Consider the following 57,671-nt stretch of genomic DNA (forward strand, 5'->3'; position numbering starts at 1 on the left):
AGAAGCGGTACTGGCTTTTCTTGAGAAGCAGGCCCAACAAGCCAGCCAGCAAAACAAGCTCACGGTCATGGTGCTGGACAATGCCAGCTTCCACAAAGCCAAGCTGATCCAGGCTCGGCTGGCAACCTGGCAAGCGCAAAACCTCTATCTACGCTTCTTGCCTCCCTACAGCCCTCAGCTCAACCTCATCGAGACCTTTTGGAGAAAGCTCAAAGCCTACCTTCTGCCCCGCCGCCATTACGCTAGCCTCTCCCACCTCAAGCAAGCCCTGTTGCAAGCCTTGGACCTACTGGGGGCTGTGGAGGTAAAAATCTAATGGGGAAATACTTAGCACACAGAAGAATGTCCAGTCAACTGCAACTGCGTAACTCCTATTTTGGTTTGAATGACTATCTTTTTGAATCCGGTATAAGTGACTGCCTCGGCCTTTCTCGCTGCGTCCAAATTGCGCAATAGGCTGGCAGGAACCTGGCAGCTTGTCGATAAAGCTAAAGCCGGCTTCAGGCTGGACAAATCGTCAAGGCTGCGTGTCCCACGCACCTCACCCGACTGGAGCGCAAGCACGCGGCGGGACCGCAGGTCGAGTGTAAGCAGGGCAGCTTTGCCCGCCAGCAAGTCGGTGAAGATGAAATCGTAGTTGTCCGGGCTGGGGTTGATGATCTGGATCAGACCGGCCATGACCAGCGGGTTCTGCTGTGTGGCCAGGCTGGCAATGCCAAGGGTATCGTCTCGAAATGCCAGGACGAAGAAACGGTAGGGGTCGTTGGTGAACACCCCGAGCGCAACCAGTTTGTCCAGGCCCCCGTACAGCTTGGAGCCCGCCGTCTGAGACCAGTCCACCAAGTACCCCTGCTGTGCCAGGACGTTTACAGCCCCCGCGACCTTTGGGTTGGCCTGGCGATCTGGGCCAGTCGCCGGGTATGGCTCTCGTTCAGCGGGATGGGCCTGGGCGGCTCGGGGGAGCTACATGACGATAGCAAGGACGAACCCGCGGCGAGCAATGCAAACCTTACAAATTCACGGCGCCTCATATGGTCAGGGTACCTCAACGCTGGAGGCGACAAAAACTTATGCAAATGCCGAGAGGATAACCGAACACCGCTAACACTTGCTTTACCGGCTTCTCACCCCAGCCCAATCCTGGCCCCTGTGCTTTGAGCAAAGGTTCACTCGAGGCCACCCTCTCACCGCTAGCGGCTAAGATAGGGGTATGAAACCATGGTTGAGCCTGGCCGTACTAGCCCTGGTTAGCTGTATTCCTGAGCCGAACCCGCAAGCCTACCAGGTCAGCGAGGTTCAGCTTCTGTTTGCTGAAAACACCGAGCGCTGGACCTACTTCTACGGCGAGCCTCAGGTGATCTGGCTGGGTGAGCGCCGCCTGGCCTTAAGCCAGGGTAAAAGCGAAAGCCCCCTAGCCCTCCCCGAGGCTTTGCTGGTCGAGGGGCAGGGCTTCTACCGTGAGATTGGCCCGGCTTTACCGCGGGTGGCCCAGACCACCCGCACCTTCCCTGGTTTTCAGTGGGTGGTTCGCAGCCAGCAGGCTATCCAAAAGGCCTGGGTCTTCGATGGGGGATGGGCTGACCTAGGCGGCCCCTTTGACCCCAACCGCACCCAGCAGACCACCCCACGCCCGGGAAGCCCCCGCCTGGCCGCTCTATCTGAGGCCGAAAACCGGGTGGTGTTGCAAGAAATCCTGAGCCGGCGAGCAGGCCGCCCAGTGGTAGTGTATGCGCTCGAGCCCCCCCTCCCCCCACAGCGCTTTGAACCAAGCCCCAGCCAGTACCGCTTGGCCGCGATAGCCGTGCAATATGGCCTCGAAACGGAGTTAGCCCTAATGCCCCCCAACCCCCAGCCCACCCCTCGCATCCTGGGCCAGGGCGCCCAGTCGGCCTACACTGCCCCCACCCCTGCGGCTTACCTAGCCCGCGACCCCAACCAGCTTCTGAGCCTGTGGCGTCTTGCCACTGGCTTGCAGCTGCCCCCACCCCCCACCCCCAGCGTTGACTTCAACCAGTCGCGGGTGGTGGCCTTCTTCTGGGGCCAAAAACCCACCGGTGGCTACGGCCTCCAACTGGTGAGCAGCCAGCTCGTAGGCGACACCCTGCGGGTCACACTGCGGCTGACCAGCCCCCCTGCTGGGGCTATCGTAACCCAGGCCCTGACCAGCCCTTTCCTACTCTTGGAGGTGCCGGGCCGCTTCAACCGGGTAGAGTTCACCGACACCAGCGGGCGGCTTCTGGCCAGCGCAGGCCCTTAACTAGGCGGTTCGTTCCCTGCGGCCCCGGAAGATCAGGCGAAAGGGCACCTCGAGCAGGTCTAGGTCCTGGCCGATGCGGTTGCGTAGGTAGTTCTCAAAGGCCCGGGTTATAAACTCGGGGTAGTTGCAGAAAATCACAAAGGTGGGCGGGGCCACCTCGGGCTGGGTCATAAAGAAAAGCTTGAGGGGCTTACCCTTGAAGTTGGGCAACTGGGTCTGGATGGTCCAGAGCGAAAGCCAGCGGTTGAGTTCGGCCGTCTCGAAGCGTATCCGGGCCTTCTGGTAAAGCCGTGCTGCCTCCGAGAGCAGCTTATGCAGGTTCTGCTTGGTCACCGAAGAAACATACACGATGGGCAGGTGCTGGATATGCGAGAGCTTGAGGGCCAGCTCGGCCCGCACCCGCTTGGCCTCTTCCTTGCTCTGGATCAGGTCCCACTTGGTGATGGTCACGATCACCGGCTTGCCCGCCTCCAGGGCCTCGTTGGCCAGCTTTAGCTCGTGGTCGCCCAGCTCGCGGGGGTCTACTACCAACAAGACCACATCGGCATCCAGAATGGCCTGATGGGCCCGTCCAATGGCCTGTTCTTCAACCCCGGTCTCGGGGCGTTTGCGGATGCCCGCCGTGTCGACCAGCAAGAACTTGCTCCCCCCGTAGTCGAACTCCACGTCGATGGTATCGCGGGTGGTGCCGGGAATTTCCGAGACGATGACCCGCTCCTCGCCCAGGATGGCATTCAGCAGGCTGGACTTGCCCGCGTTGGGCCGCCCCACAATGGCCAGACGGATGGGCACCACCTCGGGTTCGCTCTCGCCCTGGCGAATGGGTAGCATGGCCCAGATGCGCTCGAGCAGCTCGTCGAAGCCCCGCCCGTGGGCTGCACTGGTCGGGACGGGCTCGCCAAACCCCAGGGCGTAAAAATCGCCCAGATAGGCCTCGTGTTTGGGGTCGTCGATCTTGGTAGCTACCAGCAGCACCGGCTTGCCCTGCCGGCGTAAGAAATCGGCCACCTCGAGGTCGGCGGTGGCGATATCGCTACGGCCATCCACCGCAAACAGCACCAGGTCGGCATCCTGAATGGCCCGTTCCACTTTTTGTTTGATCTTCTTTTCCCACACATCACCCGACCACAGGCCGCCGGTATCCACCAGCTTGAAGCGGCCCTGCTCGCTTTCCACCATGCCCTCTTTGAGGTCGCGGGTGACCCCCGGCACATCGGCCACCACCGCGAACTGGCTCCCCACCCACCCCGCACTCTCGGGTGCCGCGCGCAGACCCAGCAGCCGGTTGAACAAGCTCGACTTGCCCACATTAGGGCGGCCCACTATCACCACTCGATACATGCCTTCCTCTCCAATACGCCTAGGAGTCCTCCAGGGTTGAACGCCAAAACAGCATCTTTGATGTTACCATGCGCTTTCATGAGGGTCTGCTTGTTGGTCGGTATGGGCCGCGGCCTTGGGCTGAGCCTGGCCCAACGCTTCGGTCGCGAGGGGTTCCGCTTGGCTTTGCTAGCCCGTAGCCAAGCGCAGCTACAAAACTACAGTGGGGCTCTGGAACTCGACGGGTACACCGCCCGGGCTTTCTGCGCTGATGCCGCCCATCCAACCCAGCTTATCTCGGCCATCCGGGAGGCCTTCCGCCAGCTTGGCCCCATCGAGGTGCTAATCTATAACGCCTATTCAGGCCAAGATGGCCCGGCCTCCACCCTGAGCCCGGAAGCCCTGGAAGCAACCCTTAGGGTCAACCTGTACGGCGCTTTGGTGGCAGCCCAGCAGGTGATTCCCAGCATGCGCGCCCGGCGGAAGGGAACCCTGCTCTTCACCGGGGACGGCCTAGCTCTAAACCCCCAACCCCACCAGGCGGCCCTCTCGATTGGCAAAGCCTCGCTGCGGGCCTTGGTAGGCTCGCTGAGCAAAGAGCTCTACCACGAGGACATCCATGTCGCTACCGTGACCATCGCAGGGCAGGTCAAACGCCATACCCCCTTCGACCCCGACCTGATCGCCGAAAAGTTCTGGGAGCTACACACTCAACCACCGGGCCACTGGAAGACCGAGGTGGTCTACCAAGGATAAAAGCCCTCCAGTCCCGATCCCCCTAAAAATAGGCGGCTAAACGCAGTCCATCTGACCGAACAACCTATACTTTTCGGTGTGAGTTCTGCGCCCAATGCCCTGACCCACCTGGTGGAATCGGCATCATTCAACCGCTTGGTGACAGGCGTAATCCTGTTCGCTGGGTTGCTGGTGGGCCTCGAGACCTACCCACCCCTGATGGAGCGCTACGGCCCCACCCTTCACCTTTTCAACAACCTCGTGCTGGCCATTTTTGCCCTCGAGGTGGTGCTGCGCATGGGGGCCCTCTGGCCCCGCCCACTGCACTATTTTCGTAGTGGCTGGAACGTTTTCGACTTTCTGATTGTGCTGGGCAGTCTGCTACCGGGGCTGGGGGCCTATGCTCCAGCCATGCGGCTGTTGCGCTTGCTTAGGGTGCTGCGCCTGATCCGCACCCTGCCCGACCTTCAGATTATTCTGGGTGCCCTGCTGCGCAGCATCCCCTCCATCGGCTACGTGCTGTTGCTTATGCTGTTGCTGCTGTATGTCTACGCGGTGGCCGGGGTGTTCTTGTTTGGCCCCAATGACCCCTTCCACTTCGGCAACCTGCACACCGCCCTGCTGACCCTGTTCAGCATCCTGACCCTGGAAGGCTGGGTGGATGTGCTGCGCATTCAGTATTTCGGCTGCGACCGCTTCGAACTGCCCGACCCCGCCCTGTGCAGCCAGCCCCAGGCCCAGCCCCTGCTGGCGGTGGGGTACATGGTCTCGTTTGTGCTGCTGGGCACGCTGGTTTTCCTGAATCTGCTGGTGGGCATTGTGGTGAACAGCATGGACGAGATGCGCAAAAGCCTGCAGGCTGCCCAAAACCCGCACGCTAGCGAGATGGAGCAGAAGCTGCAAGAGGCTCAGGCCAGGCTGAATGAGGCGCTGCGCTTGCTCCAATCGCTGGAACCTAAGCGCTAGGCACTTCCCATACCCACCTCGTCACCGCCTGGGGAGGGTGGTCCGGCTCCCTCGAGGCCCTCTCCCGACACACGCACGGCGAAACCCGACAGCCACAGGGCCTGCTGGAGCGCCGCCTGAGCCCCGGCTCCCCCCGCCAGCACCTGCTCGGCCAGGCTCCGCGGGTCGTCGGCAGGGGGCTTGTTGCCCGGCCCGCCGCACGAGCCCAGCAGAGCCCAAAGAACGGCCACGAACATCCACCGAGCGACTCCGTGAGGTTTGCCTCCCATACTCATTCCCCGCCTCGAGGCCACCCCACGTCCCGCTGCTACTCCCGGTAATAGACGTCGAGCGTTCCATCAGGAAGCAGCATCACCAGCCGAACGTCGCCCACGTAGGGATCCTTCTCGACCCTCCACGGGAACGACCTGGGGCGGCCAGCCTTGGGGGCGATCGTCAACCGGTTCGCCTCGGCAGTAAACATTCCTTCCTCACCTCACTAGGACGTTCTGCTGCAGGCTCCCCGTATTTCGCGACGTGAACACGAACTCGTACGAGCCATCTGGCTTGAAGTGATAGCGCTTCCTCGAGGTGAAGGCGGGCCCGGTATCGTCCTGAACCCACACGCCCAATAGAGCCGTAGCCATCACCGACCTCCCCGAGGGGCTCGTCACAGGTCTGGCGTCTTTCCTGGAGGCCGGAAACTCCAAACGGGCCCGGTGGTGCCCTTCGAGCCCTCCACCTGCGCTCGAGCGGGCGCAGGGTCGAGAAGCGCTCCGCCCACGATAGACAACCCGATAAGCAGGAACCGCCAGACGTGCCGGTGGTCAAGCATGAGGTAAGGGTACGAAAGGGTGGATGACCGGAGGATGACCCGTCAAGGCTGGGGGTACCAGGCTCAGAAGGGCCCCTCCTGAGGATTCCAGGCCAGACCGCCCTCGAACCCCCGGCCGTCGGCGCCTGTGATAGCTCCATGGAGTACAATAGCCCTATCGGCTTATGGACAAGGGCTCGAGTCCAGGCTCCTTGGTGCCCTCCAGGGTGAGCGAGCGCTTCAAGCCCATACTCGCCCGGTGGGCGGGGCTGGCTTTGGGCCTGTGGGGAGAGGCGGGCATCGGCAAGAGCTATACCGCGCGCGAGTTGCTGCAACAGACACCCTGCCGCAGCTTCAGCCTGCACGCTACTGTCTCGCTACCTGCCCTGGTGCAGCAGCTAGGGGAACCTCCCCACACCGCCCCGTTCCCGTTGTGGGCCCAGACGCTGCTGGAACGCCTTGGGTGCGGTGAGCCCTTGGGAAGCGAGAAGGCGGCCTCGGCCCTGAGCGCCCTGCTGGCGGCGCTGGCTCCGGTGATTTTGCACCTGGAGGACCTGCATGAGGCCCCCGCCGAGCGCCTCGAGCTTGTGCGGGAGCTGGCCCGCATGGTCTCGCGCACCAGGGGAACGGCCCTGCTGGTGACGAGCCGGGTCCTGCCACCCGAGCCCTTCCAGGCTTTGCGCATAGAACCCCTGTCCTTCGAGACTTCGAGAAGCCTGCTCGAGGCCGAACTGAGATCGGGCCTTCCCAAGGAAGCCGTCACGTGGATCTACGAGCAAGCCCAGGGAAATCCGCTATTCACCCTGGAGTACCTCCGCCATCTGGCCCGCCAGGGGTTTTTGTGGAATGACGGTAGCTGCTGGCACTGGCGCGCACCCCTCAAGGGCGAAACGCCGCTGACGGTGGAGGCCCTCATCGAACAGGCCTTGAAGGAGGCGGCCAGGGGCGGCCTCGAGGCCATCATTGCGGCCAAGGCCGTGCTGCCTTTGGGGGTTGAAGAGGCCTTCTGGGCCCAGGTCGCGGGGGTTTCGCCGGAGACCCTGGAGCGCGAGAAGGGCCGCCTCGAAGCAGCCGGCGTGCTGCGAAACGGGGAGTTTGTCCACCCGCTCTACCGCGAGGTCAGCCTGCACCTCCTGCCCCCGCCGCACCGCCAGGAGCTGGCCCGCAGGGCGCTCGAGGCCCTGCAACCCCACGACCCCGAGGGGGCGGCCGCGTACATCGAGGAGGCGGGGCTGGAAAGGGAGGAGGCGCTGGAGCTGCTGGGCCGGGCCGCCGAGCACGCGCGGCAGGCCGGGAATGAGGTCCAGGCGGCGCGCTGGGGGGCGCGGGCAGCGGGCTATGCGCGGGGCGAGGAGCAGGGGCGGATGGCCCTGGAAGCCGCCCAGGTGCTTCAGCACCACGACCTCCCCGAGGCCGCCCGCCTGGTCCGGCTGGCCCTGCCGACCCCGGCGGCCACGGCCGAGACGGTGCGCTTCTACGCCCACCTGCTGGCGCGGCAGGGGCACCCCCCCGACCTCGAGGCCCTGCTCGAGGGCCTCCCCCCCAAGCTGCGCGAGGCGGTAGATCTCCCCTCGTTGGCCGTCACCACCTACAACATCGCCGGAAACAACGCCAAGGCCCTCGAGGTCTGGCTGGCCCACCCGCGGCTGCACGCCGACCCCTCGCCCGATCTCCTGCGCGCGGCGGCGGCTTCGGCGTTGGCGACGGGCCAGATGGAGATGGCCGAGTCCCTGACGGCCCGGGGCATCGCCACCGCGGACCCGGCCCTGCGCTGCGAGTTCTTGTCCATCCAGGCCCTGACCCACTACCACCGGGGGGAGTATGCGGCGGCCGAGGCCACCCTGGCGCAGGCCCTGGAGATCCTCGGCACCCTCGACGCGCCGCGCCTGCGGGGCACCGTGCTGGTCAACCGGGCGGCTTTCCTGCGGATGCTGGGGCGTTACGACGAGATGGGCCGCTGCCTCGAGGAGGCCCTGCAGATCCGGCGCCAGGCCGGCGACGCCAAGGCCTACGCCTTCGCCCTGGCCGCCCTGGCCGAGCTTTTGGTCGAGCAGGGGCGCTACGGGGCGGCCGAGGAGGCCGTGCTCGAGGCCATCGCTACGCTCGAGCTCTACGGCCCCAGCCGCTTCCTGGCCAACGCGCACTCCATCGCGAGCCTGCTGTACCGTTCCCAGGACACCCCCATCGCCCGGCTCCTCGCCCTCAAGCACGCCGACCTCGCGCTGGGCTACGCCCGCCAGCTCGGCAGCCCCCGGGTGGTGCGGGAGCTGCTCTTCGACGCCTCGCTCGCCAGCACCGGCGCCGGCCAGCCCGAGCGGGGGCTGGCCCTGGCCGCCGAAGCCGAAGGGCTGGCCGGGGCGGCGGGGGACTCGCCCCACGACAACTTCCGCACCCGCTGGGCTAAGGGCCTGGCCCTGGAAGCCCTGGGCGAGCGCGGCGCGGCCGTACAGGCCCTGCGCGAGGCCCTCGAGGGGGCGGGCCAGCTCGACGTGGCGATCGACGAGCACAAGCTCGGCCTCGAGCTCGACCGGCTCACCGGCGACGTGGAGAGCGCCCGCCGGCGGCTGGGGTGGTTCGAGGGGCACGGCCTCACGAACGGGGCCAACCTGGCCCGCCGCTACTTCCCCCAGCTCGCCGAGGCCGCCCCCGAGACCCCGCCCGCCGCCCTGCGCCTGGAGTTGCTGGGATCGATGCAGTTCGCCGGAGCGCCCGTGCGCGGCCATAAGCGCCAGGAGCTGCTGGCGCTCTTGCTCGAGGCCCGCGTCGCCGGGCGGGGCGAGGTGGGCAGGCTCGAGCTCCTCGACGCGCTCTACCCCAGCGAGGATGAGGAGAGAGCCGCCTCTGCGCTCAAGGAGCTGATCCACAGCGTGCGCTCGCGCTGGGGGGCTTCGGTGGTCGTCACCACCCCTACCGGCTACGCCCTGGGGGCCACGGTCGGCTCCGACCTGGAGGAGTTCTTGCGCACCGGCGACACCCGGCTGTGGCGCGGGGCCTACCTCGAGGGCCTCGCCTCCTTCAACGAGACCGTGCGCGAGTCGGCCCACCTGGCCCTGCGCGCGCGGGCCGGGGCGCTGCTGGAGGCCGACCCCAAGGAAGCGGCCCGCCTGGGGCGCCTGCTGCTCGAGGCCGACCCCTACGACCTCGAGGCGCTGAGGCTCACGCTCGAGGCCCTGCGTCGCACGGGGAACCACCGGAGCCTGAACCGGCTGTACGAGGAAGCCAGGGCGAGGGTGCTCGAGGTCGGGGAGGCCTTGCCGGAGCGCTGGCCGGACTTCCTCACCCCGGCTTGAGCAGGTTCCGGCAAAACCTGCCCCATTTATGACCACGATCTGACCGGTCCGGTGACACCCTGGTGCAGAGGGGGTGGAGGAGCAGGGGTTTTTACCGCATTTGCCTGCGCTGCGGCGGTGGGGCGTGCCTGCCCCCCTGCCAACACGCCCGGCGGGGGCAGCGTCACGGAGGGAAACTCGCCACGCCCAGCTTCAAGGAGGCAATATGTCCAGGTTGTGGTTTCTAGTCCTTGGCTTCCTGTTAATCCTGGCCCTCACCGCTTGTCCTAGCGGGGGAGGTTCGACGCCTACTCTAAAGGTCACCCCGCCCTCGGCTACCGTCACCGCCGGGGGGGCGGCCATCCCCTTCTCCGCGACCCTGACGGGGGCCTCGGGGACCATCCATTGGAGCCTGAGCCCTGCCAGCGGGAGCGGAACCCTATCCGCCAGTAGCGGCCCCACCGTGCAATACACCCCGCCTGCCAGTGTGAGCGCTCAGACCAGCGTTACCCTGGCCGCCACCTCGGGTAGCCTTAGCGCCTCGGCAAGCATCACCATCAACCCCGCCCCCGGCCCGGCCTTTAGCGTGGTGGAGACCATCGCAGGCCAGACCGGGGTGCGTGGTGGTGCCGACGGCCCTGGCGCTTCGGCCACCTTCAACTACCCCTACGGGGTGGCGGTCACCAAGGCTGCCGGAGCCACCGGCAACGAGGTGATCGTGTACATCGCGGGCCTCAACGACAGCATCCGCTATGCCCAGGTGGGCTACGCAGGCAACCCGGTGGGCACGGCTATCGGAAAGGGTACGAGCGGTAGCGTAGACGGCGACGCCAACACCGCCCTGGTGCGAGCCCCAAAAGGCATTGCCATCGGCTACGATTCGCCCGCCTACGAAGCCTACGCCTACTGGACCGAAGACGACTCTTGTGTAGTGCGCAAGCTCACCGCCTACCCGCTTAACGGGAACCGCAAAGCCGTCACGGTGGCGGGCAAAGCCTATACCTGCGGAGCTGCCGATGGCACGGGGGCGGCAGCCCGGTTCAACCGACCTCGAGGTGTCGTGGTCAACACCCGCACCGGCGAGGTCTTCGTGGCGGACACCTCTAACTACACCATCCGGCGCATCTACGGCGACAGCGTGAGCACCATTGCGGGGCTGGCGGGTCAGCCCGGCAGCGCCGATGGCCCCGGTGCCACTGCACGGTTCTCCAACCCTACAGGGCTGGCCCTGAACCGCCAGGGAGACCTCTTGGTAGCCGACGGCTCCAGCGTGCGCAAGATCACCGCCGGGGTGGTGAGCACCCTTGCCGGAAAGCCGGGCGAGCCCGGCTACAAGGACGGCCCCGGCAGCGAGGCCCGCTTCAACGGGGCTTCGGGCATCGCCGTGGACGAGGTAGGCAACGTCTACGTCTCGGAGACCGGCAACCATACCATCCGCAAGATCACCCCGGAGGGCGTGGTGAGCACCGTGGCCGGGGTGGCGGGCGTGACCGGAGCCGACGACGGCAGCCTGAGCGTAGCAACCTTCAACACCCCCACCGGGCTGGCCTACTACAACAAACAGCTCTTCGTAGCCGACACCTACAACCAGACCATCCGCCGTATTCGCTAAAGCCCCCAGCGGCAAAAACCACCCCCCGGTCCGTACATCCAGCTCGCAGGAGGAACCATGCTTGGCTCAAAACTCCGCAGCCTCACAATCATCGCTGCCGCCGGTCTCGCACTGGCCGCAGGCACGACCTATAGCATCGTGGTCAACGGGCAAGTGGCCACCGATAAGGCCATCGTGGTGAACGGCAAGACCTATGTGCCGCTCTCGGTGCTCAAGGAGCTGGGGGTGGCCTACAGCCTCAAGGGCAACACCCTGACCCTCGGCAAGGCCGCCGCCAACCAGACCCCCGGCGGGGCCGAGCAGCGGGCAAGCCTCGAGGGCTGCCTGGGCGAGACCCTCTTCAACGGCGTCTGGCGCTTTAAGGTCACGAAGGTCGAGCCCATCGTGAAGGATGCCGGGACGCCCATCGAGACCCCCGGCTGGGGCGTGACGGTGGAGCTGCGCAGCGGGGCTAAGGCGAACGTCCAGCCGGTCTTCACCGGCGCCCGCGACCAGGGCATCCAGATCGCCTTCGCCGACGCACAGACCCTCACCGCCGACGCCCTGGACGTGCAGAAGCTCACCTACGCCAACCTCCCGCCGGGCGGGGTCGTCACCCACCAGCTCAAGTTCTGGTACGCCTACGACACCCCCAAAGAGCAGATCCGGCCACCCGCCAAGCTGCTGTTCGAGATCAACCCCAAAGGCTTCGAGAACAGCATCCGGGCCAGCGGGGCGGGCTACACCACCCCTACCCCCAGCTTCCGGGTGCGGCTCGACTGCCAGAAGTAGGACCGGCAAAACCCGCCCCATTTATGACCGTCATCTGACCAGCCTGGCGGCAATCTCGAGCAAAGGGGGGTAGACGTGTGGAAGACGATCCGGGGATTTTTTATCGCATCTGCCCACGCTGTGCCCGTGCGGTTGCGATGAGCTCGAGCGAGCGCTACTGCATCAACGACGGCGTGCGCATGCTCGAGGCCTGTCCCGGTTGCGGGGCCCGGATCACCTCGCCCTACGCCCGCTTTTGCGGAAGGTGCGGGCGGGAATTCCGCCTCGAAGCCCGGGCGTTTGAGGACAAGGCAAGGCAAGGAGGATTGGGATGAGGCATTGGTTCGTGAGCGTATTGGTGTTGGCGGGCCTGCTCGGGGCGTGCGGCCCCAGGGACTCGGGCGGCGGTAACTCGGTGGTGATCAAGGCCGCCGAGGGCGGGGTGGTCGAAGCGGGCGGGGCTAAGCTCACGATCCCGCCGGGGGTGCTGAGCCGGGACAGCCGGGTGAGCCTCGAGCTCAAGGCCAAGCCCAGCGAGCCCCAGGACAACCCCCTCAAGGCGGCCGGGCCGCAGGTGGGCCTCGACCTCGGCGGGGCCAGCCTCAACGCCCCGGCCACGCTCGAGCTGCCCACCGACCCCGGCAGCCCCGAGGGCAGCGTGGTGGTGCTGGAGACCGTCGCCGACCCCGAGCCGGACGGCCCCCGCCTGTGGGTGCACGCGGCCACGCCGGTAGGCGCCGGCGCGGCGGGGGTTTCGGGGCAGACGGTGCCCGCCAAGGTGGCCTACGCGGTGCGCCGGGTGGGGCTGTACACCGCCTACGTGGTGCCCAAGCCCAAGCCCCAGGAGGGGGGCGTGCGCTCGCTGCAGGTGCCCTTCTACTACCAGGCGGGCCTGCCGTGGTGCACCCCGACCTCGCTTTCGATGGTGATCAACTACCACCGGCCGCAGCCGGCCCTGGCCGCCAACCCCAAGTCCCCCGGGGGCTTCGCCAGCAACTACGGCCTGGCCAGCCTGATCAAGCAGTCGCCCAGCAGCGGCGCGGGCGCGGGGAGCATCCTCAAGGCCGCCGGGATCCCCGAGAGCGCTTACAGCTACCTGCGCTGGGACGCCGAGCTCATCCCCAGCGACAACACCTCCGGCGGCTCCAACGCCTTCACCGCCTACGTCGCCATCGCGACCACCGGCTTCTTCGGCCTCTTCCCGGCCAAGCCGGTGTGGACCGCCTCCGACCGCCTGTGGCACGCCTTCGTCCTCACCGGGGTGACCGCCGACGGCGTCTACATCGCCGACTCCAACGCCCGCCCCAACAGCGACTGGAATGGCACCCACCCCTCCATGACCTGGAAGGCCTTCCGCGAAGCCAACTGCACGCTCAAAGACCCGAGCGATCCCTCCAAGGGCTGTGCCGACTCGGGCGACGCGGCCCAGCCCGACCTCTACACCCTGATCTTCTACAGTGCCCCCAAGCCCGAGAGCGAGCGGCGCGGCTCCATCGAGCTCTCCCACGGTGACACCCTCTACTTCGGCGGCGTGGGCATCCCCTACCCGGCCTCACTCATCTTCCGCAACCCGAGCGGCCAGGAGATCTCGCGCTGGAAGTGGGACGGAACCTACCCCAACGGCTACTACTACAGCGACGAGGCCACCACCCTCCCCACCTTCCCCTACGGCCACAACCTGGTGCAAGACAACGAGTTCCGCTACCTCATCTACCGCTCCAGCCGCATGGCGGTGAGCTTCAACGTGGTCAACGTGACCAACGTGGCGCTGGGCTTCGAGATCGAGGCCAGGCTCTACGTGAGTGGGAGCCTGAAGGCCCAGAAGTTCGCCAACGTGAGCGTGGAGGCTTACAACCTCGAGCCCGTGAACCTCGACTTCGGCAACCTGGCGGGCGTGGTGGGGACAATAGGCGGGCCCACCCCGGCACGGCTGGAGCTCAAGCTGCGCCAGGGCGGCACCTTGCAGGACGTCAAACACATCGCCTTCAAGCTGGCCCCCGACCCCACTGACCTGCCCAAGGTGCGCATCCTGGTGCCCAGTGTCCCCACCACCTTGCTCAAGGGCGAGCCCTTCACCTTCCGGGGCGAGGGCTTCGACGCCCACACCCTGCCCGATGGTCGCGCCCGCCTGGCCTGGTTCGAGGGCGCTAGCCCCCTGGGCGACGGCGCCCAGTACACCCTCACCCCCACCGCCGCCGGCTCGCGCACCCTGACCCTGGTGGCCACCGGCGAGTACGGCCTGCAAGCCGCCACCTCGGCCACCGTCAACGTCATCGACCCTACCCGCACCCCTGGCGAGATCGTGATCGTGGAGCCGAAGAACGGCGCCGAGTACTGGAGCCCCGACACCAACCAGCCCATGGTCGACGTGCCGCTGGTGGGTTACGCCACCTACTCCAACGGCGCGGCGGTGCCCGGCGAGCGGCTGGTGTGGAGCGCCCAGGCCCAGGGCGGCACCGAGGTGGAGGTGGGGCGGGGCTCGAGCCTCAACGTGCGCCTGGTGGGCGGCCGCAACTACAAGCTGCCCTACACCATCCGCCTCACCGTGCTCAGCGACAGCGGGCAGCCCATCGGCAGCAAGACCGTGACCATCACCGCCGGCTACACCTACGTCGGCTAGGGAGGGAAGAGGCCATGACCCGCACCTGGATCGTTCTCCTGGGCCTGCTGCTGGCGGCCTGCAACACCAGCACCCCGGCCGGCCCGCCCAAGATCAACGGCTTCACCGCCACGCCCGCCAGCCTGCCCAGCGGCGGAGGAAGCGTGACGCTGGAGTGGGACGTCACCGGCGCGAGCAGCCTCGACATCAGCGGGGTGGGCAGCGTGACCCCCGCCGACAGGGGCAGCAAGACCGTCAACGTGACCGCCAGCCGGACCTTCACCCTCACCGCGACCAACAGTGCCGGGAGCGTGAGCAAGGACGCCTCGGTGACGGTGGCCCCCGCGCCTTCCATCAGCGTCACGCCCGCCTCGAGCGCCTTCGTGGCCGGCGACCCCGGCGGCAGCTTCGACGCGGTGGTGACGGGCTCGAGCGCCGCGGTGAAGTGGTCGCTGGAGGGCCCGGGGAGCCTGAGCTCGACCACCGGCCCCAGCGTGATCTACACACCTCCTGCCACCCTCAGCGTCCTGACCACCGCCACCCTCACCGCCGCGCTCGAGGGCACCGGCCTGAGCGCCAAGGCCACCATCAGCGTGGCCCCCGCTGTGCTCAGCAGAGGGGTGCTGTTCTACAAGGCCGATGGTTCGGGAGCACTGGGAACCCTGGATAGCGCCGGGGCCTACACCCCGGTCAGGAGCTACGCCGCCGGGGAGCTGCCCGCCGGGGTCAGCCACTTTGGCAAGCCTTACGAGCTGTACGAGCTGTTGTACAACTCCACCGACGGCTCAGGAGCGCTGGGTAGCTTCGACGGGACAGGCGTCTTCCGCAAGCTGCGCGCCTACGCCACCGGGGAACTGCCGGCCGCCCAGGATCAGATGGTGAGCCTGAACGACCGCCTGGTGTTCTACAAGGCTTCCACCGGAACCACCCTCTGCGGCAGCTACGGCCCCGACTACGGCTTCAGCAACCCCGTGACCCAGGCCGGCTACTCCAAGGACTGGAACCTCGTCGTGCGGGTCAACGACGCCAACGGGGTGTTCTTCTACAAGCAGCCCACCGGCACCGGGGGCTACGGGACCTACGACGCGGCCTGCAAGTGGTCGTACGTCTACTCCAATTACAGCCTCAGCACCAACTGGAGCCACATCCTGCGCACCCCGGGCGGGGTCTTGTTCTACCGCCAGAGCGACGGGATCGGCGCGCTGGTCACCTTCGCCGCCAACGGGGCGCCGACCCAGACCGGCACCTACGTCTCGGGGCAACTGGCCAAGGGCTGGGAGCAGGTGGTCAGCACCCCGGCCGGGGTGCTCTTCTACAAGGCCGACGGCTCGGGCGAGCTCGGCACCTTCAGCGGCAATACCTACACCAAGCTCAAGGCCTATGCCGCCGGGGAACTGCCTGCTGGGGCAGCGCTGGTGGTGCCGGTAGGAAAATAAACTTCCTGCGGAAGTCGCTGCCTCTGACCATACGCAAGCAAAGCTGTTTGCTGGCTTCAGCACGGACTTACGCTCGACACAGTGAAGAGCCGCGGCCCTTGGAAAGCCGGTACTCGGGGGCCTCAGGCAAAGGGCAACCAGGGGTTGGAGGTACTTAATCCACGATGCCCTGTTTTCGCGGCATTCTGTAGCCATGCGGTTGCTGCTGGTTTTGGGGATGGCGCTGGCCCAGGGGGCCCCTCGAGGCAGGTTCGTGGATGTGCCGCCGTGCCACTGGGCGGCGGAGGCGGTGCGGGTGCTGGCTGCCAGGGGGTTGTTTCAGGGGTATCCAGCCACCGCGCGCGAGCTGGCGGAAAACGCCCTGCGGCAGGTCTTCGAGGGGCTGAGGTGCGGCGAGACGAGCTGGAGCTTGGAGTTCCTCGAGGGCGCTCCTCCCAGCTTCGGAGCCGCGCCCAGGATTGACGGCTTCGAGCTGAGGGGCCTGCAAACGCGGCTCAGCGGCGACCGGGGCACGATCGCTTTCGAGGTAGTCGTTTCCCAAGAGGGCGTGGTCTACACCCGCCGGGGGACGGCCCGACTAGTCTTCGTCCAGCAGGGCTGGAAAGTGCTCTACGAGGCTGTCCACGGCTCCGGGTGGAACGCTCAGGGTGAGCACCCCATCCGCCGAAGCCAGGCTGCCCCCTTCGGGCCCGATGGTGGCCGTCACCGGATCGCCGGTGGGGGTGCCTTTGAGGGTGGGTTCCGGCGCCACCGGCCTCGAGCCCCCGCTACAGGCCCCTAAGAACCCCAGGAGAATCACCCCTGCCAGGTAGCCTAGCTTTCCCATGGCTCTAGCCTCCTTCTATCGCGCGAAGGGCGACCACTCCGGCTCCGAGCCCTTCGGGTCCACGACGAACGCCCGCGCCGAAGGGCCAATGGGGCCGCTCACCAGCAGGCCGCGCGCGTCGGCGAAGGCCATGGCCCGGCCGTCGGGCGAGATCGCGCCGCCCTTGGGTTCGCCCTGCAACGGGAAACCTGCCTCGGGGATCCAGCCCGGAACACACTTCCCGCCGCCGAAGCGCGCCGTGCTGTCGCCCCGACAGGCGCGCATCTCCTCGAGGCTGAACGCATAGACCCCCTGCTCCTCTGGCCGGGCCGGCCGGTAGGCGATGGCGTGCCAGCCGGTAATTTGCTGCTCGTAACCCACGACGCGATAGGTGGCCCCAATCACCACGAAGCGCGCACCGCTTTGGGCGACGTCGTAGACCTCGTCGCGAAGCCCCGGGATCCCGAACCGGTAGGGGCTGCTCTCGCCCTCCCAACCGCTCTTCGCCCCGCGTACCAGGTAGGGGTACGACCCGCCGCCCGAGAGGATCAGGCGTTCGCCGGTCATCCAGCGGGCGTGGTAGTAGCTCGAGCTGAACCGCCCCCAACTGCCCCCGGCCACCCCGGCGGCGGCCCAGCGGTCGGAGAAAGTCAGGCCCACACGGGCGGGGTTTGGGCCCAGGGGGGTTACGACCACGTAGGCGAAGGCGAAGAGGCCCCCGTCCGGCGACAGCTCGGCGTGCACCAGGTTGATGAGCTCCCCCGGCGGGAAGACCCGCTTGCGCCCGTCCGGGCGGATGGTCACGAAGTGCGAACGGCCCGCGATCACCTGGACCGCGCCAAGGGTGCCGTCGTCGGCCAGGGAGGGGCTGCGGTAGCCGCCGTCAGGGTCAGCGGGCGCCGCTGTGCGGTGGAGGGCGTGAACGCCCAGACGTTGCCCTCGCGGATGTAGACGATAGACCCCTGGAGCGAGGCCAAGGGGTTGTCCTGCGCCCAGACGAGCGGCAGGAGCAGGAGCCGCAGGGCAGCCCCAGCCGCGAACCGCTTCACTATTTGCCCCTTTCCAGCGCCGCCAGCCGGGCCTCGAGGGCCTGGAGCCGGGCCTTCAGCTCCCGGTTCTCCTGGTGCAGCGCCTGGATGGCGGCCAGGGCCACCCCGTCGGCGTCCACGGTGCTGATGTGGCGGTCGTCCTCACCCAGCCCGAAAGCCGCCCTGAAGTCCTGGGCAGTAGGCCCCAGGTGGCGCACGCCGGGCCCAAGCGCTCGCCGGGGCGCTCCTCCAGGAGTTCCAAAGCGGCCTGGGGCTCCTGGGCCTCCAGGTAGGCCCGAACCAGCACCAGGGCCAGGTACTCGCTCACGTCGAAAGGCCCTAGGGCCCGGGCGGCCTGGGCCAGCTCCCGGTGGGCCAGGGGCTCCCCCCGCTCCACGTCGGCCCCCACCAGGAAGGCCGTCGCCAGGACCTGCCAGTAAGGGTCCTGCCCTAGCGCCAGGCGGTGGGCCTCCTCGAGGAGGGGATAGGCCTCGGCGAAGCGGCCCCGGTGGGCGTGCAGGGCCCCCAGGTAGGCGAAGGCGCGGATGCGGTGGCGGGGGTCAGGGTGGTCGCGGGCGAGTTCGGGCTCTAAGAGGCGCGCCGCCTCGGCGGCCCGGCCCACCCCCCACAAAGCGGCGGCGTAGGCGGTGAGGGTCAGGTGGGTGAGCTCTTCGTCCCCCAGTTCCTGGGCCAGGAGGTAGGCCTCCTGGGCATACCGCACCGCCTTCGGGTGGTCGCCGATGGCCAGGTAGGTGCGGGTTCGCAGGGCCTCCACCCGGACCCTGAGGGGGGTGGGGCCCTCGAGCAGGGTCTCCAGCAGGGCCTCCGCCTCGCAGTAGCGCCGCTGCTCGCGGTAGATGTCGGCCATCAGGAGCCGGGCCTCGGCCCGCATGGCCTCTTCCTGGCCGTAAGCCAGGGCTTTTTCCAGCATGGCCAGGGCCTCGGCGTAAAGCGCGCGCGCCTGGTAGTCCCGGCCTGCGGCCAGCCAAGAGCGGGCCGCCGCTTCCTCCTGGCCGGCCAAAAGCCAGTGCTGGGCGATGCGGGCGGGGTGGGCCCCGGCCTCTTCGAGTGCGAGGGCTACCTGGTGGTGTAGGTGGGCCTGGATGGGGGCCGGGATGCCCTCCAGCACGGTCTCTCGGAGCAGGTCGTGGGCGAAGCGGCCCTCCCGCAGGATCTGGGCGGCCTCGAGCTCGGCCCAGGGCTCGGCCAGGTCCAGGGGGTTGCTCTGGAGAACGCCGGCGGCCAACCCCAGGGCCAGGTCTTCCCCGGCGATGGCCGCGGCCCGGACCAGGCGGGAAGCGGCCGGGGAGAGGGCTTGCAGGCGGCGGGCGATCAGCTCCTTGACCCGGCGGGGAGCCGGGAAGCGCTCGGGAGTCCCTTGCAGCCCACCCGACTCCCAGAGCGTGCGCAGGGTTTCCAGGACGAACAGGGGGTTGCCGCCGGTGTAGCGGCTGAGGAGCGGCGCCAGGCGGGCGGCGTCCAGGCCGGGCAGGTCCAGGGTTTGCAGGAGGTGGCCCACCGCCTGGGGGGTGAGGGGCTCGAGCCCGATCCGAACCGCCAGGCCGGCCTCCACCAGCCGCTGGACGGTAGCCAGGGCCTCTGAGGGCAGCTCACCGCCGCGAAAGCTGCCGATGAGGCGGGGAAAAGCCCCCGTGGGGCGCTGGATCAGGTGGATGGCCGCCTCGAGGCTGGCCGGGTCCATGTACTGCAGGTCGTCCAGGACCAGGGCCACCACCCCGGCTTCGCGGAGCAGGCGCACCACCTCCCCCAGGGCCTCGAGCAGGCGCAGTTTGTCCTCCGCCGCGCGCAAGGGCGGCGGGGGTTCCTCGGCCAAGGCGGGCAGCAGGCGGGAGAGCTCGCGCCGCACCCAGCCCTTCAGGGAGAGCGCCGGGTGCTCGCGCAGGGCCTGCTCCAGGCCGCGGGCATAGGTGGAAAAGGGCACCCCCGCGTCGCCGGGGCGGGCCTCGACGAGGAGCGAGCGCCCACGGGAGGCCGCGAAATCCAGCATCAGCCGGCTCTTGCCTACCCCCGGCTCGCCCGAGATGAAGATGGCCTTCCCACTCTCCCAGGCTTCCTCCAGCAGGGCCCACTCCCGCTCCCGGCCCGAAAGCACCGGCGGGCGCAGCAGCGAAAGCGGAATCTCCCGCCGCGCTGGCGGGCTTTGCGCAGGCAGGATAGCCCCGCGCTCGATCTCGCGGGCCAGGGCCTGGGTCTCGGGCAGGGGGTCTACCCCTAGCTCGCGCCGCAGCCACGCCTGGCCCTGATGGTAGGCCACCAGGGCCGCTCCCCGGTCGCCCAGCAGGTAGTACAGGCGCATCACCCGGCGGAGGTGCTCCTCGGAAAAGGGGTCGGCCTCCTGGAGGCGCAGGGCCAGGGCCAAAGCGCCCCGCAGCTCGCCCTCCTGCAAAAGCCGCTCGGCCTCGGCTTGCAAAGCCTCGCGCCGCAGCCCCGCCAGGTGCTCCCGCTCGGCCAGCAGCCAGTCGGCGAAGTCGGGGCAGTCGTCGTAGTCGTGGCCTGTGAGCAGCTCGCCCTCCAGCGCCAGCGCCTCGGCGTAGCGGCCCTGGAAGGCGAGCAGCACCAGCCGGGCGGCGTCGGCCTCGAGGCCCTCGGCGAGCTTAAGCACCTCGTCCCCGCCCGCTACCTCGTATCCCCCCGTGGCCTGGCGCAGCCGGCGCAGGGCCTGGACCAGGTTGTTGCGGGCGGCGCGCTCGGGCGTCTGGGGCCAGAGCAAGCCGGCCAGCCGCGAGCGGGGGGTGGGGCCCTCCAGGGCCAGATAGGCCAGCACCCCGGCGGCCCTGCGCTCCAGGCGCACGGGAGCTTTCCCCTCCACCTCCAGGGTGGCCTCTCCCAACAGCCGCAGGCAATGCCCGGCCAAGGCGCCCTCCTCGGTACCTCAGAGTGTAATACCGAACTCAATCAAGCTGCTACCTCTCCAGGGGTCAAGAATGGGGGGCCATTGTAGATTAGGCTGTGGAAGACCATTGACAAAGCGATGAACCGTGGGCAGTGAGGGGCGTAAGTGCAGCCCGGATCGCTGAATACTGGTATCGCCGGGCCGCTGAAGCGGCTTCACCGAGGCGTTGCGCGGAACACACGCCGCTTGAAGGCGGGGTCTTGGTGGCGAGAAGCACCAATCCTGGCTGATCCGACCACCGGGCGAAGGAAAGACAGCAGAACGAGATATGGCCACAGAGTCTGGGCAGACGAGCACCTGGACAGCCGACAAGAAGATCGGGAGTTGGGAGCCCAATGGCTGTACCGTGGCACCTCACCGAAGGGCAGGGCCTTCCCGTAGCGGTGGTGTACCCGGCCAGTACCCATGCACGCCGAGCCGCCCTGGTGGTATGGGAGACGGCGTCTCCCTCCACCTGGAGCATCTGGCGATAGATAAAGCCTTGGACACCATGCCCCTGGGTCACAGGCTCAGGACTTCGCTTCCCAAGCGCCCGCCTAGACAGCGTTGCCGGATCAAGGGCCTCTCCACCCGGATGGGCTACGACCGCACTCTGGTCGCCCGCTGCGAGGGTAAAGCCCGGAACGACAGACGAGGAGGAATGTCCATTGCCGCCTTTCTCGTTTGCATCCACTCTTGAAGGGGTTGATTTATAAAGGGTACCTTGGCCCGGTGTGGTATACCAGTAGTAATGGCACATCCTTATGCGATTAGGCCCCAGACACCCTGGCAGCGCTTCGGGATAGGGGCCTTACGCATGCTGGGCTGGACAGCTGTAATGGCCCCGCCCCCAGGGACAAAGTTCGTGCTGGTGGGCTACCCCCACACCTCCAACTGGGACTTTCTGTATGCCCTTTTGTGGGGTGTGGCCTCTGGAACGCGTTTTCGCTAGGTAGGCAAAAAAGAGCTGTTCCCTCCGGTGATCGGGGTGGTGATGAAGTGGCTGGGGGGTATCCCGGTAGACCGCTCCAGGGCGGGCGGCGATTTTGTGAGCCAGGTGGCCCGCATCTTCGACCAACACGACAACCTCTGGGTGGTGGTGGCCGCCGAGGGCACCCGCAGCCGCGCCCCCTACTGGAAAACCGGGTTTTATTACATGGCCCTGAAAGCCAGGGTGCCCATTGCCCTGGCCTACATTGACTACAGCAAAAAAGAGGTGGGCATTGGGGGCTACCTGACCCCCAGCGGCGACCTCGAGGCCGACTTCGAGCAGATCAAAGCCTACTATGCCGACAAAGTGGGCCGCAACCCCAGCAAACAAAGCCCTATCCAGCTCAAGCCCAAATAGAGCCCTGCCCACCCTCATCCGCAGGCCGCCATCCGCGTTATCCTGTTAGATAGTGACCGCTTATGCTGGAGAAGCTTGAATCGCTAGAAGCCGAGTACCAGACGCTCGAGCGGCAGCTGGCCGACCCGGCGGTACTCACCAATCCATCGGAATACCAGCGCGTGAGCAAGCGCTATGCCGAGATGGGCCACCTGATCGAGACCATCCGCCGGTACAAAGAGGCCCTAGCCCACCGGGAAGAAGCCCGGGAACTTTTGTCCGACCCCGAGTTGGGCGAGATGGCCCGGGCCGATATAGAGGTGTTGGAACCCCGCATTCGCGACCTCGAGGCCGAACTAGAACGACTGCTTTTGCCCAAAGACCCCCTGGACGAGAAGAACGCTATTGTGGAAATCCGCGCCGGCACCGGTGGAGAAGAGGCCGCCTTGTTCGCCGCCGAGCTGCGCGACATGCTGATCAAGTACGCCCAGACCCACGGCTACAGAACCAACCTGTTGGACACCGCCTATACCGATCTGGGTGGGGTCTCGAAGGTGGTCTTCGAAGTAACCGGGCCCGGAGCCTATGGTTTTTTGAAGTACGAGGCCGGGGTACACCGGGTACAACGGGTGCCCGCCACCGAGACCCAGGGCCGCATCCACACCTCCACCGCCACCATCGCGGTAATGCCTGAGGCCGAGGAAGTGGATGTGCAAATCGATCCTGCCGATCTGGAAATAACGGTCTCGAGGGCCTCGGGCCCCGGTGGGCAGGGGGTCAACACCACCGACTCGGCGGTACAGGTCTTGCACAAGCCCACCGGCCTGATCGTCTCCTGCATGGAGTCGCGCAGCCAGATCAAGAACAAGGAAAAGGCCCTTTCCATCCTGCGCACCCGCCTTTTGGAGATGAAGCGGGCGGAGGAGGCGGCCCGCCGCCGGGAAAACCGCCTGGCCCAGATCGGCGCAGGAGAGCGCTCAGAGAAAATCCGCACCTACAACTTTCCCCAGTCCCGCGTGACCGACCACCGCATCGGCTTCACCACCCACGACCTGGAAGGGGTGCTGGCTGGCGATTTATCCAAGCTGCACGAGGCTTTGCGCAAGGCTGACCAGGAACGCCAGCTCGAGGCCCTTTCCTCCCAGTCCGCTTAGGGAAGAAAGGCGGACTCGATGCACGGATTGCGACGTGAACTATTGGTGGCTGCAGCCATCCTGGTGGACAGACAAGGGCGGGTCTTGCTGGTGGCCAACGACTGGAGCCGGCGAGGCCGGGTACGCTACACCCTGCCTGGGGGTATGGTCGAGGCGGGTGAGACCGTTCCCGCGGCCATTTATCGGGAAGTGCGGGAAGAGACCGGGCTGCGCATCAAGGCCATCCAGCACTTGGCCTACGTGGTGCAGATCGAAGACCTGCGCAAAAGCGAGCGCACCCTGGCCTTGGCTTTCCGCGCCGACTACGAGGGGCTGCTCAACCCTAAAGACCCCGATGGGCACATCGTAGAGGCCCGCTTTTTCACCCTAGAGGAGGTGGCCGTTAAGCTGGACGAACACCGCCCTCTCCTGGAACCACTCATGGACTACCTGCGCGGTGAACGGGGCCGTTTTTACGCCTACTCGAGCTGGGGCAGTGAGGGAACCAGGGTTTGAGGCCAGATAACCACGCTCGAGTAGGGGTGCGTGCAGTATGCTTCAAGGCGGGTTTTGAATGGAACCCACCCATTGAGGTGAAGCATGGTTGCCGTCATCCTTTCGGGAGGGGCAGGTACCCGGCTGTGGCCGGTCTCGCGGGAGCAGTACCCTAAGCCTTTCATGAAACTACCCGACGGGCAAAGCCTGCTGCAGAAAACCTATCTGCGGGCAGTGGGGACAAAAGCCCGGCAGGTGCTCACCGTAACCGGCCAGGAATACTACTTCAGTACCGTCCACGAGTACCAAACCTTGGGCCTGCCTGAGGTGCCCACCGCCTTCATCTTGGAGCCAATGCGCCGCAACACCGCCCCGGCCATTGCCATGGCCGCCTTATGGGTCGCCGAGCAAGACCCCCTCGAGCCCATGCTGGTGCTCTCCGCAGATCACCTGATCCAGCACGAAGCAGCCTTCATCCAGGCCGTTGGCCAGGCTCTGCCCATCGCCCAGGAAGGTTACTTGGTCACCTTTGGTATACAACCCACCTACCCGGCCACCGGGTTTGGCTATATCGAGCAAGGCCCCCCCTTGCCCTGCGGGGGCTACCAGGTGGCCCGCTTCGTGGAAAAACCCGACCGATCTACCGCTGAAGGCTACCTACAAACTGGGCGCTATTACTGGAACGCCGGTATTTTCTGCTTCCAGGCTGGAGCCTATTTAGAGGCTCTGCAAACACTTCAACCCCAGATGTATCAAAACGCCCTGGCCTGCTGGCAAAACAGCGAGAAGGGTTCGGTGGTCTATTTGAATCCAACCCTGTTCAAGCAGGTGCCCGCCGAGTCGGTAGACTACGCAATTATGGAAAAAGCCCAGCGGGTAGCGGTGGTGCCGGCTGACCTAGGCTGGAGCGACCTAGGCTCCTGGGACGCCGCCGCCGAGCTGGTGCCCCCCGACGCCCAGGGCAACCGGGTGCTAGGGGAGGCGGTGCTGCTCGAGACCACCGATACCTTTGTGCAAAGCGAAGACCGATTGGTGGCGGTCATCGGCGTCAGCGACCTGGTAATCGTGGACACCCGGGATGCCCTCTTGGTGGCCCGGCGCGACAAGGTGCAGGAGGTAAGGAGGGTGGTAGAGCAACTCAGCCAGGCCAAGCACAACACCGTGCAGCGCCACCCCATCATCCAGCGGCCCTGGGGCAGCTACGTAACCCTGGAAGAGACCAGCGGGTTCAAAATCCGGCGGGTGGTGGTCCGACCCGGCCAGGCCCTTTCCAACCACCGACACCACCACCGCAGCGAACACTGGACCGTGCTGCGGGGCACCGCCCAGGTCTGGCTGGAGGGCCAAGCCCGGTTTCTCCGCCCCAACGAGTCGGCTAGCGCTCTGGCCGGGGTTGCCCATCAGATCGTCAACCCCGGCCTTCTGGAGCTGGTTTTGATCGAGGTGCAAACCGGGGAGTACCTAGGGGAAGAGGATGTAGAACGGCTGGATAGCCTGGTATAAAGCTTCCTGGTTTACAGGGCGTAACGCTATGGCGTAAAAAGTGCCTCTAGAAGCCTCGGGCCTCGAGGGGCCGTGACGTTTGTTAGCGGAAACCAGAACAATCGTTCGTAAACTAGGTAGCCAGATAGCATTTTGTAGGCATGAAGATGTAGCGAGGTGGGCATGAAAGCTATGAAGGTTGCGGTCATTGGTACAGGATATGTGGGCATTACCACCGGGGTCACCCTGGCCTATGTGGGCCACCAGGTCACTTGTGTAGACGTAGACCCGCAAAAGCTAGCCCTGCTGCGTGCAGGCAAGGCCCCCATCTACGAGCCAAACCTAGAGGAGTTGATGCACCTGGCGCGCGAACGCCTACGCTTTACCGACACTTACGCTGAGGCTGTTCCCGAAGCCAACGTGATCTACATTGCGGTGGGTACCCCACCCACCGCCGACGGTAGCCCTGACCTGCGTTACGTGCAGGCCGCGGCCGAAGGCATTGGACAACACCTGAGCGAAAAGTTTACCGTAATCGTCAACAAGTCGACCGTGCCCATCGGCTCAGGCAACTGGGTGGAGTCGCTGGTGCAGGCTGCCTACGAAGCCCGGCACGGCAAGCGGGCCAAGGGCACCTTCGCCGTGGCCTCCAATCCCGAGTTTTTGCGGGAAGGCTCTGCCATTTACGACTCGCTCTACCCGGATCGCATCGTGGTGGGGGCTGAGCGCACCGAGGCCCTCGAGGTGCTGTACAACCTCTACCGCCCTATCCTCGAGCAAAGCTTTATCGAGCCTGCCTTCCAGCCCCGCCCCAACACCATGAAGGCCGTACCATTGATCTCTGCCGACCTAGCCTCAGCCGAGCTGATAAAATACGCAGCCAACGCTTTTCTCTCGGTTAAAATCAGCTTCATCAACGAGATTGCCAACCTGGCCGAGCGGGTCGGAGCCGACATCACCCAGATTGCCCGTGGCATCGGCCTGGATAGCCGCATCGGCCCCCGCTTTCTCCAAGCGGGTATCGGCTGGGGAGGGAGCTGCTTTGGCAAGGACACCGCCGCGCTAATCGCCACTGCCAAGGAGTACGGCCTCTCCATGCCCATCGTAGAGGCGGCTCGCGAGGTCAACTACCGCCAACGAGAGCGCATCATCGAAAAGCTCCAGCGCGAGTTGAAGATCCTCAAGGGGCGCACCATCGGTCTTCTGGGCCTGACCTTCAAGCCCAACACCGACGACCTGCGCGACTCACCCGCCCTCGACCTAGCTGAGCGCCTGCTGCGGCATGGGGTGCGGGTAAGGGTGCACGACCCAGTAGCCCTGGAGAAAGCCAAACAGCAGAACCCCGACCTAGCAGTTGAATACTATCAAAGCGTGCTGGAGCTGGCCGAGGAAGCCGACGCGTTGGTGCTGGTCACCGACTGGGCCATCTACCGTGAGCTAGACTGGGAAAGCCTGGCCCAGCTCATGAAAAACCCCCTGGTGGTAGATGGGCGCAACTTCCTGGATAAAAAGCGCCTGATCAAAGCTGGTTTCCAGCATGTAGGGGTGGGTACCGGCAGCAATCCTCAGCTGGTCACAGCTGAAGGTTAAGGGGTCTTATGCGCATCCTCATCACCGGTGCGGCAGGTTTTTTGGGTAGTCACCTGGCTGAGCGGCTCCTCCTCGAGGGGCACGAGATCATCGGGGTAGACAACTTCAGCAGCGGCCAAAGGCGAAACATAGAGCTCTTATCCGAATGGCCTCGGTTTCACTTTCTTGAAGCCGATGCCTCTAGACCGCTGGATATTGCCGGGCCTCTTGACTGGGTAATGCACTTTGCCTCACCCGCCTCTCCCCCGCGTTACCTAAAACTGCCCTTAGAAACCCTCTTAGTCAACGCAGAGGGCACCCGCCATCTGTTGGACCTGGCTGTGGCTAAAGGAGCCCGTTTCTTCCTAGCCTCCACCTCGGAGGTCTACGGTGACCCACTGGTGCACCCCCAGCCTGAGGGCTACTGGGGTAACGTCAATCCAGTGGGGCCACGCGCTATCTACGACGAAGCCAAGCGTTACGCCGAAACCCTCACCACGGCCTACCAGCAGGCCCGAGGGGTCTCTACCCGGATCATTCGCATCTTCAACACCTATGGCCCCCGCATGGACCCTCAGGACGGGCGGGTGGTGACCAATTTCATTGTGCAGGCCCTGAAAGGCCAACCCCTCACCATCTTTGGCGATGGGTGCCAGACCCGTAGCTTTCAGTACGTCGACGACCTTATCGAGGGTATCCGCCGCTTGATGGAAGTGGAGTACCACCAACCCGTTAACCTAGGCAACCCCGAGGAGTACACCATGCTCGAGCTGGCCCAACTTGTGCAGGAGCTGGTGGGTTCCCGCCTGCCCTTTGTCCACCAACCCCTCCCCCAGGACGATCCCCGCCAGCGCCGTCCGGACATCACCCGGGCCAAAACCCTGCTGGGTTGGGAACCCCGTGTACCGGTACGCGAGGGGCTAGCCCGTACCATCGCCTACTTTAGGGAGCTGTTATACACATCACCCGAGGTATCGTCATGAATGTGCTGGTTGTGGGCGGTGCAGGCTATATCGGCAGTCACAGCGCTAAAAGCCTGAAGAAAGCTGGGAAGCCCCTCGCCGGGCTGGAGACCCCCCCGCCTTGGTAGCTGACCCTAGCAAGGCCCACCAGATTTTGGCCTGGAAAGCCCAGTATTTGGATATCGACCAGATCGTCGAAACCGCCTGGCGCTTTGCCCTACGGCGCGAGGGGTAGACCGCCTTCAGCAACCGGTGGCCCAATCGGGGTCTGGTTTGGCTTGACCCATTTTTTAGTTTAGGCTAAACTTATAGTGGATTTTGTTATGGGTAGCCTAAAATATGCTGCTGACCGGTTGGCCGCCAATCAGCGTCCCCCTCTCTCCGAGGCCCAGGAGGATTACCTCAAGCAGGTACTGCTCCTAGGTAGCGAGGGACGTGGCACCGACCGGCTCGAGGACACCACCACCGTCTCTACCCAGGCCCTGGCCGAACGCATGCAGGTCCGGCCTGCCTCAGTGACGGGAATGCTCAAGAAGCTCGCCGAGCTGGGCCTGGTGGAGTACGAGGCTTACCGGGGAGTGCGGCTAACCCAGGCTGGCCATAGGGTTGCCCTCGAGGTGCTGCGGCACCACCGGCTGATCGAGGCCTACCTGCACCAGGCTTTGGGCTACGGCTGGGAAGAGGTGCACAGTGAGGCAGAAAAACTCGAGCACCATATCTCCGAGGCCTTCGAAGCCCGCATTGCCCAGTGGCTGGGCCACCCTTCCCACGACCCCCACGGCGACGCCATTCCCAGCGCGACCCTCGAGTTACCCCAGAGCCTCCCCAACCGCCGCCTGGTCGGCCTCGAACCCGGGTCCACGGGTAGGGTGGCCCGGGTGGCTACCCAGGACCAGGACTCGCTTAACCTCTTCGCCCATCTGGGCCTCAAACCCGGCGCCCGGGTAGAGCTGCTCGAGCACGCCGCTGAGGGCAGCCGCATCCGGGTAGGGAAAGAGCGCTACCTGTTGCCTGCTAGCCTGGCCCAGGTGCTGTGGATACACCTCGAGGAGGAAAACCATGCGAACCCTGCCTAGACTTGCCCTGCTACTACTGCTGGCCCTACCCGCCCAGGCCCAGGCTGCCGACAAAATCGCCCAGCTAGAGCCCGTGGGCCAGGGCCCCGTCCGGGTGGTCACCACAGTTAATTTCATCACCGACCTGGTGCGCCAGATAGGGGGCGCGCGGGTGCGGGTGGAGGGCCTGATGGCCGCCGGGGTGGACCCCCACCTCTACAAGGCCTCGGCGGGCGATGTGCGCAAGCTGTTGCAGGCCCACCTGGTCTTTTACGGAGGCCTTCACCTGGAAGGCAAGATGGTGGAGCTGCTGGAGCGCCTGCCCAAAGCCATCGCCCTCAGCGAGGCCATTCCGCGCGAGCGCCTGATCCCGGTTGGCCCCAGTGAGTACGACCCCCACATCTGGCACGACCCCAGCCTCTGGCAGCTCACCATACCCCTCGTGCAGGAGGCCCTTTCCCGGGTGGACCCGGCCGGGGCCAGCCTCTACCGGGCCAACGCCGAGGCTTTCCGCCAGCGGCTCCTGCAGCTCGACCGCTTCATCCAGCAGCAAATCGCCCGGATTCCCCCCGGGCAGCGGGTGCTGATTACCTCCCACGATGCTTTTGCCTACTTCGGGCGGCGCTATGGCCTCGAGGTGCGCGGGCTACAGGGCATCTCTACCCTGAGCGAGGCCGGCACCCGCGACATCCAGCAACTGGCCGATTTCATCATCCAGCGCAGGATTCGGGCCATCTTTGTGGAGTCCAGCGTACCCCGGCGGGCCATCGAGGCGGTGGTGGCGGCGGTGCGGGCCCGGGGCTGGACGGTGGCGGTGGGGGGGGCGCTCTTTTCCGACTCGGCGGGCAACCCCGGCACCCCCGAGGGAACCTACGTGGGCATGATGGAGCACAACACCCGCACCATCGTGGCTGGGCTTTTGGGAGGAGCGCTATGACCCTGACCCAAACCGCCACTCTGCCCCTGGAGGTGCGCGACCTCACCGTGGTCTACCGAGAACAACCGGTGCTTTGGGACGTGGACCTGGCCATACCCCCCGGCCAGCTCTCTGCCATTGTGGGCCCCAACGGAGCGGGCAAGTCTACCCTGCTCAAGGCCGTGCTGGGCCTAGTGCCCAGGGCCTCGGGCCAGGTCTGGTTCTTCGGCCAGAGCCTGCGCGAGGCTCGAGCCCGCATCGGCTACGTTCCCCAGCGCAACACGGTGGACTGGGACTTTCCCACCAGCGTACTGGACGTGGTGATGATGGGGCTGTACGGCCAGCTTGGCTGGTTCCGCCGGCCCGGCAAGCGCGAGCGCGAGGCGGCCATGCACTGCTTGGAACAGGTCTCGCTGCAAGACCTGGCCCACCGGCAGATTGCCCAGCTCTCCGGCGGGCAGCAACAGCGGGTCTTCCTGGCCCGGGCACTGGCCCAGAACGCCGACCTGTACTTTATGGACGAGCCCTTCGCTGGGGTGGATGCCGTAACCGAGGAGGCCATTTTGCAGGTGCTGCACGGGCTAAAAAGCCAGGGAAAAACCGTGGTGGTGGTGCACCACGACCTCGAGACGGTGCGCGAGTACTTTGACCACCTGACCCTGCTCAATGTGCAGGTCATCGCCAGCGGGCCCATGGAGGAAACCTTTACCAGTGAAAACCTGCGGCGAACCTACGGCGCAAAGGCCCGGACAGGAGGGTAGGGCGTGCTCGAGCTCTTCACCGACTACACCCTGCGCAACGTGGCCTTGGGCTCGGCCTTGCTGGGCGTGGTGGGCGGGGCCCTGGGCACCTTTGCCATGCTGCGCCGCCAGAGCCTGCTGGGCGACGTGCTGGCCCATGCAGCGCTGCCGGGCATCTGCTTGGCCTTTTTGCTCACCGGGGCCAAAGCGCCGCTGGTGTTGCTGGTAGGCGGGGGGCTGGCAGGCTGGCTGGCCGCTTGGCTGGCGCTGGCGGTACTGCGCCACACCCGGCTGCCGGAGGACTCCGCTTTAGGGGTTATGCTGAGCAGCTTTTTTGGCTTTGGCATCGCCCTGCTGACCTTTATCCAGCAACGGGACAACGCCAACCAGGCCGGGTTAGATCAATACATCTTCGGCCAGGCCGCGACCATCGTGGCAGCAGACGTGGCCAATTTTGCCCTGCTGGCCGGGATGGCCCTGGCTTTGCTGGGGCTTTTCTACAAGGAGTTCAAGCTGACTACCTTCGACCCCGGGTATGCCCAGAGCCTGGGCCTGCCGGTGCGCGGCCTGGGCACTCTCCTGACCTCGCTGGTGGTGCTGGCAGTGATGGTGGGGCTGCAAACCGTGGGGGTGGTGCTGATGGCGGCCATGCTGATTGCCCCTGCCGCGGCCGCCCGTCAGTGGACCGACCGGCTGGGGGTGATGCTGGCCCTCTCGGCCTTGTTTGGCGCGCTGGCCGGGGTGAGCGGGGCCTTAATCTCGGCCAGCCGGGAGAACCTGCCCACCGGCCCTCTGGTGGTACTCGCGGTGAGCGCCATTCTGCTGGTCTCACTGTTTTTTGCCCCCCAGCGGGGCCTGGTATGGGACTGGGCCCGCACCCGGCAAAACCGCAAGCGCGTGCACCTCGAGCGCCTGTTGCTGGATGCTTTGGCCTTGCTCCAGCACGGCCCACTCACCCCCCAGGCCCTGGCCCAGCACCGCCGCGAAAGCCTGGCTGCAGCCACCCGGCACCTCGAGGCCCTCGAGGCCCAGGGCTGGGTGCGGCCCGGCCCCCAGGGCTACCGGCTTACCCCCGCAGGCCAGCAGAAGGCCCTGGAGCTGCAAATGGCCCTGCGCAGCCAACCCAGCGTTTTTCCCTCGCCATGAACCCCGATCTGGTCATCGTCACAACCGCCATTCTGGTCTCTAGCGCCTCGGCCCTGGTAGGCACCTTTCTGGTGCTGCGCCGCATGGCCCTGCTCTGTGATGCCATATCCCACGCGGTGCTGCCGGGCATCGTGCTGGCCTACTGGCTTTCGGGCGGGGCACGGGCCACCCTGCCGGCCTTGTTGGGGGCCGCAGCAGCAGGCTTGGTCACGGTCAGCCTGGTGGAGTGGCTCACCCGCACGGGCCGGGTTAAAAACGACGCCGCCATTGGCATCGTGTTCCCGGCGCTTTTCAGCCTGGGGGTGCTGGCCGTCTCGCTCTACTTCCGTCAGGTGCACCTGGACCTCGACGCCGTGCTCTACGGCGAGATAGCCTACGCCCCCCTCAACACCCTGTGGCTCTGGGGCCTAGAGTTGCCCGAGTCGTGGCTGGTGATGGGCTTGCTGACCCTGCTGAACCTGCTTTTCGTGCTGCTTTTTTACAAAGAACTCAAGCTCTCGACCTTCGATGCCGGCCTGGCCGCCTCTTTGGGCTTTGCCCCCGGCGTGCTGCACTACGCCCTGATGGCCCTGGTCTCCTTCACCGCGGTGGGGGCTTTCCAGTCGGTGGGGGCCATTCTGATCGTGGCCTTCCTGATCATTCCCCCGGCCACCGCCTACCTGCTCACCCGGCGCCTGCCCACCATGCTGCTGCTGGCCGTGGGGGTGGGGGTGGTGGCCAGCCTGGGGGGGTACGCGCTGGCCATCTGGCTGGATGCCTCCATCGCCGGCATGATGGCCACGGTGGCCGGGGTCTGCTTTGCTCTGGCCTTTCTTTTCTCGCCCCTGGAGGGCTTCCTGACCACCCGCCTGCGCCGGCGGCGGCAGCGCCTCGAGGTGGCCGCCCGGCTGCTGGTGGCCCACCTGGCCCACCACCCCCAGCCGGTTTCGGAGCAGGAGATTATGGCAGAGTTTGGCTGGCACCCCCGCTTCCTGCGGCAGGCCAGGGAAAAAGCCCTGCAAGCGGGGTGGCTCGAGGCCCGGCGCGAGGGCCTCTGGCCGACCTCGAGGGGGCGGGCTCTGGGCCAGGGGCCGTCGGTGCCCTAGCGGCGCACATCCACGCTGGTCCGGTTGCCTGCGGCGTCCACCGCAATCAGGGTCACCTGGCGCACCGGCAGCTCAACGTAAAAACTAACCTCCTTGCCCTTGGGCAGCGACAAGGGGGTGAAGGTGCGGTTGTACTGCAGGGTAACCCGATCCACCCCGGTATCGTCTAGCACCCGTCCGGAGATTTGCAGGGTGGACTCGGTGCGGGCCGGGATTTCTTCCTCACTGCCGTCGGGCAGGGTGCGTTTGCGGGCCGGTTGCACCACCGTCACCACCCGCTCAGCCCGCTCGATGACAATCTGCGGCGGGCGGGCATCCAGCACCATTGGCAGGCGCACGGTGCGGGTCTGGCCGCTGGTATCGGTGGCTTCTACCCTGATCTCCACCTGCCCCGACTGCGGAGCCTGGACGCGAAAGCTAAAGCGCACCAGCCGCTGCCCTCGCTCGGGCTCGGGAAGCAGCTCCTTGCCCTCCACCTTCACACTTTGGATCCCTACATCATCGAGGGCATACCCCTGCACCTGCAACGAACGCTGGGAGAGCACCCCGCTTTTGGGCTGGGTAATGCCAATCAGGGGCGGCTGGGTATCCCCAGGCCGCGTGCAGCCCACCAGCAGAAGTAATAAAAGAAGGGGTGCAAAGCGCACCCCTTCATCCTAGCAGGATTTAGGGCCTGAAAATTAAGCCAGCTCGAGCGTTGAAGTCGATACCCCCAATGACCCCGGAAAGCGAGCCCAGAGCAATACCAAAGCCCACCTGAAGCTCACCATATAGGCTAAAGGGCTGACCGGGGAAAGCATATTCGATACCCGCAAGGCCGTGAGGGAAGAGATAGATGCCACTGTTACCCAAGACCGTCCAAAAACCTGCCGAGGCCCCCGCCCCGGCATACCAGCTCAGGTCAAAGCCCGGCGCAGCGGGAATAGCCTGCTCGAGAAACATGTAGTCTACCCCTCCGCCCAGCCCGGCAAAGGCCAGACCGGCACCCAGGCGGAAGTTGCTGACCTGGTACTGCACACCGATCCAGGTGGGGAAGCCCGAGTAGATGCCAAAACCATCCGACTGGGCTTTGCCAAGAGAGCCAAACAGCAACGCAAACAACACGATCAAGGGGGCGATACGTTTCATTTTTTTCTCACCTCCAAGCCCAGTCTAACATGCCCGCACGATTTTTGCCTTATTTATGTGGTGTAAAGTGCGTTGATCCGCACGTACTCCTCGGTAAGATCGCAGCCCCAGGCCATGCCCTGGCCCTGGCCCAGCCCTAAGTCGGCCTCGACCAGCACCTCCTCGGCCCGCATGGCCTGGCTGGCCTGGGCCCGGTCGAAGTCCAGCGCCCGGCCCGCGTAGAGGGGAATCCCCTGAAGAACAATGCGCACCCGGTCGACCTCGAGGGCCACCCCCGCCTTGCCCAAGGCCATCATAATGCGCCCCCAGTTGGGGTCGTTACCGTACAGGGCGCTTTTCCACAAAGGGCTGGCCGCCACCGAGAGGGCGGCTTTGCGGGCCTCGGCATCGTTTAAAGCACCGGTAACCTTCACCGTGAGAAGCTTGGTAGCCCCCTCGCCATCGCGGGCCAACTTGCGGGCCAAAGCCACGCAAACCTGCTCTACCGCCTGCCAGAACTCAGCCAGGTCTACTGGCCCCGCTGCCCCATTGGCCAGGATGACAGCCATGTCGTTGGTAGAGGTGTCGGTGTCCACCGTAACCTGGTTGAAGCTACGCTCCACCACTCCTCCCCAGCCCCGCCGCAGCTCCTCCTGCGCAACCGCTGCATCGGTAACCACATAGGCCAGCATGGTGGCCATGTTGGGCTGAATCATCCCGCTACCCTTGCACACCCCCACCACCCTTGCCCCGCTGGAGAGGGTGGCCTCGGCCATCTTGGGTACTAGGTCGGTGGTCATGATGGCTTCCATGAAGGGGTCGGCCTCTGGGCCCAGATGAATCTGGGGCAGGGCTGCTGCGATTTTTTCCACCGGCAAGGCCTGGCCGATCACCCCGGTCGAACCGGTGAGAACCACATCAGGCCCCAGGTTTAGCCGGGCCGCCGCTAAAGTGGCCATCCTGCGGTCGGCCTCGAGGCCTTCTGGGCCAGTGGCGCAGTTGGCGTTGCCTGCGTTGACCACCACCGCCTGCAGGGGCCCTCCGCCCGCCAGTAGGGCGCGGCCTCGCGCCACACAGGGCGCGGCAGCCCGGTTGAGGGTACCTACAAAAGCCCAGTTGCACGGGGTTCCTGAGACCAGAAGGGCCAGGTCGGGTTTGCCCGAAGGCTTGATACCCGCCCGGGTTGCACCTGCACGAAAACCAATGGGCAGTCGCATAGGAAAAGCATAGGGCCCAGGCCGGCAGAGGAAAAGCCAGCCCGAACCCAAGCCCACTCAAGGGGTGGGTTCTATCAGGCCATAATTGCCGTCGCGGCGGCGGTAAATCACGTTGATCTGGTCGGTTTGCGCGTTGCGGAAGACAAAGAAGTCGTGCCCTAAGGCCTCCATTTCAAAGGCCGCGTCCTCGGGGGTCATGGGCTTCATGGCAAAGCGCTTGGTGCGCACGATCTGGGGGGTGCTTTCCTCCTCCAGCCCCTCTGGCTCAGCCCCTACCGCTGGTTCTGGGAGAGCCTGGCGGTTGCGCCGGAAGTGGCGCTCTTTATAGCGCTTGAGTTGGTACTCGAGGCGGTCGATGGAGCGGTCAATGGCCGCATACATATCGGCGTCGGCCTCCTCCACCCGTACCATACCCCCTGGCACGTTAACCTGAATCTCGGCCTTGGCCCTGCGCTCGATCCGCGGCCCCTGGGCCATCGAGAGAACCACCCGGGCTTCCGCGTTGCCCTCAAAGTGGCGATCCAAACGGGCCATCTTTTTATTCAGGTAGTTCTTGAGGGCCTCGGTGATCTCGATTTGACGACCAACCAGCTTATAGACGTTCATACTTGCCCTCCGAATTGGCCCGGGTCGGCAGACCAGGCGGGTCTGGGAGTAAAGGCTATGTATAGCCCCAGCCGACCCAGGAGCTTTGCTGGCTTTCAAAGAACCCCACCGCCTGGTAGCTCAATCCTACCACCTCCGCCCAAGGGATAGATGTCCGCCCTAGGCCTAGTCCAGGCTGTAGCGGCCCTCCCGCTCGTCGCGGACGAGCTGCCCTGCCTTGAGCAGCACCACCCGCTGCGGGTAGGCTTCCACCAAGTCGCGGGCGTGGGTAGCCATGAGCACGGTGGTCCCCCGGGCATGGGCGGCTTTGAAAATTTCCAGCACCGACAAGGCATTCGCTGGGTCAAGGTTGCCCGTGGGCTCATCGGCCAGAAGCACCGGAGGCTCGCCCACCAAGGCCCGAGCAATAGCCACCCGCTGGGCCTCGCCCACCGAGAGTTCCTCGGGGTAGACCCGCTTCTTGTGCGCCAAGCCCACCTGCCGCAGCACCCGGGTGATGCGGGCCTCCCACTCACCCTGAGCCACTCCCCAGACCCGCAACACAAAGCGCAGATTTTCCTCTACGGTCATCTCTTTGAGCAGCCGATGATCCTGGAAGACCACCCCAATCCGGCGGCGGTGCCAAGCAATGCGATCCCCTCGCAGAGCCCTGAGGTTTTCCCCAGCAAAATAAACCGCCCCTGAGGTGGGCTCGAGGCGTTTCAGAATCAGGTTGAGCAGGCTCGATTTGCCCGCACCAGACTGGCCCACCAGAAAAACAAACTCCCCTTTCCTAATCTCCAAGCTCAGGTCGAAGAGGGCCTTGGTCCGGGTACGGGGGTACTCCAGGGTTACCCGGTGGAAGTGAATCATCGCCCTTCATACTACAAGGGCTTTGTCCCCCAACGAACACTCCCTTCTCATTCATTCCGGCTACACTACAAGTTAGGTGAACGAAACCATGAAGCGCAGAGCTTGGCTAATCGTGGTGGGCGGCCTTCTGGCTGCCCTGGTCTACGCCCAACTGGCTGGGGGCGGTGCCGAGGCCTTCGGCCGCAATCCCTACGGACAGGCCCTAATGCAGACCTACCAGCTACTGCAAAACCAGTACCTCAACCGCCTCGAGCCAAACCAGCTCAACCGGGTATTGGAAGGGGGCATCCGGGGCATGCTGGGCGCGCTGGACGACGAGTTTACTAGCTACGCCCCGCCCCAGCGGGCCAACCTGCGCAACCAGGATATTCAAGGGGAGTTCTTCGGCATTGGGGCCACCCTTTCCCCCAACGAAAACGGGGGGGGTGCCCGGGTACAGGGGGTGATCCGGGGGCTGCCGGCCTTCAACGCCGGTATTCGTGTGGGGGACGTCATCGTCGAAGTGGACAACGAAGACGTCACCAAGCTGGACATCAACGAGATTGTGGCCAAAATCCGTGGCCCGCGCGACACCAAGGTGGTCATCGGCATCCGCCGCGAGGGCACCAACGCCATTCTGCGCTTTGAGATGATCCGTCAACGGGTGGAGATCATCTCGGTCTCCAAAACCATCCTGCCCGGCAACGTGGGCTATGTGGCCCTCGAGACCTTTGGCAATGTACGGGTCATCGAGCAGCTGAACGCTGCTTTGAACGAGATGAAGCAGCGAGGGGTGCAAAAGCTCATCTTCGACCTACGCGACAACGGTGGCGGCCTGCTAGACCAAGGCTGCCAGGTGGCCCGGGCCTTTATCCGCGAGGGGCCCATCGTCTATGTGCGCACCCGGAACGAGACCCGGCTCTACTGCGAGGCCACCGGCCAGGTGGTCTGGAGCGGGCCTATGGTGGTTCTGATCAACGGCAACTCCGCCTCGGCCTCGGAGATTGTGGCCGGGGCCATGCAGGACACCGGGCGGGCCAAGGTCATCGGCGAGACCTCCTTCGGTAAGGGGGTAGGCCAGAACGTGGTTAGCCTGGCCAATGGGGGCGACCTGACCCTGGTCACCTTCGAGTGGCTGACCCCCAAGCGGCGCAGTGTGCACAAGCAGGGTATCAAGCCCGACCTCGAGGTCAAAGACACCCGCTTCGAGGTGCCGGTCTCCTTTGAGGGGGCCGGGGCTAAGCCGGGTGAGACCGTAACCCTAAGCATTGGCGGTCAGACCTTCACCACCAAAGCCGACGCCCAGGGTAAGTTCAGCTTTAGCCAGCCCCGCCCTGCGGTCAACCTGCCCGCCGAACGCGGCCAGGCTGAGGTGGATCTGAACAAAGACGCCATTCTGCGCCGGGCGCTGGAAGAGCTTCGCTAGACAGGATGATCCGTCTCGAGGACCTCAGCAAGCGCTATGGTGGGTTTGTGGCCTTAGAGGGCCTCAGCCTGGAGATAGCCCCAGGCGAGACCCTGGCCCTTTTGGGCCCTAATGGGGCTGGCAAAAGCACCACCATCAAGGCCCTGGTCGGGCTGCTGCGGCCCAGCCGGGGCCGGGCCTTGGTGGGCGGGATAGACGTGTGGAAGGAACCGGTGCGGGCCAAGGCCCAGTTCGGCTACGTGCCCGACCGGCCCTATCTCTACGGTAAGCTCACCGGCCTCGAGCTTCTGCGCTTTGCCGCGGGGGTCTACCGGCTGCCCCGCGCACAGGCCGAGGCCCGTATCGAAGAACTGTTGGTGCGCTTTCGCCTGGAGCGCTTTGCCTCTTCCCTGATTGAAACCTACTCCCACGGCATGCGGCAAAAACTCTCCCTGGCCCTAAGCCTGCTGCACAGCCCCCCAGCCCTCATCCTGGACGAGCCCATGGTGGGCCTCGATCCGCATGCCTCGAGGCTGGTCAAAGACCTGCTGCGGGACTACTCCAAAAACGGGCGGGCCGTGCTCTACGCCACCCACCAGCTCCACCTAGCCGAGCAGGTGGCCGACCGGGTGGCCCTGGTGCACCAAGGGCGCTTGCTGGCCTTAGGCAAGCCCCAGGAGCTTTTGCGCCAGCACGGCAGCAGCGACCTAGAGGAGTTCTTCCTACGCCTCACAGAAGAAGCCCAGCCTCTGCCCGCTTGAGTTGTATTCCTTCCCGAGGGTTTTCCCGTTAATATACTGGGGTTATGCGCGTTATTGTGATTGGTGCCAGGGCAAGTCTGCTGGCCCAAGCCCAGACCCGCTGGGTGGTGGAGCGCCTAAAGGAAAACTGGCCGGAAACCGAGTTCAAAATACGCACCATACAGGCTAAACATGCCTCTGAACAAAGTGCTGCCGAGGCCCTGCGGGAAGCGCTGAGCCAACGGCAGATCGACATTGCCGTCTACTCTTTGAAATACCTCCCCACCCAGGAGGTACCCGGAATCCATCTGGTCGCTGTTCCCAAGCGGGTCGAGCCCCGCGAGGCCCTAGTAGGCCGTAGCAGCAAGCGCCTAGAAGACCTACCCAAAGGGGCTATGGTCGGGGTGAACAGCCTGCGGCGCAAGGCCCAGCTTCTGGCTTACCGCCCCGACCTGAACCCCTGCCCCCTCGAGGGCGACGTGGATGACCGCCTAAGCGCCATCGGCACTGGTGAGTTCGACGCGGTCATCATGGGTGCGGCCAGCCTACTGCGGCTCGACCTGCGCAACCGCATCGATCAGCTCATCGATCCCGAGGTGATGCTGCCAGCGCCGGGCCAGGGGGCCTTGGGCCTAGAGGTGCGCCGGGGCGACGACTGGGCCGAAGAGCTGGCCTACAGCCTCAATCACCGCCCCTCTTTCGTCCGGGTGACGGCGGAACGGGCCTTCCTGCGGGCCCTGGATGCAGGCGATGAGTGCCCCGCTGCCGCTTTGGCCACCCTCGAGGGCGACGACACCCTGGTGCTGCATGGGCTCATCAGCTCACCCGATGGCCGCGAGCTGATCCGGGCTGAGATAGAAGGGGATGCGGAGGAGGCCGCTGAGCTGGGCCTTGAGCTAGCCCAAGACCTGCTGGCCGAAGGGGGAAGGGAGCTTTTGGGGGCGGTATCGGCCCGGTAGCCTCGAGAGGCTGCCTGGCTCACGATTGTCCTGGCCCTACGCCTTTAGACTTAGGCAGGGGAAGCTCAGCAGCCGCCCCAGGTCTATGGGAATGAAGCGTCTGACCAAGCAGCGTAAGGCTGTCCTCGAGGTGGTTCGCCAGGCCAAGGGCTACCATCCCGACGCGGCCTGGGTTTACGCCGAGGTGCGCAAGCGGGTACCCCGCATCAGTCTGGGCACGGTCTACCGTACCCTGGAGGTTCTGGTTGAAGAAGGCTACTTGCTGCCCCTTTCCCGCCCCGGCGAGGCCCTGCGCTACGAGGCCAACCTGGACGGGCACCTGCACATGCTCTGCCGCCACTGCCACGAGTACTTCGACATCGTGCACCCCTTACCCGACCTGGTGAGCGAGGTCAGGGCCAAGTACCCCGAGCTGAGCATCGAACGGGTCCAGGTGGAGTACCAAGGCCTCTGCCCCCGCTGCCGGGAAAAACACCCAGGCAACCCGCCTTCCCGTAATACCGAGCCGTCGGTTAGTCAAACCCCTCACATCTGAGCAAAAATGCGCACGGGCATCCCCTCACAGGGGATGCCCGTGCAGGGCCGTGGCTACAGCCCGGCCCCCTTTTCGATGTGGGCCGAGACCTCCCCGGTCTCCTCCGCCTCACGGCGCAGGATAGCGGCTTTGATGCGCTTAAGGGTGGTAACCTCTTCCAGAGCCCGCTGGTCGAGGGTATCGGTGATGAACTTGATCTGCTCGTTGATTTCGGGGATGGAAATCTGCTCCAGGGCGTTCACCCGGCGGTTGGTCTTCTTGATCTCCTCGCCGATTTTGCGCAAACGGTTCTCAGTGTTGGCCACCGCCACGATGGCCTCAGCCAGCCGGCGGAAGGCCGCCGCGGCCTCGAGGGTCTTGGCTCCCACCCCGATGGGGCTAAAGGAAAGCGCCCCGCTGCCCTCAGGGGCTACAATACGGGGCACCTTGACCCCATAGAGGCTCTGTACCTCCAGGCTCACCTCGAGGGGGGTTCCAGAGAGCGACTCCACCGCCTCGGGGCTATCGAAGGCTTTGGCAATCAGCAGGCTAAAGTAGGCGTCCTTGGCCGCGTTGTTGAGGGCCTCCCTGGCCTTCAAGGAGTCTTGCACCAGGGCAAAAAACTCCCCGATCAAGGCGTCCCGCTTGTTTTTCAAAAGCTCCACCCCCTGCAGGGCCAGGCGCTTCTGATCGCGCTTGGCCAGCAGGGTGGAACGGGTCGGTGAAACAGGTTCAGCCATTGGCACCTCCAGTAGGGTGCGTGCCGAAGACTAAGGGCCCTGGCCTTCGGCCTGCACCATCCCTACGCCCCCACCAACTCCTCCAACTTGCCCGTCTTCTGGTGGTACTGCTCGATGTACTCGCGCCGAATGCGCTTGAGCTCGGAAGCGGGGAAGTCGGCCAGGAGAGCCCACCCAATGTTCAGGCTCTCCTCGATGGAGCGCTCCTTCTGGCCCTGGTTGATGAACTTCTGCTCGAAGTTGGCGGCAAAGCGCAGGTACTTCTTGTCCATCTCGGTCAAGGCATCCTCACCGGTGATGGCCACCAGCCGGCGCAGGTTCACCCCACGGGCGTAGGCGCTGAAGAGCTGGTCGGCCAGCTCCTTATGGTCGGCGCGGGTCTTGCCCTTGCCGATACCGTTGTTCATCAAGCGGGAAAGCGAGGGCTGAACGTTGATGGGCGGGAAGATACCCTGCTGCGCCAGGTCGCGGGCGATGAAAATTTGCCCTTCGGTGATGTAGCCGGTGAGGTCGGGGATGGGGTGGGTAATATCGTCACCAGGCATCGAGAGGATGGGGATCTGGGTCACCGACCCCTTCTTGCCGTGCACCACCCCAGCCCGCTCGTAAATCGAGGCCAGGTCGGTGTACATGTAACCGGGGTAGCCCCGCCGTCCTGGAATCTCCTCACGGGCACCGCCGATCTCGCGCAGGGCCTCGCAGTAGTTGGTCATGTCGGTCAGGATGACCAGCACGTGGTAGTCGTGCTCAAAGGCCAGATACTCAGCCGCGGTGAGGGCCATGCGAGGGGTCAGCAGGCGTTCCACGGTGGGGTCGTCGGCCTTGTTCAAAAACAGCACCGAGCGGGAAAGGGCCCCGGTGCGTTCGAACTCCTGCATGAAGTAGGAGACCTCGCGCTGGGTAATACCCATGGCCGCAAAGACCACCGCGAAGCCCTCGCCCTCCCCTAGCACCTTGGCCTGGCGGGCAATCTGAGCCGCCAGTTCGTTGTGGGGCAGACCTGAGGCCGAGAAGATGGGCAGCTTCTGGCCCCGCACCAGGGTCATGTTGACGTCAATGGCGCTGATGCCGGTCTGGATGAACTCCTCGGGTTTCTCCCGAGCCACCGGGTTGATGGGCGCCCCGTTGATGGGCAGGCGCTTGTCGGCCACCACCGGAGGCAGGCCGTCGATGGGCCGACCAATGCCGTTGAAGACCCGGCCCACCATCTCCTTGGAAACCCCCAGGCGGGCCACGTCCTCGACCAGCGAAACCGTGGTCCTATCGAGGTTCAGCCCCGAGGTCTCCTCGAAAACCTGCAGCACGGTGTACTGGTCGGAGACCTCAATCACCTGGCCGCCGCGGATACGCCCCGTACCATCGTCGATGTTTACGATGGCCCCATAGGCCAGGTCAGCGGCCCCTTCCAGGAACAACAGCGGCCCCGAGACGTAAGTTACGGCGTTGTACTCCTTCTTTAGCATCTCTACCTCCTTACGCCTTCACCGCCCCCAAAAACGCGGTCTTGATCATCTGGTCGAACTCGGCTTTGTAAGCGGGGAACTCGGCCTCCGGTACGTAGCGGGCCCGCCCAATCTTCTCGATCAGCGGATCGGAGAGGATGTCGGCGATGGTGGCCCCTTTGGAAAGGGCCACCTCGCCCTGCTTGTAGGCCGCAATAATCATCTGCATGATGCCGTAGGCTTTAGCCATCGAGCAGGAGGCGTCTACCGGGTCAAAGCCGTTTTGCTGCAGGAAGTCTTCGCGAGCGATACGGCCAATCTCCAGCACCAGCCGCTCGGCATCTTGCAGGGCATCGGGGCCCACCAGCTGCACCACCTGCTGCAACTCGGCCTCGCGCTGCAGGAAGGTGATGATCTGGGTGCGTACCTCAGGGTAGTCGGGGGCTACGTTCTGGCGGTACCAGGGCTCCAGAATGTTCAAGAAGAGCGAGTAGGAGCGGGCCCAGTTGATGGCCGGGAAGTGGCGAGCCCGGGCCAGTTGGGCATCCAGCGCCCAGAAGCCACCGGTAATGCGCAGGGTAGACTGGGTCACCGGCTCGGAGAAGTCGCCGCCAGCGGGCGAGACCGCCCCAATCACCGAGACCGCCCCCTGTTCACCGGCCAAGGTGATCACCTTGCCCGCCCGCTCGTAGAAGCTGGACAGGCGCGAGGCCAGGTAGGGCGGGTAGCCCTCTTCGGCGGGCATCTCTTCCAAGCGGCTAGCAATCTCGCGCAGGGCCTCAGCCCAACGGCTGGTGGAGTCCGCCATCAGCGAGACCTTGTAGCCCTGGTCGCGGAAGTACTCCGCCAGGGTAATGCCGGTATAGAGGCTGGCCTCACGTGCGGCCACCGGCATGTTGGAGGTGTTGGCTACCAGAATGGTGCGCTCCATCAAGGGCCGGCCCGTCTGGGGGTCTTCCAGCTCGGGGAACTCCACCAATACATCGGTCATCTCGTTGCCACGCTCGCCGCAACCTACGTAGACCACAATGTTGGCATCACCGAACTTGGCAATGGACTGCTGGGTTACGGTCTTACCCGAGCCGAAGGGACCTGGAATGGCAGCAGTACCCCCCGCCGCCAGCGGGAAAAGCACATCTAGGATGCGCATCCCGGTCAGGAAGGGTTCGTTGGGGTCGAGTTTCTTGCGGAAGGGGCGAGGTTTGCGCACCGGCCAGTAGTGGGCCAGGCGCAGCTTGGTACCGTCCTCGAGCTCAGCGATGGTATCGTCGATGGTGTACTGGCCTGGCCCCACAATGCTCTTGATGCGGCCCGACTTGTCGGGGGGAACCAGGATTTTGTGGGTGAAGCTGAACTCAGGCACCGTGCCCAAAATATCCCCGCCCGAAACCTCGTCCCCTACCCCCTTCATAGGGGTGAAGTCCCACTTCTTGCTGCGGTCGAGCGAGGAAACCTCGATCCCCCGGGAGATAAAGATGCCCGAGGCGGCCATAATCTTATCCAAGGGGCGCAGAATACCATCGAAGATACCATTGAGAAGCCCCGGCCCCAGCTCCAGGGCCAAAGGCAGCCCGGTGCTCACCACCGGCTCGCCCACCTTCAACCCGTTGGTGTCCTCATAGACCTGGATAAAACAGGTATTCCCATCCAGGCGGATGATCTCTCCTACCAGCTTTTCATGACCGACGCGCACGATGTCATACATCTTGGCGCCTTCAAGGTTCTCAGCGATGACCGCTGGACCTGCTATCTTTTTGATCGTTCCCACATCTCCTCCTCTGGAGGTTTGGCAGTAAGGGTGGGGGCGGGTGGCCCCCTCCTTCTTACAGTTTTATATCGAAGCCAATGGTCTGGCGTACCAGCTGGCGCATGTAGGCCTTGGGGTCGCCCCCTCCACTAAAGACCTCGAGCAGGTTGGGCAAGGACAGCAACACCGGGGCACTGCGCCCCCGCATCACCCGCTCAGCCGCCTTGTTGGGATCAGGCAACAGACGCTCGTCCACCGCCACCAGGGCATACTGGTTAGACTCTATCATCTCCAAAAGCCTACGCACGGCCTCCTGGGGGGTGGCCACCACGGCCTCGAGGCCGGCCATGCGGTAGCCAGCGGCGGTTTCCCCATCGGTCAGAACACCGATTTTCACGCGACCTCCTTCGCCACCGCGTCCGCAGGCAGATTGAAGTAGGCCCGGCGGGCCAGTAAGCGGATACGGCTGGCTTCCCACAGCTTGCGCTGAATATAGTCCAGCACCAACCCACCCCCCAGGCTATCAGTGGCCCCGCTAGCAGCTTTATCCAGCAGGATACGGCGCAGGGCGCGCTCGAGCTCACCGAGGGTACGCGCGCTGGCCGCAGGAGCCAGAGGGGTACCCCCAAGGGCATCCATGGCCGCCAGGTCCCCTGCCGCTATCCGCCCAAAGACCACCCGGCTTAGGTGCTTGCCCCCAGGCACAAAGTAGCCATCCAGGTTAGCCTCCCCCACCCCCAAAGCCCGCAGCTTGAAGGCCGTGGCCAGGTTGGTGGCGTCTACCTCGAGGGCGAAGTAGGCCGCCACGTGAGGCTGGCGCAGGCGCTTGGCTTTCTCGAAGCAGGCGGCAAAGAACTCGCGGTCGAGGGCCACCTCGAGGGCCAGCAGGTCGGGGCTACCCGCCACTGCCTGGCGCAAGGCTTTGGCCAGGGGATGCCCCGGTAGCTGCAGTAGCTGGGCCAGGCTGGCGGCGTCGGGGGCTTGGAGCATGGCGTTCAAGAGCGGCTCCTTGAAGGTTCCGCCCAACAAGCCCGCCTTGATCTCCTCCGGGGTCTTGCCCATGGCCTTGCCGCGCAAAATGGCCTTCAGGTTGACCAGGTCGGCCCGCAGCAAGGGCAGGCGCACCAGCTCGCGCAGCTCCCCCGAGACCAGGGTAGGCAGATCGTGCACCGTGCGGGCCAGGTGGTTGGCCACCGCCCGATCCACATCGGCCAGGGTATCGCCCACCAGGTCGGCCCCGTAGACCGTCTCGGAGAGCATGCGCACGAACTCGGCGAAGGACTGGTTTAGGGCCTGCTGGAAAAAAGGCTCTGGAACCATCTGGCTCCGCCTGGAGCGCACCCGGGCGTTCAGGTAGGCAAAGGTATTTCGTGTCAGCACCTAACCCTCCCGTTGTTCCTTCCTTGGGGAAGCGCCGCAGCGCTTCCCCACAGGGTACTTAGCCCCAAAGGGCCCCAGCCGCCTTGGCCGAAAGCGCATCCCAGGCCCGCTCGAGGCGCTCGGAAAGGGCATTCTGCACAAAGGCCCGCCCTCCTTCGGCTACCAGCCGTACCCCATCGCGGATGGCATCATCGGTCTTGAGCTCTAGCCCCCTGTCCCGGGCCCAGTCGCTCAGCAAGGCGGCATGGGCGGGGTTGACCAATACCGACTCGGCCTTACCGATGCCCTGGAGAGCCTCCTCGGCCAGCTTTTGCAGGATAGGGCCAAACTCGGGCTGGGTGGCTAGGGCCTGCAAGCGCCGCAAGGCCTCGGCCCGCACCTGCTCCATAACCCGCCCCTTGGCGGCAATCCGGGTCTGGCTCAGCAGCAGCTCGGCTGCGCTTTGTGCACGCCGCAGGGCTGCCGTGCGCTCGGCCTCGAGCTGCCGCTCCTTGCTGGCCTTGAGGGCCTCGGCTTTGGCCCGAGCCTCTTCCACAATGGCCCTAGCCTTGCTCTCGGCCTCGGCAGCTACGGCAGCAATTTCGGCAGCCACCTCGTTTTGCAGAATATCTTCCAGTTTCGACATGGGGCTCCTCTATGAGCCAGAACTAGTTGATGAGGAAGGAGAAGGCCAGACCGAAGATGGCCAAAGTCTCAGGAATCAGGAAGAAGATCAGGGCCGTACCGAAGTTGCGGCGGTCTTCGGCCACCGCACCCACAGCCGCCGCCCCGATGGCGCTTTGGGCCATACCCGTGCCCAACAAACCCAAACCGATGGCCAACCCTTTGCCGATAGCGGCAAAGGAAGCCCCACCCGCTGCGGCCTCCTCGGCGGCAAAGGCCACAGTGGCTAGAACAACGATGGCGATGATCAACAGGGTCTTGGTCAGCTTTGCGTTCTTCATGGGTTTTTCTCCTTTAAGGTTCCACGTGCCTCTGGCACATCATGGACGGTTTGCTTAGGCGTTTTCCGACTTAACCGATTTGAACGGCTTGTAGGGCCGGCCGCTCTCCTCGAAGAAACCAAAGTTGGTCGAGAACTCAATCCACAAGAGACGGATGGGCTGGATCACATGCCCCAGGGTGGTGATGACGATGATGGCCAGAATCAGAATAAGGCCCACCACAAAGCCCAGCACCCCCCCGATAAAGCCGAAGCGCTCAGCCAGGCCAAAGCCCACCTGGTTGGCCAGGCTGGCCAGCACCCCACCGGCCACCCCTACCGCGTACAAACGGATGTAGCTGAGAATCTGCCCGCCCTTGCCCGGCAGTTCAGCGATCATCAGCACCTCGCGCGACAGGGCCACCCCCACCAGGAAGAGGAGCAAGCCCACCCCGAAGATCAGGTTGAGGAGGGGCAGGTTGGCCTGGGTGAGGAAGTTGTAGGCAAAGGCCACCAAGCCCACCAGGCCCGAAAAATAGCCGAAGCCCTCCCAGAAGTGCTTCATATGCCCGTGGGCCAGCCCCAGGCGCATGCGCAGGAAGAAGGCGTAGAGCACCTGGAACACCCCAAACAAAATGGCGAAGACCATCAGCCCGTTGGCCGTTTGGGCGAAGTCCAGACGGTTGATGAGGATGGGGATCAAGCCGCTGCCGCCGTGGTTGGGGTCGTAGAAAATGGTTCCACCCCCTGGCAACACCTTGAGTTTTTCCAGGAAGGTACCAAAAAACTCCCCGTACAGCACGCCCCAAAACATGGCCCAGCCGGCCATCCACTTACCGATGGTGGCTAGCTTGCCTAGCACATCCGGGCCAAAAGCAGCCCCCAGGAAGTCGATGCGCAGGGTCTCACCCCGCTGGGACTTCCCTGCCAACCAAAGCGCGGCCAGCAAGAACAGCAGCCCAATACCAATATCGCCCACCACAATCCCGAAAAACAACGGGAAGAACAGCGCAATCATCCGGGTGGGATCGTACCCCCCGTAGGCTGGGGTATTGAGGAAGCTGTGCATGAGTTCAAAGGGCCTGGCCCAAGCCGGGTTGTCCAGGGTAACGGGCACCTGGTGCCCCTCGTGGTGCTCATCTACCGGCTCAAAGGTGTAGACCACCTGGTTACGCAGGCGGTTCAGGGCCTCCTCTACTCGAGCTTTGGCCTTCTGTGGCACCCAGCCCATCAGCGCCACCCCATACTTACCTGCGGCCATATCCGCTGCGGTACGGTAGCGGGCCACCTCGTCCTTGCCTCGAGCCCACAAGGCTCGCAAAACCCCTTCCGATTCCCGCGCCAGCCGGGCGATCTCCTCCCGAATGCCCACCAGTTCCTCGGGGGCTAGGCGGGCACGCTCCTTCATACGGGCGCTGGCCTGGGCCAAAGGCATCTGGCCATAGGCCCCAGGGAAGCGCAGCTCGGCTAAGCCCAGGCGGGAAAGGGCTGAGCGGGCAGCCTCGAGCTCGCTCCGCCGCACCACCACCGCCGCTGCCACCTGGTGATCCAGGGCCTCGGCATCGAGGACGAAGCGATCTTCCAAGGCTTGCCGCAAGGCGGCGCGCACCCCCTCGAGCTCCTCGGGCTTGGCCACCAGGAAGGGAATCACCGCCAGCCAGGGGCTCTGATCCAACCCCTGCACCAGCCCGGCCAGGCGCTCGGCGGCCTTACCGAAGAGTTCGATGGTCTGAATTTCCTCCTCGAGGGCAGCCCGTTCCTTACCCAGCACCTCAGCCCGCGTTGCCACAGGCTTTAGGGTAACCTCGGCCTCCTCCAAAGTGCCCTCAAAGAACTTTTCTCCCGGGGCCACGGCCAGGCCAGCCACCAAAAGGGCCTGCTCGGCCTGCGACACCACCGCCTCCCAACGCCTGAGTTCAGCTTCCTCAGAAGGTGAAAGGCGGTACTCGTCTAACTCGTCGGGGCGCAAAGGGTCGATGTGCACTACTCCGGCCTGCTGCAGCTCCCGCAAAAGCTCCCGGGCCAGCCGCTTGGGGCCGGCCACAATCAGCTTCTCCATCGGAGCTATCAAGGCAGTACCTCCCGCAACACCACCTCTACCGCCTCAGTTAGCCGGGCCGCCGACCCCTCCGCGATGGCCTGGGCCTCCGCCTCGGCTTTGGCCTTGGCCTCGCTTTCGATCTGTGCCACAGCCTCGGCAATCTGCCTACGGAAGAGGGCTTCCATCTCCCGCGCGGCTTGCTCGGCCTCAGCCAGAATCTGCGCCGCCTGGGCCTCGGCTTCTTTGACCTTGGCCAAAGCAGCCTGCCTGGCCTCCTCGAGCTGCCGGGCTAGGGCCTGCTCGCGCTCAGCAAGGCTTTTGATAAGTCCTGATCCTGCCACACACCCTCCTTTCTTGGCGCCGCTACACCTTGGTACATCCTAAAAGCGAGCAAGTGAAAACTTGCTCAAACTGAACCCCAAGAATCATAGCGACTTCTCAGGATTCGTGTCAACGCGAAACAGCATACTATAAGGAGTGGATACGGCTTTAGCAAAGAAAAGTGGTGTTTTAGCGATTATTTGCGAAACAAAACAAAGATAAAAGGTATTGTCTGGAAAATATTCATATACAAGCAAGCAAGGGGTATTGTGTAGACTCTTTAGGTGAAGGTACGCATCTCTCCTAAAGGAGCCGCCCGGCTCCTGGCCCGCCACCCCTGGGTGTACAAAAGCGATGTGCTCGAGGGCCCCGCTAACCCCGGCCTTTACCCCGTTCAGGCTGGTAGAAAGACCCTGGGACTGGCCTTGTACAACCCTGCTTCTGAGATCACCGTGCGGGCCTTTAGCTTCGAGGAATCTCCCGACCCCCTGGAGGTATGGCTAGCCAACCTGCGCCAGGCCTTGCGCCAGCGTCAGGCCGCCTTGGCCCAGGAACCCGAGGGAGGCTACCGTCTGGCGCATGCCGAGGGTGACCTGCTGCCCGGTCTGGTACTGGACTACTACGCCGGGCACGGGGTCTTGCAGATAGGTTCAGCGGCTTTGGAGCCCCTTATGCCCCGGCTGGTTCAGGTCATCCTAGAGGAGATCCCCCTGCGCAGCCTGCTGGCCAAAAACGACCAGAAGTCCCGGCTTCTAGAGGGTCTACCCCTGGAGGTTCGGGTGCTCCAGGGAGCCGTGCCCGAGAAGGTGGTGGTGCAGGAAGGGGCCATCCGCTACCAGGTAGAGCTCTACCAGGGCCAGAAGACCGGGGCCTTTTTGGATCAACGCGACAACCGTCTGCGCATGGAAGGTTTTCGAGGCCAATCGGCCCTCGACGTGTTTAGCTACCACGGCTCGTTTGCCCTGCACCTAGCCCGGGGCTTCACCCAGGTCACCGCCGTAGATAGCTCTGCCGCCGCCCTAGAGCGAGCCCAGGAAAACGCGCAGCTCAACGGCTTTGACAATCTCACCCTACACGAAGCTAACGCCTTTGACTTTTTGCGAAAGGAAGAGCGGCGCCAGGCCCGTTACGACCTGATCGTCCTCGACCCCCCCGCCTTCGCGAAAAGCAAACGCGACCTCGAGCGCGCCTACGCCGCCTACAAAGAAATCAACCTGCGGGCCTTGAAGCTCTTAGGGCGCGGGGGCATCCTGGCCACCGCCTCCTGCAGCCACCACCTAGGCGAGCCCCTCTTCTACCAGATGCTCACCGAGGCCGCCGCCGATGCCCAGCGCACGGTAAGAGTCCTGGAGAAACGCGGCCAGGGCTGGGATCATCCGGTTTTGCTCAACGTACCCGAGACCCACTACCTTAAGTTTGCCCTATTGCAAGTGCTGTAAGGCTACCAAGCCCCCTGGCTTCGGCACTCGGTATAGAGGGGGCAGTCTTGGCAGCGCGGCTTACGGGCAGTACAGCGGTAGCGGCCAAACAGGATAAGGGCATGGTGGACAAAAACCCACTTATCCCGAGGGAAAAGCTTTTCCAGGTCAGCCCCGATTTTCTCGGGGTTTTTCTCCTGGGAAAGCCCCAGGCGGTGGGCCAGGCGGGTCAGATGGGTGTCCACCGCAATCCCCGGTATGCCAAAGGCAGCCCCCAGCACCACCGTGGCGGTCTTCCAGCCCACCCCGGGGAGGGCCTGTAGCTGGGCTTTATCGGCGGGCACCTGGCCACCGTGCTTTTCCACTAGCTGCCGGGCCAGCTGCACGATGTTCCGGGCTTTGCTGCGGTATAGCCCGATGGTTTTGATGTAGGGTTCGACCTCTTCGGGAGTGGCCTGGGCTAGGGCCTGGGCGTTGGGGTAGCGGGCAAAAAGGGCGGGGGTGGCCCGGTTCACCGAAGCATCGGTAGCCTGGGCCGAGAGCACGGTGGCAATCAGCAGCTCAAAGGGATTGCGATGAAAAAGCTCGGTGGCCGCTTGAGGATAAAGAACCTCCATTACCTCTAGCACCCTAAGCGCCCGCTTTTTTATGATCCGCCAAGAAGCCCTCTGGCGCTGGCCACGGGCGACTCTGGGTTTGGTACCTGCCATAGCTCAATAGGCCTTGGCAAAGAGAATCCGCTTGCCATAGGCGCTGGGCTTACCACAGCGCACGCAGTATCCTTGCGCCTCGGGCTCGTCGTAGGGAATGCAACGGGTGGTGGCGGTGGTCTCCGCTTTGATCTGCTTCTCGCAGGCTGCCTCGCCACAGTGGAAGGCCTTGACAAAGCCCTGCTCCACCTTCTCCTGGAAGGCCTGGTAGCTGTCTACCTCCCAGGTGTGCGCATCGCGGAAGGCCAGGGCCCGCTGGTAAAGCTGTTGCTGGAAGGCCTCGAGGCGAGCCGGGATAAGCTCGGGCAGGGCAGACACCGCTACGGTCTCCTTGCCCCCCAGCCGGCTGGCCAGCACCGCGGTTTTGGCCTCCACATCGCGCGGCCCCACCTCGAGGCGCAGCGGTACCCCTTTCAGCTCCCACTCGTTGAACTTATACCCAGGGCTGTACTGGTCGCGGTCGTCGAGGAAGACCCGGACGCCCGCGGCCTTGAGGGTATGGGCCAGTTCCACCGCCGCAGGCAGCACCACCTCGCGGGTGTCGGCTTTGTAGATCGGGACAATCACCACCTGCACCGGGGCCAGCCGGGGGGGCAGAATCAGGCCCTTGTCGTCGCCGTGGGTCATCACGATGGCCCCCACCACCCGCGTCGTAAAGCCCCAGGAGGTGGTATGCACGTACTTGTTCTGCTGGTCTTTGTCTTGAAACTGGATATCGAAGGCCCTGGCAAAATTGGTGCCCAGGTAGTGCGAGGTGCACGACTGCAGGGCCTTTCCATCGCGCATCATGGCCTCGTAGCTGATGGAGTAGACCGCCCCAGCGAACTTCTCCGACTCGGTCTTGCGCCCCTCCCACCCCGGTATAGCGCACCACTCGCGCAGCACCGTGGCATAGACCCCGGCCATGCGCCGGGCTTCCTCCTCGGCCTCCTCCTGGGTGGCGTGGGCGGTATGGCCCTCCTGCCACAAAAACTCAGTGGTGCGCAGGAAGAGCTTGGTGCGTAGCTCCCATCGCACCACGCTGTTCCACTGGTTCAAAAGCTGCGGCAGGTCGCGGTAGGTGCGAATCCACTTAGACCACATGTAGCCGATGATGGTCTCGGAGGTCGGGCGCACCGCCAGCGGCTCTTCCAGGGTTTCACCACCGGCCTGGGTCACCACCGCCAGCTCGGGGGAAAAGCCTTCCACGTGCTCGGCCTCCTTCTGCAGGAAACTCATGGGAATGAATAGGGGAAAGTAGCAGTTTTGGTGGCCCGTCTCTTTGAACATGCGGTCGAGTTCACGCTGGATGTTCTCCCAGATGGCGTAGCCATAGGGCTTGACCACCATGGTGCCGCGCACTGGGCCATAGTCCACCAGGTCGGCCTTGAGCACCACTTCGTTGTACCACTCGTTGAAATCCTGCGATTGCGGAACCAAGCCTTTGTCCTTCGCCATACCGACCCATCATAGCCGATGGCTCGCCCAGACTCACCCGTTTGGGCCAATCCCAATGGGTAACGCTAGGAAACGTCTAAGTAACTTTTTTAGGTTACCCCTAAGTCTCCTTGATGGTTCTATGATGTGGGCGTCTTTTGGACAAGCAGGCGAAGGGGGGTGAAAGGAAAAACAATCCTTAAGCTTTATAAGGTACTCCTATCTAGCTTCAAAAACCAACGCTCTCAGAGCGCAGGAGCAACTATGCGGAAATATCTTGTCTTACTAGGTTTAGCAGCCTTCCTGGCAGCCTGTGGGAACAAAACAGGTAGCCAGCCCAACCTCGAGGTCATTGCCAGCCTGCCCCCTCAGACCACCTTCGGCAGTATGGTGGATGAAACCCCCACCCGCTGGTTTGTAGAGCTATCGGGTGGGACTCAAAGCGATGGTGTTAGCCTGCAAAGTATCCAGGCTCAGCATGCTGCCTTCCGTCAGGCTGCCCAAGCCGCAGGGGTCAAAATTCTCTTCGCTTACACCGACCTCTTCAACGGCTTCTCGGTAGAAGTAGCTAGCAATAACCGAAAGCTGCTGTACACCCTACCAGGGGTGGAAGGTGTCTACCCCATTGGCACCTATTGGTTGCCACCCCGTGAGGTTGCCAACCCCGACCTGGCCTCCGCACTCACCCAGACCGGGGCTGATATCGCCCAAAACGACCTGGGCCTGACCGGGCGGGGCGTTAAGGTGGGGATCATTGACAGCGGCATCGACCTGCAGCACCCTGCCTTTGCAGGGCGCATCGCGGATGGCTATGACTTTGTAGGAGACGATTACGACGCCTCCGACCCAGCCAAATCTACCCCGGTACCCGACCCCAACCCCGACGACTGCAACGGTCACGGCACCCACGTAGCGGGCATCGTGGGGGGCAAAGACAGCCAGATTACCGGGGTAGCCCCTGGAGTGCTGTTTGGGGCCTACAAGGTGTTCGGCTGTGAGGGCTCCACCAGCGACGACGTAATCCTGGCAGCTCTCGAGCGAGCAGAGAGCATGGGCATGGACGTGGTCAACATGAGCCTAGGCTCACCTTTCGGCTGGAGCGTATTGGGCAAGGCCCTCACCAAGATGGTCAAGCGTGGCACGGTGGTGGTGGCCTCGGCGGGCAACAACGGCAACCTGGGCCTTTTTGCCACCGGTGACCCCGCTGCCACCGAAGGGGTCATCAGCGTAGCCTCCTTCGACAATATCGCCGTGAATGCGCAAAAAGCCATTGTGAACGCTACCGGGGCCCCACTGGGCTACCTGGTGCTGGGCGGGGCTGAAGCTCCCCCCACCAGCGGCCAAAGCGCCGAGGTGGTTTGGATTGGCCGGGCCTGTAACGCCGATACCTTGCTGGCCGACCCCACGGGCAAGGTGGCTCTTATTGAGCGTGGTACCTGCACTTTCAACGAGAAGTACCAGCGGGCGATTAGTGCCGGTGCACTAGGGGTCATCATCCATAACAACGCCACCGGCCTGTTTGCCGGCGGTGGCGTGACCGGAGTAGCCGGTAAGTTTGGCATTAGCATCTCCCAGGCCGATGGGCTAGCTCTGCGGGCCCTGAGTACCCCCACCACCCTGACCTGGACCTCCGAGACCACCGCCGTGGCCAACCCCACAGCGAACCTCATCTCTAGCTTCAGCTCCTGGGGTTTGAGTCAGGACCTCGAGCTCAAGCCTGACCTGGGTGCTCCCGGCGGCCTGATTCGTTCGGCGGTACCGCTGGAGCAGGGCGGCTACGCCATCCTGAGCGGTACTTCCATGTCGGCGCCTCACGTGGCCGGTGCGGTAGCGTTATTGCTGGAGGGGAACCCGGCCTTCTGGCGGCAACAGCGGCCCAGCGAGGTACGCAAGTACCTGCAAAACACTGCCATGCCCAAGGCCTTTGCTCTGGCCCCAAGCAGTGGCCTGCCCGAAACCAGCTACCGCCAAGGAGCTGGCATGATCGACATCGTGGCGGCAGTGCAGAACCGAGTGACCGTAACCCCCTCGGCCATCTCCTTCGCGGCCAAGGCCGGTGCCCATACCGAGCGGCTGGTGCTGAAAAACCGTAGCAATGTCCCACTTATCTACAAACCGATCCACCTGCCAGGGCCTGCCGCCTTTGGCAGTATCCACACCCCGAGCTTTGCTATCGCTTCGGCCACAGTCAGCTTCAGCCACTCGCAAATCACCGTGCCGGCTCGGGGCGAGGCCATCCTGAGCGTGACCATCACTCCTCCCGCCAGTCTACCCAACAAGGGGCTCTACGGCGGCTACATCCAGCTCGAGCCGGTAGGAGCTGGCCTGAAGCTCAACGTGCCCTATGTGGGCATGCAAGGTGGCTATCAGGCTATTCAAATTCTCACCCCAGCCGCTTTTGGCTTCCCCCTGTTGGCCAAACTTAACGATGCGGGCACCGGCTACGAGGTTCTGCCCAGCGGTGGCTCCTTCACCCTACAGGGTAACGACCTGCCCTACCTCCTGGTGCACTTCGAGCACGGCGCTCGGGTTTACGAGGTGGTCATTCTCAACGCTGCCACCAACACCCCCATCCACCCCAAGTACAGCCGGGCCGATTACGCCGAGTACATCCCGCGCAACACCAGCGCCAACGGTTTCTTTGCCATTCCCTGGGATGGTACTCGCATTAGCAAGTACGCCAAAGAGGACGTCTACGGCAATAAAATTCCCGTGCCTGCCGAGTTCCAGGCTGTACCCAATGGCCAGTACAAGCTGCAGATTCGGGTGCTGAAGCCCACCGGCAAGATGTCCAACCCCGCTGACTGGGAAAGCTGGATCTCACCGGTCATCACCATCGCCCGGCCCTAACCCCCAACACGACCTGAAAGACCCGCCGAAGCGGGTCTTTTTTCGTATGCTATGGGCAGATGGAACTGTGCGGCCCCCGCATCCGGCTCCGGCCCCCTCGCCCAGAGGACACCCTGGCCCTGTTTACCCTGATGTCCGACCCGGAGCTGGCCCCTTTCGTCTATTGGGAGCCCCACCAGGACCCCCACCAGACCTACCAATACCTCGAGCACCTGCAAACCAAGGAGGGCTTTTTCGTCATCGAGGCGGGGGAGCAGCCCGCAGGGGTCATTGGGCTGCACCTGGACTGGGCCAACAAGCTGGGCGAGACCGAGACCTGGCTGGGGCAGCCCTACTGGGGCAAAGGCCTCAACACCGAGGCCAAGGTGGTGCTCTTCGACTACGCTTTTGGGCCCTGGGACCTGCGCCGCATCCAGGCCATCGCCCATGTGCACAACCCCCGCTCGCAGCGGGCGCTGGAGAAGCTGGGCTTCCAGCGCGAAGGTCTGTTGCGCCGCTGGCGCTGGATTCGCGGGGAGCCGTGGGACTTCTACATGTACAGCCTGCTGCCGGAGGAGTGGCTGTCGAGCCGGCCGCCGATTTTTTACTAACAGCAGCGCTAGTCCTGGCAGGAAGGGTAAACTAATCCGGCTATGGACATGCTCCCTATCCTCGAGGAACTATCTCAACAAACCCCCTCCAAGATTCTGCTGGTGGTGCTGGACGGCGTAGGGGGCCTGCCCCAAGCACCCGGCGGCCCCACCGAGCTGGCCGCGGCCCACACCCCCCACCTCGATGCGCTGGCCAAGCAAAGCGCTTTGGGACTGCTCACCCCAGTCTACCCTGGCCTGGCCCCTGGCTCTGGCCCCGGCCATCTCGCGCTCTTTGGCTACGACCCCTTCAGGTATCTGGTCGGACGGGGGGCGCTCTCGGCCATCGGGATTGGGGCCGACTTCCAGGACGGCGATGTGGCCGTGCGGGGCAACTTCGCCACCCTCGATGCGGCTGGGCTGGTTAAGGATCGCCGCGCAGGCCGCCCCAGCGATGCGGAAAACGCCCGCGTAGTGGGCAAGCTCAAAGCCGCCATCCAGGAGGTGGAAGGGGTACAGGTGCACTTCTACACCGAGTCCGAGCACCGCTTTGTGGTGGTTTTGCGCGGGGCAGGCCTGGGAGAAAAAACCAGCGACACCGACCCCCAGAAAACCGGGGTAGCCCCCCTGCCCTCCCAGCCCCACGACCCCACCGACGCCGCCAGCAGTAAGACGGCCCGCCTCCTCAACGCCCTCAGCCGGCGCATCCGAGAGGTATTGCAAGACGAGCCCCAGATTAACGGCGCGCTCTTCCGCGGCATCTCCCTCAAGCCTCGCTTCCCCAGCATGGCCCAGGTCTACAAGCTCAACCCGGCCTGCGTCGCCAGCTACCCCATGTACAAAGGGGTGGCCAGCCTGGTAGGCATGAAGGTGCTGCCGGTGGAGGGGGTGGAAGACGCACCAAAGGGCAAGCTGCGGGCGCTACAGGAAAACTGGGCCAAGCACGACTTCTTCTACCTGCATTTCAAGAAAACCGACGCCACCGGCGAAGACGGCAACTTCGCGGAAAAAGTCCACAAGATTGAGCTTTTCGACCATCTGCTGCCGGAGCTACTGGCCCTGAAACCCGATGTGCTGGCCATCACCGGCGACCACTCCACCCCCAGCGTGCTGAAGGCCCACTCCTGGCACCCGGTACCGCTCTTGCTGTATGGTCCCTACCTGCGCAACGACGCCGCCCAACGCTTCACCGAGGACGAAGCGGCCAAAGGCAGCCTAGGCCACCTGCGCGGGGTGGAGCTGATGCCTTTGCTGCTGGCCCACGCCGGCAAACTGCAAAAGTACGGGGCCTAGCGGTTGCGGGCCGGTCGCAGGGTGGTCTGGGTGGGCAGGCGGTAGCCGTGGTTGTCGGGGGCGTCGTCGGTGGCCGCAGTGAGCACCCGCCCATCGGGCAGCCGGGTGCCCTCGCCCACCAGGTATACCGCGCCCCAGGGGCGGTAGGTGCTGGAAAGGGTGTCCCTGCTGACCTGGCCATCGGTAAAGCGGATGGTGCGGTGAACCTGCACGGTGGCTCCCTCGGCAGCCCAGTCTACCTGTACGAACTGCTGCGGCTTGAGTTCGGGAATCACGATGTAGCGGGTCGGCAAGGGTGGGGTGCGGCTGAGAATCACAGGCTGGCTCCAGGCCACCTCGCGGTCTTTGCTGCCGAAAAGGCGGAAGGTCAGGCGGTTACCTCTAACCTCGCTCTGAATGAGCAGATGGCCGGGGGTGTCGTTTTTGAAGCGTAGGTCGAGGGAGGGCAGAAAAACCGCCGCATCCAGGCCGGTGGGCTGGTAGTAGCGCACCTGGTAGCTGTGCGGGCGGCGCTGCACAATGGGCAGGCCAGCAAAATAGGCCGAGCGGAAAAGGGTGGTCGAGACCTGGCACAATCCCCCACCCACCCCTTCTAGGGTTTGCTCGCCGGAAATCACGAAGGCTTTTTTGAAGCCGGTGCGCTCCGAGACCTCGCCTATGGCTTTGGCAAAGGAGAAGGTCTCGCCGGGGGCAATTTGCACCCCGTTCAGGAGGCTGGCCGCCAGCGCGATGTTGTAGCCACGCTCGTAGGAGGAGCCCGCAAAGGAGGTGGTGGCCTCGGCCAGAAGCTGGCGGATGCCCAGCCGGTAGTAGAAGGGGGCCCCTTCCGGGTGCAGGGTGTGGGTTACAGGCAGCAAAAACTCCTCCTGCCCGGCTCGCAGGGCCTCGAGGTAGCGCTTTTTAGCCTCGGCTAGGTCGAAGTGGTGCCCCATCTGGTCGGCCATCACCCAGTCCTTTAGGGCTGGGTCGTAACGCCAGCGCGCCGCCTGGGGCGGGCGGGCCGCTTTAGCCAGCAGAACCTCGAGCTGGCCCACCCCACCCACCTTGATGCGCTGCAGTACGCCCACAGT

At 64.6% G+C, this 57,671-nt stretch carries 50 protein-coding genes and 1 pseudogene (1 of these 51 running past the window's edge); 29 read left to right on the forward strand and 22 right to left on the reverse strand.

The features are described from left to right. Positions 1-316 (forward strand): transposase (locus G552_RS0103375; protein ID WP_027881743.1); only part of this gene is annotated, 316 nt, incomplete at its 5' end. 11 nt (positions 317-327) lie between these two features. On the opposite strand, the gene G552_RS0103380 is transcribed toward G552_RS0103375, so the two are convergent. Next, a complete protein-coding gene (locus G552_RS0103380; protein WP_027881744.1) occupies positions 328-840 on the reverse strand; it encodes a hypothetical protein in 513 nt (170 codons plus the stop codon). Between the two features lie 370 nt (positions 841-1,210). Here G552_RS0103380 and G552_RS0103385 point away from each other — a divergent pair, with 370 nt between their 5' ends. After that, positions 1,211-2,257 (forward strand): protease complex subunit PrcB family protein, encoded by a 1,047-nt coding sequence (locus G552_RS0103385; protein ID WP_027881745.1) that lies wholly within the window; start codon positions 1,211-1,213, stop codon positions 2,255-2,257. Here the strand turns inward: G552_RS0103385 and der are convergent, their stop codons facing one another. Further along, a complete protein-coding gene (der, locus tag G552_RS0103390; protein WP_027881746.1) occupies positions 2,258-3,598 on the reverse strand; it encodes a ribosome biogenesis GTPase Der in 1,341 nt (446 codons plus the stop codon). Between the two features lie 78 nt (positions 3,599-3,676). On the opposite strand from der, the gene G552_RS0103395 reads away from it, so the two are divergent. Beyond that, positions 3,677-4,333, forward strand: coding sequence for an SDR family NAD(P)-dependent oxidoreductase (locus G552_RS0103395; protein WP_027881747.1), 657 nt, complete (start codon positions 3,677-3,679; stop codon positions 4,331-4,333). A gap of 78 nt (positions 4,334-4,411) precedes the next feature. Continuing rightward, on the forward strand, positions 4,412-5,278 hold the full coding sequence (locus G552_RS0103400) for an ion transporter (protein WP_027881748.1): 867 nt from the start codon (positions 4,412-4,414) through the stop codon (positions 5,276-5,278). Here the strand turns inward: G552_RS0103400 and G552_RS0103405 are convergent. After that, positions 5,275-5,508, reverse strand: coding sequence for a hypothetical protein (locus G552_RS0103405; RefSeq protein ID WP_156890666.1), 234 nt, complete (start codon positions 5,506-5,508; stop codon positions 5,275-5,277). The genes G552_RS0103400 and G552_RS0103405 overlap by 4 nt on opposite strands. Positions 5,509-6,256: 748 nt before the next feature. Here G552_RS0103405 and G552_RS0103420 point away from each other — a divergent pair. From G552_RS0103420 to G552_RS14675, 6 genes are all read left to right on the forward strand, one after another. Beyond that, the gene (locus tag G552_RS0103420; RefSeq protein ID WP_027881751.1) at positions 6,257-9,361 is read left to right on the forward strand and encodes an AAA family ATPase; all 3,105 of its coding nucleotides are present in this window, start codon (positions 6,257-6,259) and stop codon (positions 9,359-9,361) included. 205 nt (positions 9,362-9,566) lie between these two features. Beyond that, complete coding sequence (locus G552_RS15800) at positions 9,567-10,952, forward strand: alkaline phosphatase PhoX (RefSeq protein WP_084640360.1); 1,386 nt, start codon at positions 9,567-9,569, stop codon at positions 10,950-10,952. A 57-nt stretch (positions 10,953-11,009) separates the two neighbouring features. After that, positions 11,010-11,723, forward strand: coding sequence for a hypothetical protein (locus G552_RS0103435; RefSeq protein WP_051195663.1), 714 nt, complete (start codon positions 11,010-11,012; stop codon positions 11,721-11,723). A 77-nt stretch (positions 11,724-11,800) separates the two neighbouring features. Next, the gene (locus G552_RS16205; protein WP_156890667.1) at positions 11,801-12,037 is read left to right on the forward strand and encodes a double zinc ribbon domain-containing protein; all 237 of its coding nucleotides are present in this window, start codon (positions 11,801-11,803) and stop codon (positions 12,035-12,037) included. Further along, positions 12,034-14,322, forward strand: a complete 2,289-nt coding sequence (locus G552_RS0103440) for a cysteine peptidase family C39 domain-containing protein (protein ID WP_156890668.1) — start codon at positions 12,034-12,036, stop codon at positions 14,320-14,322. The genes G552_RS16205 and G552_RS0103440 overlap by 4 nt, the downstream gene beginning before the upstream one ends. Positions 14,323-15,930: 1,608 nt before the next feature. Next, a complete protein-coding gene (locus tag G552_RS14675) occupies positions 15,931-16,518 on the forward strand; it encodes an S-layer homology domain-containing protein (protein ID WP_051195664.1) in 588 nt (195 codons plus the stop codon). 60 nt (positions 16,519-16,578) lie between these two features. Here G552_RS14675 and G552_RS14680 read toward each other — a convergent pair whose 3' ends face one another. Then, positions 16,579-17,370, reverse strand: a complete 792-nt coding sequence (locus G552_RS14680) for a hypothetical protein (RefSeq protein ID WP_245575097.1) — start codon at positions 17,368-17,370, stop codon at positions 16,579-16,581. Between the two features lie 276 nt (positions 17,371-17,646). Continuing rightward, positions 17,647-20,445: an ATP-binding protein gene (locus G552_RS14685; RefSeq protein ID WP_245575098.1), complete on the reverse strand. Its 2,799-nt coding sequence runs from the start codon at positions 20,443-20,445 to the stop codon at positions 17,647-17,649. 769 nt (positions 20,446-21,214) lie between these two features. On the opposite strand from G552_RS14685, the pseudogene G552_RS14690 reads away from it, so the two are divergent. From G552_RS14690 to G552_RS0103525, 11 genes and pseudogenes are all read left to right on the forward strand, one after another. Continuing rightward, positions 21,215-21,811: pseudogene (locus tag G552_RS14690) on the forward strand (lysophospholipid acyltransferase family protein). Between the two features lie 62 nt (positions 21,812-21,873). Next, on the forward strand, positions 21,874-22,944 hold the full coding sequence (gene prfA, locus G552_RS0103475) for a peptide chain release factor 1 (RefSeq protein WP_027881756.1): 1,071 nt from the start codon (positions 21,874-21,876) through the stop codon (positions 22,942-22,944). 27 nt (positions 22,945-22,971) lie between these two features. After that, positions 22,972-23,439, forward strand: coding sequence for an NUDIX hydrolase (locus tag G552_RS0103480; RefSeq protein WP_027881757.1), 468 nt, complete (start codon positions 22,972-22,974; stop codon positions 23,437-23,439). A gap of 84 nt (positions 23,440-23,523) precedes the next feature. Continuing rightward, complete coding sequence (locus tag G552_RS0103485; protein ID WP_036270200.1) at positions 23,524-24,921, forward strand: mannose-1-phosphate guanylyltransferase/mannose-6-phosphate isomerase; 1,398 nt, start codon at positions 23,524-23,526, stop codon at positions 24,919-24,921. A 162-nt stretch (positions 24,922-25,083) separates the two neighbouring features. Further along, entirely contained in the window at positions 25,084-26,490 is a 1,407-nt protein-coding gene (locus tag G552_RS14695; protein ID WP_245575099.1) for a UDP-glucose dehydrogenase family protein, read from the forward strand. Between the two features lie 8 nt (positions 26,491-26,498). After that, positions 26,499-27,452 (forward strand): UDP-glucuronic acid decarboxylase family protein, encoded by a 954-nt coding sequence (locus tag G552_RS0103495; RefSeq protein WP_027881759.1) that lies wholly within the window; start codon positions 26,499-26,501, stop codon positions 27,450-27,452. 302 nt (positions 27,453-27,754) lie between these two features. Continuing rightward, the gene (gene mntR / locus G552_RS0103505) at positions 27,755-28,507 is read left to right on the forward strand and encodes a manganese-dependent transcriptional regulator MntR (protein ID WP_051195665.1); all 753 of its coding nucleotides are present in this window, start codon (positions 27,755-27,757) and stop codon (positions 28,505-28,507) included. Next, positions 28,491-29,423 carry a metal ABC transporter solute-binding protein, Zn/Mn family gene (locus G552_RS0103510; protein WP_027881761.1) on the forward strand — a complete coding sequence of 311 codons (933 nt, stop codon included), beginning with the start codon at positions 28,491-28,493 and terminating at the stop codon, positions 29,421-29,423. Before mntR ends, G552_RS0103510 begins: the two co-directional genes overlap by 17 nt. Then, on the forward strand, positions 29,420-30,163 hold the full coding sequence (locus G552_RS0103515; RefSeq protein WP_027881762.1) for a metal ABC transporter ATP-binding protein: 744 nt from the start codon (positions 29,420-29,422) through the stop codon (positions 30,161-30,163). The genes G552_RS0103510 and G552_RS0103515 overlap by 4 nt, the downstream gene beginning before the upstream one ends. Positions 30,164-30,166: 3 nt before the next feature. Beyond that, positions 30,167-31,288: an iron chelate uptake ABC transporter family permease subunit gene (locus G552_RS0103520; RefSeq protein ID WP_027881763.1), complete on the forward strand. Its 1,122-nt coding sequence runs from the start codon at positions 30,167-30,169 to the stop codon at positions 31,286-31,288. Further along, complete coding sequence (locus tag G552_RS0103525; RefSeq protein ID WP_027881764.1) at positions 31,285-32,373, forward strand: metal ABC transporter permease; 1,089 nt, start codon at positions 31,285-31,287, stop codon at positions 32,371-32,373. The genes G552_RS0103520 and G552_RS0103525 overlap by 4 nt, the downstream gene beginning before the upstream one ends. Here the strand turns inward: G552_RS0103525 and G552_RS0103530 are convergent. From G552_RS0103530 to ftsE, 5 genes are all read right to left on the reverse strand, one after another. Next, the gene (locus G552_RS0103530; RefSeq protein WP_027881765.1) at positions 32,370-33,020 is read right to left on the reverse strand and encodes a hypothetical protein; all 651 of its coding nucleotides are present in this window, start codon (positions 33,018-33,020) and stop codon (positions 32,370-32,372) included. The genes G552_RS0103525 and G552_RS0103530 overlap by 4 nt on opposite strands. Positions 33,021-33,039: 19 nt before the next feature. Then, positions 33,040-33,501, reverse strand: a complete 462-nt coding sequence (locus tag G552_RS0103535) for a hypothetical protein (RefSeq protein WP_027881766.1) — start codon at positions 33,499-33,501, stop codon at positions 33,040-33,042. A 53-nt stretch (positions 33,502-33,554) separates the two neighbouring features. Then, a complete protein-coding gene (gene argJ / locus G552_RS0103540) occupies positions 33,555-34,697 on the reverse strand; it encodes a bifunctional glutamate N-acetyltransferase/amino-acid acetyltransferase ArgJ (RefSeq protein ID WP_027881767.1) in 1,143 nt (380 codons plus the stop codon). A 57-nt stretch (positions 34,698-34,754) separates the two neighbouring features. Beyond that, positions 34,755-35,303, reverse strand: coding sequence for a ribosome hibernation-promoting factor, HPF/YfiA family (hpf, locus tag G552_RS0103545; RefSeq protein WP_027881768.1), 549 nt, complete (start codon positions 35,301-35,303; stop codon positions 34,755-34,757). 165 nt (positions 35,304-35,468) lie between these two features. Continuing rightward, complete coding sequence (ftsE, locus tag G552_RS0103550; RefSeq protein WP_027881769.1) at positions 35,469-36,155, reverse strand: cell division ATP-binding protein FtsE; 687 nt, start codon at positions 36,153-36,155, stop codon at positions 35,469-35,471. Between the two features lie 88 nt (positions 36,156-36,243). Here ftsE and G552_RS0103555 point away from each other — a divergent pair, with 88 nt between their 5' ends. From G552_RS0103555 to perR, 4 genes are all read left to right on the forward strand, one after another. Further along, positions 36,244-37,560: a S41 family peptidase gene (locus tag G552_RS0103555; RefSeq protein ID WP_027881770.1), complete on the forward strand. Its 1,317-nt coding sequence runs from the start codon at positions 36,244-36,246 to the stop codon at positions 37,558-37,560. A gap of 5 nt (positions 37,561-37,565) precedes the next feature. Next, positions 37,566-38,300 carry an ABC transporter ATP-binding protein gene (locus tag G552_RS0103560; protein WP_027881771.1) on the forward strand — a complete coding sequence of 245 codons (735 nt, stop codon included), beginning with the start codon at positions 37,566-37,568 and terminating at the stop codon, positions 38,298-38,300. A gap of 44 nt (positions 38,301-38,344) precedes the next feature. Then, positions 38,345-39,238, forward strand: coding sequence for a hydroxymethylbilane synthase (gene hemC / locus G552_RS0103565; protein ID WP_027881772.1), 894 nt, complete (start codon positions 38,345-38,347; stop codon positions 39,236-39,238). Between the two features lie 85 nt (positions 39,239-39,323). Continuing rightward, positions 39,324-39,773, forward strand: coding sequence for a manganese-dependent transcriptional regulator PerR (gene perR / locus G552_RS14700; RefSeq protein WP_169447868.1), 450 nt, complete (start codon positions 39,324-39,326; stop codon positions 39,771-39,773). A gap of 53 nt (positions 39,774-39,826) precedes the next feature. Here the strand turns inward: perR and G552_RS0103575 are convergent, their stop codons facing one another. The 9 genes from G552_RS0103575 to G552_RS0103615 all read right to left on the reverse strand — a co-directional run bounded on the left by G552_RS0103575 (position 39,827) and on the right by G552_RS0103615 (position 48,365). After that, complete coding sequence (locus G552_RS0103575) at positions 39,827-40,492, reverse strand: V-type ATP synthase subunit D (protein ID WP_027881773.1); 666 nt, start codon at positions 40,490-40,492, stop codon at positions 39,827-39,829. Positions 40,493-40,554: 62 nt separating this feature from the next. Next, positions 40,555-41,955 (reverse strand): V-type ATP synthase subunit B, encoded by a 1,401-nt coding sequence (locus tag G552_RS0103580; protein ID WP_027881774.1) that lies wholly within the window; start codon positions 41,953-41,955, stop codon positions 40,555-40,557. 10 nt (positions 41,956-41,965) lie between these two features. Beyond that, positions 41,966-43,702 (reverse strand): V-type ATP synthase subunit A, encoded by a 1,737-nt coding sequence (locus G552_RS0103585; protein WP_027881775.1) that lies wholly within the window; start codon positions 43,700-43,702, stop codon positions 41,966-41,968. 55 nt (positions 43,703-43,757) lie between these two features. Continuing rightward, positions 43,758-44,072, reverse strand: a complete 315-nt coding sequence (locus G552_RS0103590) for a V-type ATP synthase subunit F (protein ID WP_211224804.1) — start codon at positions 44,070-44,072, stop codon at positions 43,758-43,760. A gap of 2 nt (positions 44,073-44,074) precedes the next feature. Beyond that, a complete protein-coding gene (locus tag G552_RS0103595) occupies positions 44,075-45,061 on the reverse strand; it encodes a V-type ATPase subunit (RefSeq protein WP_027881777.1) in 987 nt (328 codons plus the stop codon). Between the two features lie 58 nt (positions 45,062-45,119). Further along, positions 45,120-45,686 carry a V-type ATP synthase subunit E gene (locus G552_RS0103600; protein WP_027881778.1) on the reverse strand — a complete coding sequence of 189 codons (567 nt, stop codon included), beginning with the start codon at positions 45,684-45,686 and terminating at the stop codon, positions 45,120-45,122. A gap of 22 nt (positions 45,687-45,708) precedes the next feature. Further along, positions 45,709-46,005 (reverse strand): F0F1 ATP synthase subunit C, encoded by a 297-nt coding sequence (locus tag G552_RS0103605; RefSeq protein WP_084640361.1) that lies wholly within the window; start codon positions 46,003-46,005, stop codon positions 45,709-45,711. Positions 46,006-46,059: 54 nt separating this feature from the next. Continuing rightward, positions 46,060-48,042: a V-type ATP synthase subunit I gene (locus G552_RS0103610; RefSeq protein ID WP_084640362.1), complete on the reverse strand. Its 1,983-nt coding sequence runs from the start codon at positions 48,040-48,042 to the stop codon at positions 46,060-46,062. A gap of 8 nt (positions 48,043-48,050) precedes the next feature. Beyond that, positions 48,051-48,365 carry a V-type ATPase subunit subunit G family protein gene (locus G552_RS0103615; protein WP_027881781.1) on the reverse strand — a complete coding sequence of 105 codons (315 nt, stop codon included), beginning with the start codon at positions 48,363-48,365 and terminating at the stop codon, positions 48,051-48,053. A gap of 264 nt (positions 48,366-48,629) precedes the next feature. On the opposite strand from G552_RS0103615, the gene G552_RS0103620 reads away from it, so the two are divergent. Continuing rightward, on the forward strand, positions 48,630-49,784 hold the full coding sequence (locus G552_RS0103620; RefSeq protein ID WP_027881782.1) for a 23S rRNA (cytosine(1962)-C(5))-methyltransferase: 1,155 nt from the start codon (positions 48,630-48,632) through the stop codon (positions 49,782-49,784). A gap of 2 nt (positions 49,785-49,786) precedes the next feature. Here G552_RS0103620 and nth read toward each other — a convergent pair whose 3' ends face one another. Together nth and proS are read right to left on the reverse strand one after the other, a co-directional pair. Next, positions 49,787-50,473, reverse strand: coding sequence for an endonuclease III (gene nth / locus G552_RS0103625; RefSeq protein ID WP_027881783.1), 687 nt, complete (start codon positions 50,471-50,473; stop codon positions 49,787-49,789). Between the two features lie 3 nt (positions 50,474-50,476). Further along, the gene (proS, locus tag G552_RS0103630; RefSeq protein ID WP_027881784.1) at positions 50,477-51,910 is read right to left on the reverse strand and encodes a proline--tRNA ligase; all 1,434 of its coding nucleotides are present in this window, start codon (positions 51,908-51,910) and stop codon (positions 50,477-50,479) included. 243 nt (positions 51,911-52,153) lie between these two features. Here proS and G552_RS0103635 point away from each other — a divergent pair, with 243 nt between their 5' ends. From G552_RS0103635 to G552_RS0103645, 3 genes are read left to right on the forward strand one after another with little or no spacing between them, the layout of a single operon-like run. Continuing rightward, on the forward strand, positions 52,154-54,739 hold the full coding sequence (locus tag G552_RS0103635) for a S8 family serine peptidase (protein WP_027881785.1): 2,586 nt from the start codon (positions 52,154-52,156) through the stop codon (positions 54,737-54,739). A 59-nt stretch (positions 54,740-54,798) separates the two neighbouring features. Continuing rightward, on the forward strand, positions 54,799-55,329 hold the full coding sequence (locus tag G552_RS0103640; RefSeq protein WP_027881786.1) for a GNAT family N-acetyltransferase: 531 nt from the start codon (positions 54,799-54,801) through the stop codon (positions 55,327-55,329). A gap of 42 nt (positions 55,330-55,371) precedes the next feature. Further along, complete coding sequence (locus G552_RS0103645) at positions 55,372-56,601, forward strand: 2,3-bisphosphoglycerate-independent phosphoglycerate mutase (protein ID WP_027881787.1); 1,230 nt, start codon at positions 55,372-55,374, stop codon at positions 56,599-56,601. Here the strand turns inward: G552_RS0103645 and G552_RS0103650 are convergent. Beyond that, positions 56,598-57,671 carry the 3' portion of a VanW family protein gene (locus tag G552_RS0103650; protein ID WP_027881788.1) on the reverse strand. Its footprint extends 108 nt past the window's final position, so the window shows 1,074 of its 1,182 coding nt (coding positions 109-1,182); its start codon lies off the right edge, out of view — the gene reads right to left on this strand; it ends in the stop codon at positions 56,598-56,600. The two genes, G552_RS0103645 and G552_RS0103650, sit on opposite strands and share 4 nt — an antisense overlap.

Origin of the sequence: Meiothermus rufus DSM 22234, from assembly GCF_000423425.1 — a bacterium.
Lineage (GTDB): Bacteria > Deinococcota > Deinococci > Deinococcales > Thermaceae > Meiothermus > Meiothermus rufus.

Coding starts and splice junctions, on each gene's coding strand:
- G552_RS0103385 (WP_027881745.1), top strand. CDS start 1,211: ATGAAACCATGGTTGAGCCTGGCCGTACTAGCCCTGGTTAGCTGTATT.
- der (WP_027881746.1), bottom strand. CDS start 3,598: ATGTATCGAGTGGTGATAGTGGGCCGCCCTAATGTGGGCAAGTCGAGC.
- G552_RS0103395 (WP_027881747.1), top strand. CDS start 3,677: ATGAGGGTCTGCTTGTTGGTCGGTATGGGCCGCGGCCTTGGGCTGAGC.
- G552_RS0103420 (WP_027881751.1), top strand. CDS start 6,257: ATGGACAAGGGCTCGAGTCCAGGCTCCTTGGTGCCCTCCAGGGTGAGC.
- G552_RS15800 (WP_084640360.1), top strand. CDS start 9,567: ATGTCCAGGTTGTGGTTTCTAGTCCTTGGCTTCCTGTTAATCCTGGCC.
- G552_RS0103435 (WP_051195663.1), top strand. CDS start 11,010: ATGCTTGGCTCAAAACTCCGCAGCCTCACAATCATCGCTGCCGCCGGT.
- G552_RS0103440 (WP_156890668.1), top strand. CDS start 12,034: ATGAGGCATTGGTTCGTGAGCGTATTGGTGTTGGCGGGCCTGCTCGGG.
- G552_RS14675 (WP_051195664.1), top strand. CDS start 15,931: ATGCGGTTGCTGCTGGTTTTGGGGATGGCGCTGGCCCAGGGGGCCCCT.
- prfA (WP_027881756.1), top strand. CDS start 21,874: ATGCTGGAGAAGCTTGAATCGCTAGAAGCCGAGTACCAGACGCTCGAG.
- G552_RS0103485 (WP_036270200.1), top strand. CDS start 23,524: ATGGTTGCCGTCATCCTTTCGGGAGGGGCAGGTACCCGGCTGTGGCCG.
- G552_RS14695 (WP_245575099.1), top strand. CDS start 25,084: ATGAAAGCTATGAAGGTTGCGGTCATTGGTACAGGATATGTGGGCATT.
- G552_RS0103495 (WP_027881759.1), top strand. CDS start 26,499: ATGCGCATCCTCATCACCGGTGCGGCAGGTTTTTTGGGTAGTCACCTG.
- mntR (WP_051195665.1), top strand. CDS start 27,755: ATGGGTAGCCTAAAATATGCTGCTGACCGGTTGGCCGCCAATCAGCGT.
- G552_RS0103510 (WP_027881761.1), top strand. CDS start 28,491: ATGCGAACCCTGCCTAGACTTGCCCTGCTACTACTGCTGGCCCTACCC.
- G552_RS0103515 (WP_027881762.1), top strand. CDS start 29,420: ATGACCCTGACCCAAACCGCCACTCTGCCCCTGGAGGTGCGCGACCTC.
- G552_RS0103525 (WP_027881764.1), top strand. CDS start 31,285: ATGAACCCCGATCTGGTCATCGTCACAACCGCCATTCTGGTCTCTAGC.
- G552_RS0103535 (WP_027881766.1), bottom strand. CDS start 33,501: ATGAAACGTATCGCCCCCTTGATCGTGTTGTTTGCGTTGCTGTTTGGC.
- argJ (WP_027881767.1), bottom strand. CDS start 34,697: ATGCGACTGCCCATTGGTTTTCGTGCAGGTGCAACCCGGGCGGGTATC.
- hpf (WP_027881768.1), bottom strand. CDS start 35,303: ATGAACGTCTATAAGCTGGTTGGTCGTCAAATCGAGATCACCGAGGCC.
- ftsE (WP_027881769.1), bottom strand. CDS start 36,155: ATGATTCACTTCCACCGGGTAACCCTGGAGTACCCCCGTACCCGGACC.
- G552_RS0103555 (WP_027881770.1), top strand. CDS start 36,244: ATGAAGCGCAGAGCTTGGCTAATCGTGGTGGGCGGCCTTCTGGCTGCC.
- G552_RS0103560 (WP_027881771.1), top strand. CDS start 37,566: ATGATCCGTCTCGAGGACCTCAGCAAGCGCTATGGTGGGTTTGTGGCC.
- hemC (WP_027881772.1), top strand. CDS start 38,345: ATGCGCGTTATTGTGATTGGTGCCAGGGCAAGTCTGCTGGCCCAAGCC.
- perR (WP_169447868.1), top strand. CDS start 39,324: ATGGGAATGAAGCGTCTGACCAAGCAGCGTAAGGCTGTCCTCGAGGTG.
- G552_RS0103575 (WP_027881773.1), bottom strand. CDS start 40,492: ATGGCTGAACCTGTTTCACCGACCCGTTCCACCCTGCTGGCCAAGCGC.
- G552_RS0103580 (WP_027881774.1), bottom strand. CDS start 41,955: ATGCTAAAGAAGGAGTACAACGCCGTAACTTACGTCTCGGGGCCGCTG.
- G552_RS0103600 (WP_027881778.1), bottom strand. CDS start 45,686: ATGTCGAAACTGGAAGATATTCTGCAAAACGAGGTGGCTGCCGAAATT.
- G552_RS0103605 (WP_084640361.1), bottom strand. CDS start 46,005: ATGAAGAACGCAAAGCTGACCAAGACCCTGTTGATCATCGCCATCGTT.
- G552_RS0103610 (WP_084640362.1), bottom strand. CDS start 48,042: ATGGAGAAGCTGATTGTGGCCGGCCCCAAGCGGCTGGCCCGGGAGCTT.
- nth (WP_027881783.1), bottom strand. CDS start 50,473: ATGGCAGGTACCAAACCCAGAGTCGCCCGTGGCCAGCGCCAGAGGGCT.
- proS (WP_027881784.1), bottom strand. CDS start 51,910: ATGGCGAAGGACAAAGGCTTGGTTCCGCAATCGCAGGATTTCAACGAG.
- G552_RS0103635 (WP_027881785.1), top strand. CDS start 52,154: ATGCGGAAATATCTTGTCTTACTAGGTTTAGCAGCCTTCCTGGCAGCC.
- G552_RS0103640 (WP_027881786.1), top strand. CDS start 54,799: ATGGAACTGTGCGGCCCCCGCATCCGGCTCCGGCCCCCTCGCCCAGAG.
- G552_RS0103645 (WP_027881787.1), top strand. CDS start 55,372: ATGGACATGCTCCCTATCCTCGAGGAACTATCTCAACAAACCCCCTCC.